The sequence below is a fragment of the Natrialba taiwanensis DSM 12281 genome (assembly GCF_000337595.1).
GTDB classification, from domain to species: Archaea; Halobacteriota; Halobacteria; order Halobacteriales; family Natrialbaceae; genus Natrialba; species Natrialba taiwanensis.
This window is the reverse complement of the sequence record NZ_AOIL01000020.1, coordinates 1-54,230: the sequence shown is the minus strand read 5'-3', so window position 1 is coordinate 54,230 and position 54,230 is coordinate 1. Positions and strand designations below refer to the sequence as shown.

At 56.5% G+C, this 54,230-nt stretch carries 47 protein-coding genes and 3 pseudogenes; 14 read left to right on the top strand and 36 right to left on the bottom strand.

What is annotated here, in order from left to right:
- Positions 1-947, top strand: a 947-nt coding sequence (locus C484_RS07815; protein ID WP_049915143.1) for a restriction endonuclease, incomplete at its 5' end; no start/stop codon positions are given.
- A gap of 177 nt (positions 948-1,124) precedes the next feature.
- The gene (locus tag C484_RS07810; RefSeq protein ID WP_006825409.1) at positions 1,125-1,466 is read left to right on the top strand and encodes a hypothetical protein; all 342 of its coding nucleotides are present in this window, start codon (positions 1,125-1,127) and stop codon (positions 1,464-1,466) included.
- A gap of 224 nt (positions 1,467-1,690) precedes the next feature.
- Here C484_RS07810 and C484_RS07805 read toward each other — a convergent pair whose 3' ends face one another.
- The 6 genes from C484_RS07805 to C484_RS23615 form a co-directional block, all read right to left on the bottom strand.
- Positions 1,691-4,033, bottom strand: a complete 2,343-nt coding sequence (locus C484_RS07805; RefSeq protein WP_006825408.1) for a DUF4209 domain-containing protein — start codon at positions 4,031-4,033, stop codon at positions 1,691-1,693.
- 222 nt (positions 4,034-4,255) lie between these two features.
- On the bottom strand, positions 4,256-4,651 hold the full coding sequence (locus C484_RS07800; protein WP_006825407.1) for a DUF7567 family protein: 396 nt from the start codon (positions 4,649-4,651) through the stop codon (positions 4,256-4,258).
- Between the two features lie 73 nt (positions 4,652-4,724).
- Positions 4,725-5,090 carry a DUF7568 family protein gene (locus C484_RS07795; protein WP_006825406.1) on the bottom strand — a complete coding sequence of 122 codons (366 nt, stop codon included), beginning with the start codon at positions 5,088-5,090 and terminating at the stop codon, positions 4,725-4,727.
- Positions 5,091-5,093: 3 nt separating this feature from the next.
- Positions 5,094-5,585 carry a hypothetical protein gene (locus C484_RS07790; RefSeq protein ID WP_006825405.1) on the bottom strand — a complete coding sequence of 164 codons (492 nt, stop codon included), beginning with the start codon at positions 5,583-5,585 and terminating at the stop codon, positions 5,094-5,096.
- Between the two features lie 217 nt (positions 5,586-5,802).
- Complete coding sequence (locus C484_RS07785; RefSeq protein WP_006825404.1) at positions 5,803-7,065, bottom strand: RNA-guided endonuclease InsQ/TnpB family protein; 1,263 nt, start codon at positions 7,063-7,065, stop codon at positions 5,803-5,805.
- 32 nt (positions 7,066-7,097) lie between these two features.
- Positions 7,098-7,259 carry a hypothetical protein gene (locus C484_RS23615; RefSeq protein WP_006825403.1) on the bottom strand — a complete coding sequence of 54 codons (162 nt, stop codon included), beginning with the start codon at positions 7,257-7,259 and terminating at the stop codon, positions 7,098-7,100.
- Positions 7,260-7,329: 70 nt separating this feature from the next.
- On the opposite strand from C484_RS23615, the gene C484_RS24005 reads away from it, so the two are divergent.
- Positions 7,330-7,539, top strand: a complete 210-nt coding sequence (locus C484_RS24005; protein ID WP_204366376.1) for a hypothetical protein — start codon at positions 7,330-7,332, stop codon at positions 7,537-7,539.
- A gap of 231 nt (positions 7,540-7,770) precedes the next feature.
- Here C484_RS24005 and acnA read toward each other — a convergent pair whose 3' ends face one another.
- The 5 genes from acnA to C484_RS07755 form a co-directional block, all read right to left on the bottom strand.
- Positions 7,771-10,560, bottom strand: a complete 2,790-nt coding sequence (acnA, locus tag C484_RS07775; RefSeq protein WP_006825401.1) for an aconitate hydratase AcnA — start codon at positions 10,558-10,560, stop codon at positions 7,771-7,773.
- Positions 10,561-10,746: 186 nt separating this feature from the next.
- Complete coding sequence (locus C484_RS07770; RefSeq protein ID WP_160164227.1) at positions 10,747-13,137, bottom strand: heavy metal translocating P-type ATPase; 2,391 nt, start codon at positions 13,135-13,137, stop codon at positions 10,747-10,749.
- A 60-nt stretch (positions 13,138-13,197) separates the two neighbouring features.
- Entirely contained in the window at positions 13,198-13,947 is a 750-nt protein-coding gene (locus tag C484_RS07765) for a helix-turn-helix domain-containing protein (protein WP_006825399.1), read from the bottom strand.
- Positions 13,948-14,008: 61 nt separating this feature from the next.
- Positions 14,009-14,293 carry a hypothetical protein gene (locus C484_RS07760; protein WP_006825398.1) on the bottom strand — a complete coding sequence of 95 codons (285 nt, stop codon included), beginning with the start codon at positions 14,291-14,293 and terminating at the stop codon, positions 14,009-14,011.
- 37 nt (positions 14,294-14,330) lie between these two features.
- Positions 14,331-14,993 (bottom strand): DUF6735 family protein, encoded by a 663-nt coding sequence (locus C484_RS07755; RefSeq protein WP_006825397.1) that lies wholly within the window; start codon positions 14,991-14,993, stop codon positions 14,331-14,333.
- A 351-nt stretch (positions 14,994-15,344) separates the two neighbouring features.
- On the opposite strand from C484_RS07755, the gene C484_RS07750 reads away from it, so the two are divergent.
- Complete coding sequence (locus C484_RS07750) at positions 15,345-15,920, top strand: ArsR/SmtB family transcription factor (RefSeq protein ID WP_006825396.1); 576 nt, start codon at positions 15,345-15,347, stop codon at positions 15,918-15,920.
- An 868-nt stretch (positions 15,921-16,788) separates the two neighbouring features.
- Here C484_RS07750 and C484_RS07745 read toward each other — a convergent pair.
- The 4 genes from C484_RS07745 to C484_RS07730 all read right to left on the bottom strand — a co-directional run bounded on the left by C484_RS07745 (position 16,789) and on the right by C484_RS07730 (position 20,910).
- On the bottom strand, positions 16,789-18,597 hold the full coding sequence (locus C484_RS07745) for an RNA-guided endonuclease InsQ/TnpB family protein (RefSeq protein WP_006825395.1): 1,809 nt from the start codon (positions 18,595-18,597) through the stop codon (positions 16,789-16,791).
- 94 nt (positions 18,598-18,691) lie between these two features.
- The gene (locus tag C484_RS07740) at positions 18,692-18,880 is read right to left on the bottom strand and encodes a hypothetical protein (RefSeq protein WP_006825394.1); all 189 of its coding nucleotides are present in this window, start codon (positions 18,878-18,880) and stop codon (positions 18,692-18,694) included.
- Positions 18,881-18,992: 112 nt separating this feature from the next.
- Complete coding sequence (locus C484_RS07735; protein ID WP_083867309.1) at positions 18,993-19,889, bottom strand: biosurfactant protein 1; 897 nt, start codon at positions 19,887-19,889, stop codon at positions 18,993-18,995.
- 94 nt (positions 19,890-19,983) lie between these two features.
- A complete protein-coding gene (locus C484_RS07730; RefSeq protein WP_006825392.1) occupies positions 19,984-20,910 on the bottom strand; it encodes a transcription initiation factor IIB in 927 nt (308 codons plus the stop codon).
- A gap of 656 nt (positions 20,911-21,566) precedes the next feature.
- On the opposite strand from C484_RS07730, the gene C484_RS07725 reads away from it, so the two are divergent.
- The 4 genes from C484_RS07725 to C484_RS07710 all read left to right on the top strand — a co-directional run bounded on the left by C484_RS07725 (position 21,567) and on the right by C484_RS07710 (position 28,479).
- Positions 21,567-22,103 (top strand): hypothetical protein, encoded by a 537-nt coding sequence (locus tag C484_RS07725; protein WP_006825391.1) that lies wholly within the window; start codon positions 21,567-21,569, stop codon positions 22,101-22,103.
- On the top strand, positions 22,093-23,802 hold the full coding sequence (locus C484_RS07720) for a hypothetical protein (protein ID WP_006825390.1): 1,710 nt from the start codon (positions 22,093-22,095) through the stop codon (positions 23,800-23,802). The genes C484_RS07725 and C484_RS07720 overlap by 11 nt, the downstream gene beginning before the upstream one ends.
- On the top strand, positions 23,799-24,245 hold the full coding sequence (locus tag C484_RS07715; RefSeq protein WP_006825389.1) for a hypothetical protein: 447 nt from the start codon (positions 23,799-23,801) through the stop codon (positions 24,243-24,245). Before C484_RS07720 ends, C484_RS07715 begins: the two co-directional genes overlap by 4 nt.
- A 202-nt stretch (positions 24,246-24,447) precedes the next feature.
- Positions 24,448-28,479: an HNH endonuclease gene (locus C484_RS07710; protein WP_160164226.1), complete on the top strand. Its 4,032-nt coding sequence runs from the start codon at positions 24,448-24,450 to the stop codon at positions 28,477-28,479.
- Between the two features lie 649 nt (positions 28,480-29,128).
- Here C484_RS07710 and C484_RS07705 read toward each other — a convergent pair.
- Both C484_RS07705 and C484_RS07700 read right to left on the bottom strand, forming a co-directional pair.
- Positions 29,129-30,100 (bottom strand): homing endonuclease associated repeat-containing protein, encoded by a 972-nt coding sequence (locus C484_RS07705; protein WP_006825386.1) that lies wholly within the window; start codon positions 30,098-30,100, stop codon positions 29,129-29,131.
- A 226-nt stretch (positions 30,101-30,326) separates the two neighbouring features.
- A complete protein-coding gene (locus tag C484_RS07700) occupies positions 30,327-31,226 on the bottom strand; it encodes a hypothetical protein (protein ID WP_006825385.1) in 900 nt (299 codons plus the stop codon).
- A gap of 768 nt (positions 31,227-31,994) precedes the next feature.
- On the opposite strand from C484_RS07700, the gene C484_RS22900 reads away from it, so the two are divergent.
- Both C484_RS22900 and C484_RS07690 read left to right on the top strand, forming a co-directional pair.
- Positions 31,995-32,198, top strand: a complete 204-nt coding sequence (locus C484_RS22900) for a hypothetical protein (RefSeq protein ID WP_152422672.1) — start codon at positions 31,995-31,997, stop codon at positions 32,196-32,198.
- On the top strand, positions 32,195-32,977 hold the full coding sequence (locus C484_RS07690) for a winged helix-turn-helix domain-containing protein (protein ID WP_006825383.1): 783 nt from the start codon (positions 32,195-32,197) through the stop codon (positions 32,975-32,977). The genes C484_RS22900 and C484_RS07690 overlap by 4 nt, the downstream gene beginning before the upstream one ends.
- Before the next feature lie 60 nt (positions 32,978-33,037).
- Here the strand turns inward: C484_RS07690 and C484_RS07685 are convergent, their stop codons facing one another.
- The 7 genes and pseudogenes from C484_RS07685 to C484_RS07655 all read right to left on the bottom strand — a co-directional run bounded on the left by C484_RS07685 (position 33,038) and on the right by C484_RS07655 (position 36,147).
- A complete protein-coding gene (locus C484_RS07685) occupies positions 33,038-33,547 on the bottom strand; it encodes a hypothetical protein (protein WP_006825382.1) in 510 nt (169 codons plus the stop codon).
- The gene (locus tag C484_RS07680) at positions 33,544-34,143 is read right to left on the bottom strand and encodes a DUF7437 domain-containing protein (RefSeq protein ID WP_006825381.1); all 600 of its coding nucleotides are present in this window, start codon (positions 34,141-34,143) and stop codon (positions 33,544-33,546) included. Before C484_RS07680 ends, C484_RS07685 begins: the two co-directional genes overlap by 4 nt.
- A 48-nt stretch (positions 34,144-34,191) precedes the next feature.
- A pseudogene (locus C484_RS07675) lies at positions 34,192-34,526 on the bottom strand (DUF7558 family protein).
- A 12-nt stretch (positions 34,527-34,538) separates the two neighbouring features.
- Positions 34,539-34,844 carry a hypothetical protein gene (locus C484_RS07670; RefSeq protein WP_006825379.1) on the bottom strand — a complete coding sequence of 102 codons (306 nt, stop codon included), beginning with the start codon at positions 34,842-34,844 and terminating at the stop codon, positions 34,539-34,541.
- A complete protein-coding gene (locus C484_RS07665) occupies positions 34,841-35,041 on the bottom strand; it encodes a hypothetical protein (RefSeq protein ID WP_006825378.1) in 201 nt (66 codons plus the stop codon). The genes C484_RS07670 and C484_RS07665 overlap by 4 nt, the downstream gene beginning before the upstream one ends.
- Positions 35,042-35,414: 373 nt before the next feature.
- Positions 35,415-35,606 carry a hypothetical protein gene (locus tag C484_RS22895; protein WP_152422671.1) on the bottom strand — a complete coding sequence of 64 codons (192 nt, stop codon included), beginning with the start codon at positions 35,604-35,606 and terminating at the stop codon, positions 35,415-35,417.
- A 160-nt stretch (positions 35,607-35,766) separates the two neighbouring features.
- Positions 35,767-36,147, bottom strand: a complete 381-nt coding sequence (locus C484_RS07655; RefSeq protein WP_006825376.1) for a hypothetical protein — start codon at positions 36,145-36,147, stop codon at positions 35,767-35,769.
- Between the two features lie 403 nt (positions 36,148-36,550).
- Between C484_RS07655 and C484_RS07650 the strand changes: the two genes are divergently transcribed.
- From C484_RS07650 to C484_RS22175, 3 genes and pseudogenes are all read left to right on the top strand, one after another.
- Positions 36,551-36,814, top strand: a complete 264-nt coding sequence (locus tag C484_RS07650; RefSeq protein ID WP_006667351.1) for a hypothetical protein — start codon at positions 36,551-36,553, stop codon at positions 36,812-36,814.
- A 95-nt stretch (positions 36,815-36,909) separates the two neighbouring features.
- A complete protein-coding gene (locus tag C484_RS07645; protein WP_006825375.1) occupies positions 36,910-37,188 on the top strand; it encodes a PadR family transcriptional regulator in 279 nt (92 codons plus the stop codon).
- Positions 37,189-37,310: 122 nt separating this feature from the next.
- A pseudogene (locus C484_RS22175) lies at positions 37,311-38,007 on the top strand (IS6 family transposase).
- Between the two features lie 34 nt (positions 38,008-38,041).
- On the opposite strand, the gene C484_RS07640 reads toward C484_RS22175, so the two are convergent.
- The 3 genes from C484_RS07640 to C484_RS07630 all read right to left on the bottom strand — a co-directional run bounded on the left by C484_RS07640 (position 38,042) and on the right by C484_RS07630 (position 40,085).
- Positions 38,042-38,254: a HalOD1 output domain-containing protein gene (locus C484_RS07640; protein ID WP_006825374.1), complete on the bottom strand. Its 213-nt coding sequence runs from the start codon at positions 38,252-38,254 to the stop codon at positions 38,042-38,044.
- Positions 38,247-39,185: a hypothetical protein gene (locus C484_RS07635; RefSeq protein WP_049915137.1), complete on the bottom strand. Its 939-nt coding sequence runs from the start codon at positions 39,183-39,185 to the stop codon at positions 38,247-38,249. Before C484_RS07635 ends, C484_RS07640 begins: the two co-directional genes overlap by 8 nt.
- A gap of 198 nt (positions 39,186-39,383) precedes the next feature.
- Positions 39,384-40,085, bottom strand: coding sequence for a DUF7437 domain-containing protein (locus C484_RS07630; RefSeq protein WP_006825372.1), 702 nt, complete (start codon positions 40,083-40,085; stop codon positions 39,384-39,386).
- A gap of 713 nt (positions 40,086-40,798) precedes the next feature.
- Between C484_RS07630 and C484_RS07625 the strand changes: the two genes are divergently transcribed.
- Entirely contained in the window at positions 40,799-41,233 is a 435-nt protein-coding gene (locus C484_RS07625; RefSeq protein ID WP_006825371.1) for a cytidine deaminase, read from the top strand.
- A gap of 173 nt (positions 41,234-41,406) precedes the next feature.
- Here the strand turns inward: C484_RS07625 and C484_RS07620 are convergent, their stop codons facing one another.
- The 9 genes and pseudogenes from C484_RS07620 to C484_RS07580 form a co-directional block, all read right to left on the bottom strand.
- Complete coding sequence (locus tag C484_RS07620; RefSeq protein ID WP_006825370.1) at positions 41,407-41,682, bottom strand: PadR family transcriptional regulator; 276 nt, start codon at positions 41,680-41,682, stop codon at positions 41,407-41,409.
- A 568-nt stretch (positions 41,683-42,250) separates the two neighbouring features.
- Positions 42,251-42,526, bottom strand: a complete 276-nt coding sequence (locus C484_RS07615) for a ribbon-helix-helix domain-containing protein (RefSeq protein WP_006825368.1) — start codon at positions 42,524-42,526, stop codon at positions 42,251-42,253.
- A gap of 194 nt (positions 42,527-42,720) precedes the next feature.
- Positions 42,721-43,977, bottom strand: a complete 1,257-nt coding sequence (locus C484_RS07610; protein ID WP_049915135.1) for a phage NrS-1 polymerase family protein — start codon at positions 43,975-43,977, stop codon at positions 42,721-42,723.
- A gap of 357 nt (positions 43,978-44,334) precedes the next feature.
- Positions 44,335-47,388 (bottom strand): TraM recognition domain-containing protein, encoded by a 3,054-nt coding sequence (locus C484_RS07605; protein ID WP_049915133.1) that lies wholly within the window; start codon positions 47,386-47,388, stop codon positions 44,335-44,337.
- Positions 47,378-48,565 (bottom strand): hypothetical protein, encoded by a 1,188-nt coding sequence (locus C484_RS07600; protein WP_006825365.1) that lies wholly within the window; start codon positions 48,563-48,565, stop codon positions 47,378-47,380. Before C484_RS07600 ends, C484_RS07605 begins: the two co-directional genes overlap by 11 nt.
- A gap of 4 nt (positions 48,566-48,569) precedes the next feature.
- Complete coding sequence (locus C484_RS07595; protein WP_049915145.1) at positions 48,570-51,875, bottom strand: VirB4 family type IV secretion system protein; 3,306 nt, start codon at positions 51,873-51,875, stop codon at positions 48,570-48,572.
- A 5-nt stretch (positions 51,876-51,880) separates the two neighbouring features.
- Positions 51,881-53,089, bottom strand: a complete 1,209-nt coding sequence (locus C484_RS07590; protein WP_006667330.1) for a hypothetical protein — start codon at positions 53,087-53,089, stop codon at positions 51,881-51,883.
- Positions 53,090-53,953 carry a hypothetical protein gene (locus tag C484_RS07585; protein ID WP_239640942.1) on the bottom strand — a complete coding sequence of 288 codons (864 nt, stop codon included), beginning with the start codon at positions 53,951-53,953 and terminating at the stop codon, positions 53,090-53,092.
- A pseudogene (locus C484_RS07580) lies at positions 53,950-54,230 on the bottom strand (hypothetical protein); the annotation flags it as partial. The pseudogene C484_RS07580 and the gene C484_RS07585, both read right to left, overlap by 4 nt.

Below are 54,230 nucleotides of genomic sequence, written 5' to 3'. Positions count from 1 at the left end.
AGATTCTCTGCGACGAGACGCTCCGCCCGTACGATCCGGCCGCCGACGTCGACGCGCCCGTCATGGAGGCGTTCCGCGACATCGAGAACATCGAGGCTGCCGACCTGCCAGAACCGCATTCAGCGGTGACGTTCCGCCCGGTGGTCGCGGTTACCGCGGACACGAACGCTGTCTTCGAGACGTCGGTGGGCGTCATCCACCGGATCAACGACCGGACGCGATTCGTTGCCCACGCCGAACGCGGGCAGCCGCAGGTCGTCGATGAGGACGTCGGGACGCTGGTCACCGAGAATCTCCACGCGACGGTCGACCTCGACACCGAGCAGTTCGGAGAGGTGTTCGACGATGTCGAGGAGCGCAGGTTCGGACAAACCCAAACGGAGTACAAGGAATGGGCCGTCGAGCGCCTCCAGCAGCACCACACGACGACGGTGACCTACACCGGCGACAACAACGTCACGTACAACAAGACCTGCGAGCCGAACCGCTCGGACATCTCCGTCCAGTTGATCGAACCAGTGTACCTCCCCGAAGTTCGGCAGACCACCGACATCAAGGAATACACCTACCCATACGAGTACTACGCAGCAGGCCCGTCACGAGTGACAGCCGAGGACAGCATCCATCGGTGCGTCCACTGTGACACGAGCGGCGTCGACGAGACGTACACCTACTGTCCGAATTGCGGAGCCATCGCCTGCTCCAGCCACATCAAAACGGAGCGGCTGGAAGGCGAGCCGATCTGTACGGGCTGTGCGGTGACGGAACGGTTCGCGCTGAAGACGAAGTACTTCTACGACGAGGAGAACCTCGAGGCATTTCGCGAGGAATACGCCGCCATGCCCATCCACGAGAAGGCGATGGAGAACAAGGTCCTCATGACTGGTGGGGTAGTTACTGCAGTTGTACTACTGCTTGGCATCCTCGCACTCGGAGGCGTAATCTGAGGGCCGAGGTGTCGAATTGGTCACCGCTCGGCCCAGGTTCGACGGTATTCAAAAACCTCCCGAGGATGTTGATGATATCTCGCCTCTGACATCGATCTGCTCTGAGCGCAAACTTTTCATTCTAATACGAACCTGTGTTTCCCTGTCCATTTATCGAACAACGACTATTCTACAGGTATGCCTTCCAAGCCGGTCGGTGATGAGTGGACCGTCGAGTGGATGACGCCCAAGCCGAACAGCGATGGATTCCTCGATAACTTGGTACTGAGCCCGGAACAAGCAGCTGAATACGGGGACGACCTCGTAATGGCTCTACGTGTGGATGGTGAAATACTTCGAGAGCGGGGATTAGACCCTAAAGAACCGTTTGGCTGGAAAATAGAAAACGGCGAGCTACTGATGAAACAAATTTCCCGTCAAGCGTTTGAATGGGCCGCGGAAAGCGACCGAGAGGATTCAGTCTATGCACAGCAGGTATTGGATTCTCGAGCTCGACAGCGGATTCGCAACTCTCAGTAGCAATCTGCAAATCATTCGTTCCGAAGAATCCTATATTGGGCGCTCCTACTCTTCATAACACGAACCTTGGGAGTGTCCAATTAACGACTAGCTTGGTTGAGCTAGTAGTTCGTCGACTTCGGCCGGGTACTTCGAGCCGGAGCAAACCTGCTTGTCGGCATTCGCGGATGACGGGGCGGCCGGGTTCGTAGTCCACCGCTCCGATTTCTATGGCTGGACCGCGGTCACTCTTCTGACACGGTGGAGGGTGATGTACGGTCGGTCGCTAGTCGGTCTGCCCGGTCGGGGCCGATACCGGGAACCGCTTGGAATGCGTCTTGGTCTGCGTCCAAGAACGCCTGTTCGCTGTCGAAGTGGTTAGCGACGCGCCACGCAAGCGTTTCGCCGATGCCGGTGACGCTGGTGGCCTGTTCAAAAATGTTCAGACACTCGTCGGCGGGGACGACCGTTTCTCCGTCGATCTCTCCTGTCGTGATGTCGTCCCTTTCCTCAAGCCGCCGTAGCGCGGTCCGGGTCGTGCTTTCGTCTATGCCGCGGACTTTCGCGTGTTCGATGATAGTGTCCTGGGTGGGTGCATCGGCAGGAGCGGCGGTCTGGTCGTCGATTACGTCTGTGATGGTATGGAGGATCAGGTCATTCTGGTCGAGCCAGGTGTAGTTGATGCTGTCTGGGATGTTAGGGTAGTCGTCGCGGAGTTGGTCGATTTCGTTTTCGATTTCGTCCCGTGTCAGTCCGGTCCCGTCGATGAGATAACGGTGGACGCGACCACGGTCGACGAAGAGTTCGGTGTGGTCCTCGTGGCCGTTTTCGCGAATCACGACTAGGGTGTGACCGTCGGTTGAGGTGCCGTAGCCGATGATCTGCTTGTTCAGGTCTGTGAACAGGGATAGGTCGGTTTCCTGGTCGTACTGTGTGGACGGGGAGAGGGTCTGCTGAGGAATACCGAAGTAGTTCAGATAGTCGGCGCTATTGAGTGTGATGAGGCATTTCAGAGTGTCGAACAGGGTTAGGACCGCGTTCAGATAGTTTGCATTCCAGTACCGAAGCTGGCCGTGGGAAAGCCGGTTTCGGAGGTTCATTCCTTCCCGGCTCGTATATCGGTACCGGAGGTAGATGGCGTAGTGGCGTCCAAACAGGTCCCGTCCGTCGATGAACAGTCCGCCAAGGAGCTGTTGCTGAGTTCCATCGTCGATGATTGTGTATGCTGGTCGTCCGACAGATTGGAGGGTGTCGACGATTGTTGCTTCGAGATGTGGGACGAAGAGGAACAGCGCTGGGCGGTGGTTGTCTTCGTGGAGTTCAAGCAGTGCGTCAGTGAGGAAAGCTTCTGTATCGGGGGAAAGCGTGTCTCCAATCGTGAATATGTGGAAGATGTGGGATAAGGTGAGGTGGCCTTCCTTGATCAGACGGTATAGTGCGTTTCCCAGCGATGACATCTTCCCTGCTGCATAGTGGCTGTAATTGTTCGGGATCGACTCAGTGTCCGAGGGGTCGACGGAGAGTGTATGTGCTTCCGGGGAGATGATCCGGCGGCTGACGAGCTGGGAGATGACGAACTCCTCCGTTGACAAGCGAATCTTATTCGGGTCGGGGATGAGGCTACTGGAGAGTGCCAGGCAGTAGAGTGCGTACGAGCCGGATCCGGAGGCTTGCTTCACATGCTTGAACCAGTCGACGTAGACCTGGGTGTTGTGCTCCATTTCTTCGGCGACAGCCTGCTGGAGGCTTTCGCCCTCAACCCCGTCCACGTCCAGATCGTCCGGGTTGAGTTCGTGTAGTTCGGTTTCGGTCCCGGTCCGGCGGGCTTGGAGGGCTTCCTGTTTCCAGTCGCGCTTCTGTTCGTCGCTTAGATATTCGGCACACTCGGCAACCCCACTCTGGAGGATGTCAGCCTTCTGCAACAGGCTCTCCCGCTCAACGAGTTCGGCTTCTCTTCGGTAAGAGTCGACGAGTGCGGTTTCCACGTCCGATGTGTCACGGTCGCATGCTCGTTTGAACTCGTGCAACAGCCGAAGGTATTCTCTGAGCTGGTTGAAGCGGTTATCTGTACGGTAAGCGTCTGCGTTCTTCTTAATGAGGTCTATCCACCGGTCTCTGTGGGGATCCGGTATGTCGTCGATGTTGTCGATTGCGGCCTCGATTATTGAGGTCGTGAAGCTGGGGGAGTCGTCTGTGTGGCAGTTTTCTAGGAACTCGAGTACTTCTTCAAGTTCGTTTGTAACGTCATGGCCCTGTAATCCTGCTTTGAGACGGATCCGACGATATTGGTATTGGGAAGCGATGTTCACCCATTCGCGGTCCTCTGCGTCGGCAATGGCGTCCTCGAACTGGTCGAGTGCGTCACGGGCTGATCGGAATGTGTGGTCAATGTACCAGCCCTCAAGATTGTCCACGAGTTCGGGTAGCAGGTATTCGCCGTCCATCTCGTCGAGGTGGAGCCGGGTCTCGTCGCCGAGCTCTTCCTCGCCTTCCACTGATTGGAAAAGTCGGTCTAACTGCAGAGCAAAGTGGAAATCCTCTCCGGGATCTGCCCGTGCCCTGTCGAACGCATCGAGTAACCGGACCATACGGAATACCAGGTCTTAGATTATGTAAAGGTGACAGGCACGTACTACTCTTGAACTGGCGCTCTACTCAATCTGTCTGAGACCCGCTTCCAGGTCCGTAGTGAGTTCCTCGTCCCCGACGACAGTGAGGTGATCATCAAATCGCCCGCGGCCAGGAGAACAACCACTGTATTCACCAGGTTCGCTGAGAAGCATTACCTGTTGTGGATTAAATAAAGACCACTAAGCGAGATGCGACACCTCTGATGGTTCCTCGACGTCGTCGAACTCGCCGCGCTCGACAGGTTCCCAGTCCTCCCCCGGCTCCGGACTCCACCAGTCGACCTTGTAGGCGCCCGGTGCGCCGAGGATCTTCACGCGGGCCGACCCATCAGGCAGGTCGCGCCGCAGTTTCTCGTCGACGTGGAGGTTCCAGGTCGTGCTTGAATCGAAGCAGGCGAGCACGGCCTCCTCGTAGCCGCGTGTCTCGCGGGATTCTTGGAGTTCGACCTGGGTGTTGCAGTTCTTGCAGAACACCCCCTCGAAGGGGATGTGAGTGAAGACCTCCTGTCCGCAGACGGGACACCAGAGGAACTCGAACAGTGCCTCGCTGTGTCGGTCAAGTACTTCGAGACTCATTGGTTGACTCATCCGGTCGTACCGGGCCACCACCTCGTGCCCGGCCGAAAAACAGCGCCCACCGCTCGCTCACTCACCGTTCGGCGCCGTAGACGATGCGTGAGGGGGATTCGTACCCACAGTCGGGGCAGTCGTACCACCGCTGGATTTTCGCCCCGTCTGCCGCCTTCTCGCCGACGCGAACGTCGTCGTTCGGACACACCGGGCAGCTGAGGTCCGGCGCGGGCCGCTCCCGGAGTTCGTCACGGAACGACGTCGCGTCCTTCGTCTCGTATCCCCGCGACCAGACCGGGTAGCCGTCGACGATGATAGCTCCACGCCATTTGTACCGGTAGGAGTCCGGGGCTCGATGCAGGACGGCTCGCGCACCGGTCTCGGTGTTCCGATACGCAAGCGTCGGCGAGCGACTCTCGCGTCGCCAGTTGGTGATGCGAGGCATTATTCAGAAGTGGACGTCAGCGGGCACGATCCAGAGCTCTTCACTTTCTTCGAGGAGTCGATCCAGCTGTCCACGGTGGCGAATGCCGGTTCCGTGTTCGGTGTACAGGAAGATCGTCGGGCCGTCGTACACACCGACCTTGTGGAAGGCGTGCCGGGCGAGGTCCTCGTCGCGCATGATCTCCTCGTCGGAGAGCTCGTCGATGGCCTCTTTCACCCGGTCCAGATTGCGCTCGAATTCCTCCTTCGTCGCCTCCCAGCCACGCTCGAGGAGCTCCTGGCCGTCATCAGAGTCGACGGGGGCTGCCGTCGGCAACTCCCCCCATCGGGCCGAGCCAGCGACCCTCGTGTCCTCCTCGTCGAAGGCGACAAAGTAATCAAATACAGCACCGGATTGGGGCTCAGCGCCGACCAACTGCCTGAATACTGACTTCCCTGCAGCCAATGCTTCGTCTTCTGTCGATGCCTCTACGAGGGCGTAAATGACCAAATGCATCTAAACCACCTCAGCGCCCGTGGGCTAACCGCTACTTGACCCAACGCGCGCCGCTCTCTCACCGGCGCGAACAAACAAATCCTGACTGGTACTCTTAGTACAGCTCAACTTCATAGAGAAATCGTCTTTTACTGCTCAGCTCGTCAAACGTCACATATTGACGTCCACCTCGAAACGAGGTTCCTCCACGCTGGATACGGCGTTCCACGGGAGTGACTTACGGGTTTGTGCGCTGTTCGTTGGGATTTGTCCCGATCTCGGGGGCGTCTGTGGTCGAACGCCACTCGTGGTTGTCCCACTGGAACCGCACGGGCCGCGCCATCGGCCTGACTTGCTGCTCGGTGATCCGCCGCAGGAACGTCTCTGCGGCTGTGAGATCGGCGTGTCCCTCGAACCCGCAGGGGCAGGTCAGGGTCTCTCGATGTCGAACTGTCTCGGCTTGCTCCCCGCATTCCGGACACGTCTGACTCGTCCATGCCTCGGTCTTCTCCGCTACCTCGATTCCATACTCCTCACAGACGGACCGCAGCTGATCGACGAACTGCTTGAACGCCCAAAAGTTCTCCAGCTTCTCGTTGATTTCAGGGGATGGTTGGATTTCGATGACGCCGGTGAGGTCGCCAATGTACACCGTTGCGATCCCCTCGTCGTGTAATCGTTCAACAAGGTCACGGATGAGGGCCTTCTGGGCATGGGTCCGCCGGCGGGAGCGTTTGCGGTAGAGCCGGCGGATTCGTTGGCTCGTGTCCCGCTCTGGCGGCAGCTTGGACGACAGGCGCGCGATCTCTTCGGTTGTCGAACGGAACTGCTCGAACAGCTCCTCACCGTCGTAGAGGTACCGTTCCCCTGTCGTGGTCGTACAGGCAACGAGATTGTTGGCACCTAAATCGAGGGCGGCTTCTTCCGAAGCCAGTGGTGAATCCAGTTCCGAGTCGTCGACTGAGACTGGTTGATATGCTCGATAGGTGCCTTCAACCTCGTCGTATTGAATTTCCAGTCGCCCCTGTTCGCCGGACCACTTCGGATCGCCACGCACCTCCAGTCGGAGCCGTTCGTAGTACCCCAGTCCATACTTCTCTTTGAGATCCTGGCCGACCGGAATTTCGACCCGGGAGTAGTCGCCCCACTCGATCTCGTACGAATCGTTCCGAACGAACAGCCGGAGATCTCGCCCGTCCTCTTGATTCCCCCAGTAGCCCGGTGGGGACGCGTCTTCACCGCTTTCCAATAGCGCGAAAAACGACTTCCAGGCGGCGTTGTTCTTTCGTGTCACCGTCTGGACGCCGGCAGCGCCGAGTTGGCCTTTGTACTGTCCGCGAAACTCATTGGTCTCCCAGATGTTCTCGTCATCGAAGAACCGCTGGCGGCGGGCATAGTTCAGCTCGTTCCAGAAGCTCGCCGTCGCGTCCATGACGTCTTGTAGGAGGGCCTCATCCGACTCCGAGCGGGGACGCACCTCGAAAGTATTGATCCGTTTCATCGCTTGCTTATTTCCTGCTGGTCGGGTCGCTCTCATCGGCGCGGAATGTAGCCGAACCGTTCGATCTCGGCGGCCTGTTCTCGGAGAAGCCCGACGAGGACTTGCTCTGGAACGCCTGCCTGTGCTTGTTCGACCAACAGACTCTGAAGTCCCTCACGGTCGTCCTCGACGGCTTTGAGATCGTTATCGCCCATCGATGCGCTCCCGGGTATCCCCGGTTTCGTATTTGAATGTTGGCGACGCCGTCTGGCTCTGAGAGTTACGGTGACTTCGTTCGAAGACGGCGCCGGCGTGTGGGTCCGCGCCGACCAAGCGGTCGAACACCGACTTTCCGGTGGCCAGCGCGTCGTCGTGCGTCGATGCCTCTACCAGTGCGTAAATCACCATATGCATCTCGAACACCTCGAAACGCCGACGCACCGGGAATCGTTGCTCGCTCCAGCTGCGCCGGCACCCATCGCCGGCGCGGAATAAACAACTCTGGCCTCACTCGATCACAGGATATTGTTCGCCCACTCGACGGTGATCGCTACGGCATCGGGTGTGAAAGCTACGATGGTCATTTTACCGTTGATTGAACTGGAAACACTCTTGAGATGTATTCACGCACAAAACACGATGTGCCGTTTCAGAGGGCTACGCTAATTCCGAGCGACGGAATCGGAAATTCGCGATCTTACTGGTCGAGGAGACACTTTGAAAGCGTCACGATTCGGTTAGCAGCTGTCGAAGGACGTAGTGTAGGATGCCGCCGTGTTCGATGTATCGCACCCCGGCAGGTGTGCCCACCTGGGCCGTCACCGGGAACTCAACCGACGACCCGTCCGACCGCTCCGCAGTCACCGTCAACTCGGCCATCGGCTCCAACTCGTCGTCCAACCCGTAGATCGTGTAGACCTCTGACCCGTCCAATCCAAGCGCCTCCCAGGAGTCACCGTCCTGGAACTGCAACGGCAACACACCCATTCCGACGAGATTGTCCCGATAGATGCGCTCGTAGCTTTCCGCGATGGTCGCACGAACACCGAGAAGGTCGGTCCCCTTCGCCGCCCAGTCACGGCTCGACCCAGTCCCGAACTCCTCGCCCGCCATCACGACGAGTGGAGTTCCCTCCTCGCGGTACCGCTGGCTGGCCTCGAACACGGTCGTCTGCTCACCAGTCGGATGGTGGATGGTGTACCCGCCCTCGACGTCGTCGAGCATCTGATTCTCGATGCGGACGTTGGCGAACGTGCCTCGCATCATCACCTCGTGGTTACCCCGGCGGGCACCGTACGTGTTGAACTCGTGGGGCTCGACACCGTGGTCCATCAGCCACTGGCCGGCCGGCTGATCCGTCCCGAACGGCCCGGCAGGACTGATGTGGTCAGTCGTAACCGTGTCACCCAGCGTTAGCAGACACCGTGCATCCTCGACGTTAGAGACGCTGGGTTTCTCCAGCGGGAAATCTTTGAAGAACGGCGGCTCCCGGATGTATGTCGAGTCCTCGTCCCACTCGTAGACCTCGCCCGTCGGGGCCTCCAGCGCGTCCCATCGCTCGTCGCCTTCGAACACTTCGGCGTACTTCTCCTCGAACATCGACGGGTCGACGAAGTCGTGGACGGCTTCGTGGATCTCGTCGCTGTCTGGCCAGAGGTCCGCCAGATAGACCGGGTTGCCGTCCTCGTCGTACCCCAGCGGGTCCTGCTCCAGATCGATGTCCATCCGCCCAGCGAGCCCGTACGCCACCACCAGCGGCGGGCTGGCGAGGTAGTTCGCGCGCACTTTTGGATGGATGCGCGCCTCGAAGTTCCGATTCCCGGAGAGTACGCTCGTCGTCCAGAGGTCGTGTTCGTCGATAGCGGTCTCGATCGGCTCCGGGAGCGGCCCTGCATTCCCGATGCAGGTCGTACAGCCGTAGCCCACGACGTTGTAACCCAGGTCTTCGAGGTATGGCAACAGCCCCGATGCTTCGAGGTACTGGGTGACGACGCGGCTGCCGGGCGCGAGGCTTGTCTTAACGTAGTCCGGGACGTCGAGGCCACGCTCGACGGCGTTTTTCGCCAGGAGCCCGGCTGCCAGCATCACGGAGGGATTCGACGTGTTGGTACAGCTGGTGATGGCGCTAACGACGACGCTCCCGTGCCCGATTTCGACGTCGTTGCCGTCGATATTCACGGAGGCGCGCTTCGTGAGAGGGTCGAGGTCGGGGCGGTCTCGACCGGTGTCCACGACCGCCTTGCCGCCGTCGGTCTGCCCCATCGATTGGTCGCTCTCACCGAGCCACCGGGCCAGCGCCTCCTCGTCAGCGTCGTCGAGTTCGTCCTCGAACTCGCCGTGGAGTAATTCCCGGAAGTGGGTTCGCATGTCACCCATCTCGACGCGGGACTGGGGTTTCTTGGGGCCGGCGAGACTCGGCGTCACGGTCGAGAGGTCCAGTTCGACCGTCTCGGTGTACTCGGGGTTCTGCTCACCGAACAGCCCCTGGGCGTCCAGATACTTTCGGACGAGCTCGATGTGGTCCTCGTCGCGGCCCGTCAGTTCGAGGTAGTCCAAGGTGGCCTCGTCGACGGGGAACATGCTGATGGTCGAGCCCTGCTCGGGCGCCATATTCGCGATTGTCGCCCGATCAGGAACAGTCAGCGTCTCCACGGCGGGCCCATAGAACTCAACGAATCGATCGACAACACCGACATCCCGCAGCAGTTCGGTGACGTGCAGTACGAGGTCAGTCGCCGTCGCACCCTCGGGGAGTTCACCTGTGAGTTTCACGCCGACAACCTCGGGGAGGTTCATCGTGATGGGCTGGCCGAGCATCGCGGCTTCGGCTTCAATACCGCCGACGCCCCAGCCGACGACGCCGATGCCACCAATCATCGGCGTGTGGCTGTCGGTCCCGACGAGGGTGTCTGGGAACAGCCAGTTCTCGCCGTTCTGCTCGCGTTCGTGGACGACTTGCCCGAGATACTCCAGATTCACCTGGTGGACGATACCCGTCCCTGGCGGCACGACACTGAAGTCGTCGAAGGCGTTTTGCGCCCACTTCAGCGCCCGGTACCGTTCGCTGTTGCGCTCGTATTCGAGTTTGACGTTCTTCTCGTAGGCGTCCTCGTTGCCGAAGTAGTCCACTTGGACGCTGTGGTCGATGACCAGGTCGATGGGGACTTCGGGTTCGACGAGGGTTGGGTCGCGGTCCTTGCGTTCGACGGCCGATCGGAGTGCCGCGAGGTCTACAACGGCGGGGACGCCGGTGAGGTCCTGGAGGATAACCCGGGACGGCTGGAACGGGATGTCGGCGTCGGGAACGTCCGGTTGCCAGCCAGCGAGGGCCCGGATGTCGTCCTCGGTAATGTCCTCCCCGTCGGCGTTACGGAGGACGGATTCAAGCATAACACGGATACTGACCGGGAGTTTGTCAAGTTCACAGAGGCCTTCCTCTTCGAGGACGGTGAGGTCGGCCATTTTGTAGGTCGTTCCATCGGCTTCGAACTCGCGGATCGCATTGAAAGGGTTCATTATTGTGGAAGATTTCAAACGGAGTAACCTTATTCTTGTTCCCGTTCTCGGGAGACGGGATTCGAGCAGTTCGACGTGTTCGTTGGACCTGCCCGAAGGGGTTCAGAGAGCTCGTTGCTCTCGTGTTCGACGAGTGACACAGTTCTGCATAAGGTGGCACTGTCTTTCTCGCTAGTCTTCATGGGTTCATACACCCATTTCTTGGCCAGTCTTACCGTCCATGCGTTCAGGCGCGATTCGCGACAACCGCATCGCGTTCCCGGTGACACCGAGGCTCATCCCCATATCACCGACAACGACCGCCAACGCAACGCTGACCAGACCCAGCGGCACGCCCAGCGCCAGCAGGAGCTTTACGCCGAGGCTCGCCCAGATGTTCTGCCGGATCACGCCGTTGGCCGTACGCGACAGGTCGTACAGGTACGGGAGCTTCCCGACATCGTCGCCCATCAACGCAATATCGGCCGTCTCAAGAGCGGTGTCGGTGCCGGCTGCGCCCATCGCGATGCCGACCTCCGCGGTGGCGAGCGCGGGCGCGTCGTTGATGCCGTCACCGACCATCGCGACCTCACCGTACTCTGCCTGTAATTTCTCGACAGCGTCGACCTTCTCGTCGGGCAGGAGTTCTGCGCGATACTCATCGACACCGACCTGCTCGGCGATAGCGCGGGCAGTTCCCTCGTTGTCGCCGGTCAACATTACCACGCGCTTGACGCCCAACTCGTGCAGGCGTTCGACGGCCCGCTTTGAGGCCGGGCGCACCTCGTCGGCGATGGCGATCGCACCCAGCAGTTCCGACTTCGTCCCGACGATAACGACCGTCTTGCCCTCCCGCTCCAGCGCGGAGAGGGCATGTTCGGCGAACGCGCCGGCGTCGGACTCGGCTGCCTCTTCCGCCATGACACCGCCGTCCGTCTCGCGGCGTGCCCGAGCGAGGTCGAAGCCGAGCTCCTCGAAGAGCGCGGGCTTGCCCGCATAGTACGTCTTGCCGTCGATCTCGCCGCGGATGCCCCTCCCGGTGAGGCTCTCGAAGCCAGTCGGGTCGGGCAGGTTGCCTACGCCTGCCTCCTCCGCCCGGGCGAGAATCGCCGTAGCGATGGGATGCTCACTGCGCCGCTCCAGCCCGGCGGCGCGACGGAGCAGATCGTCCTCCGTGGTGTCACCCACCGGAACGACGTCGGTGACGGCGAGTTCGCCCTTGGTGAGCGTCCCGGTCTTGTCGACGGCGACGGCGTCGACCTCGCCCATCGCTTCTAGGTAGTTTCCGCCCTTGATCAGGACGCCGTTCTTCGCGGCGCTCGTGATGCCCGACACCACCGAAACGGGTGTGGAGATGACGAACGCACACGGGCAGGCGATCACCAGCAGCGTGAGCCCGCGGATGAACCATGACTGCCAGTCGCCCGCGAAGGTGAACCCGTAGCCGGCTAGGTCCACCGACACCGGGTCGGCAATGACCAGCGGCGGGATGGCGGCGGTCAGGATTGCCAGCGCGACGACGAGAGGCGTGTAGTAGCCCGAGAAGCGGTCGACGAACTGCTCAGACTCGGTTTTCTTCGCCTGTGCACCCTGTACCATCTCGATGATGCGCGAGAGCGTCGAATCGCCAGCGGTCGAGGTAACCTCTACCTCGAGGTACCCCTCTTCGTTGATCGCGCCGGCGTAGACCTCGTCACCGGTAGCCTTGTCGACGGGGACACTCTCGCCCGTAATCGGCGACTGGTCGACTGCACTCTCGCCGTCGATGACCGTCCCGTCGAGCGGAATCTTGTCGCCGGGGCGGACGACGACGGTCTCGCCAACGTCGACCTCCTCGGCGGGAACGGTCACTTCCTCACCATCGCGACGGACGGTCGCCTCGTCGGGCGAGAGTTCCATCAGCTCGCGCAGGGAGTCCCGTGCCCTGTCCATCGCATAGTCCTCGAGCAGTTCGGCGATGCTGAACAGGACGGCCAGCGTGGCGGCCTCGACGAAGTAGCCGATACCGGTCGCCGCGATGATCGCCGTCCCCATCAGCAGGTCGATGTCCAGACTTCGGTTCTTCGCGGAGTAGTACCCGCTACGGACGACCGGGATGCCACTGGCCGCGACGGCGCCGAGGAACAGAACATCTGCGATATGGAGCGGGTACTCGAGGACGCTCGCCACTGTGACGTTCTGCCCGGTGAGGAGGAACTCGAAGAGGAGACCGAGCGTGACGAACGCCGCGCCGAGCCACGTCTTCTTCGCGCGGGGACTCGTCCAGACCTCCGACGGTGGCGCGATGTCGACGCCATTGCCCGACTCCTCTCGCTCATCGCTCTCGGCGTCCGAACCTCCGACGACCTCATAGCCGGCACCTTCGATCGCTTGGACCACGTCGGATTCGCTGATTCGGTCAGGGTCGTACGTAACAGTCGCCGTGCCGGTGGTCGGCTGGAGCGTCGCGTCGACGACGCCGTCGACGCGCTGGAGGCTCTTGTCGACCTTCTGGGCGCAGGAGGGACAGTCCATCTCGGGGACGGTGAAGCGGGCGGTCAACTCCTGTCGCTGCCCGCCCCCGCTCGCCTGTCCCGCTATATTCGGATTCTCTGTCATCACTTCACGGTAGGAGCGGGAGTTCGATAGGTCTTTATTGGAATATTCCAACTACTGGCGTCAGTGTGATGCCAGCCGTTCTTCAGCTACCCGCTCGCCGGCGACATGTTGCTTCGCCAAATGTTCTTCCGCCCGACGGAGTCGGTAGGTGAGTGTTGACCGTGGCACGTCGAGATGCCCGGCGAGCTCGCCGACGTCGACCTCGCGGGGCGACTCGTAATAGCCGTGTTCAACCGCAGCCTGAAGAGCGGCCTCTTGGGCTGGCGGTAGGCCGCTCGGTGTCCCGTCGCGTCCCCCAGCTGATGTTGTTGTGTCCGCTGTGCGGAGCATCTCCATTTGTGCACACTCCCCCACGGCGACTTCGAGAGCGTCGAAGAACGCCGCCACGTCACCATCGCCGGAGTGGATGAGTCGCCACGTGTAGTGGCGCCCCTCGTGACGGGTCTCGAACAAGACGCCGTCGCCGAGGTGATCGCGAGCGATATGGGGAACTGAGGCGCAGGTCGGAGTGCGCTCCCAGTCGGAGTAGAGGATGAGCGTGTCGTCCGTCCGATCCAGCACACGAGTCGTCTGTGTGGCGCCACAGTCCTCGGTGGCGAGACAGTCAGCGTAGTAGTCGCCGGTGAGAAAGGCGTCCTCGATGGCGTCGAGCGCCTCAGGAGTTCCGGTGGCGTGGTCGACCCGCCAGAGACGCTCGGCAGTGGCGTGCAGCGAGAGCGAGCGGACACGGGCGTCGGGGTGGTCGGCGAGGGCGTCCGCCACCCGGTTACAGCCCGGCTCGTATTCGAGGGCGAAGACGAGTTCGCGCATACCCTGTGTACGGCCTCCTACGACATAACCCATGGCCCGGGGCGATGTCTACTGGCGGGTATCAGATCACGTCGTCCGGGTCGTGGACCTCCTGCATTCGCTGCGCTTCGGCCGCGTATTGTTCCTGGAGGTCGGGGTCATCGACCGTGCCGAGATTGTCGGGTTCAGCGTCGACTGCTGCCGTCGTATCTCGGACGTCGGTGAATGAGGTTAGTGCTCGTTCCTTCCGATAGTACTGTTCGCCATCGGGTGTTGCGTAGGTGAGGATGATCAGATTCTGTTCGTCATCGGAGTACGTCCGCTCGACAAGCCAAACACGAACACCGTCTTTAGGCTGATTTGACATACTTGGGTGTTTCCCGGGATCCACTAAGGAAGTGGTGTTACGGCTTGCTGAGACTCGCCTTCTCGAAGGGTAATTCTCCGGTCGGAATGAGCAGCTCCTGTCGGTCTCCGACTCGCTCGGCCAGCTTCCGTTTCAGGTACTGCCTCGCCGTCGACGGCGTGAAGACGCCCTTGTCGAGCATGTCGCCGACGACGTCTTTGAGGGCCGCGAACTGGCCCTGCAGGTGGCCGTCGCCGACCGGCTCGCCGTCGTACCAGCGCACCGTCGCGAGCGCGCCGTTCCCGACTGTCTCTCCCTGTTCGACCGTCTCCGAGTCGTACTGGAGCCCGAACCACAGCGTCCGATAGGCGGTCACCTCGAACGTCGTCGACACCACGAAGAACGCCTCGTGGTGGAGGTAGTCGAGATGGTCAGCGACGATCTCGTCGAGGGTGAGCCCGGTGGCGCGGGGCTTCGGCTCGACGACCGTCGACGGTCGATCCTCGCCACCGAGGTAGCCGTCGACGGCATCTGCCTCGAGGCCATCGGCAAGCTCTGCGAGGAGCTGTTTCGCCCACTTGGAGTCGGTGTCGTCGCCACCGAATGGCGACTCAGCCGAGATTCGGTGCTTGAGCTTCAGGTTCGCTGCGCCCCAATGGCTGTAGTGGAGCGTGTACTGTCCGTCCGTGCGTTCGTACGCAACGAGTGCGCGGTGTCCCATCGAGCAATCACCTCACGGGGCGACCGCGACTGGATCGCCCCGCACCCCTCCCGGGGGACGAACAACGCTACTCGTCGATCGGGTCGTGAGTTTGATCGTCGAGGGCGATCGCGAGCAGTAGTGGTGTCTGAGTCATCTGTGACCGTTTTGATTCCTCTCAGCCGTGGCCTGCTAACCACATCAGAACATACAGTGACACCGCGGACGAATTGCGAATCACCGCACGAGGGAACTGAGGCGGATTTTGGAATGCAACTGAAGATATATCGCGGGAATTCAGGCTACTAAAAGAACGATTGAACTGGTCATTATGATTATCCGAACCTAGGTAGTACAGACGCACAGCCCACGATGAGCCGAATCTTTTCTTTTTCCACACGTGAAAATCCAGCAGAAGAGCAACTGATTGAGATCGGTGATGATGCCGCCGATCCAGTGTGCGAGGCATTAGCATCTAATACCGCACGTGACGTTACCGCCGCCATCTATCAGGAGCCACGAACTGCCTCGGAACTCGCTGATTACGTCGACACCTCACTCCAGAACGTGCAATACCATCTTGGGAAACTGGAGACGGCAGGAATAATTATGGACGTCGGAACTGCGCACGCGGAGTCGGGCAATCAGATGACGCTCTACGGCCCTACGCATGATCCACTGATACTTGTGGCACAGTCCTCCGAGACGAAGCCGATGTCGAGCGAGCAGCTAAAGGACGTACTGGGTGTCGTCGGCATCATCGGCGTATTGAGTCTCCTCGCCCAGTGGATCGTCACACGCATCCGGGCGACGACTGTCGAAGTAACCTTTACTGGACCCGGTCCGGAGATGAACCAGCCGGACCCCCTTTGGGGGCTCCCGGCTGGTCTCGTCGTATTCGCAGTCGGACTGATTCTAGTTGCTGGCTGGACCTGGTTTCGAACCTAAGCTGGCCACTCCACTTCTCGCTTGGGTGGTTCTCAAACTGCCGCTCAAAGAGCCATTTGTCCGGGCAAGACCATTATCCAGTAGACTAACCACTTCTCACATATGCGACCTCGACTCCAAACGTTCGCCCTCGTAACACTCGTCCTTCTCTCGGGCTGTATTGGCTCCGTGGCCTCCCCGACGTCACCACCAGCACAGACACCCCACACTGCGTCAGAAAACTCCGTCCAGCCCCTAGAGTCTGCGTCGTTCTGGCTGTCCGGAACAGCTGCCCGCGTTGAAGCCGACACGGTGTATGTTGAGCAGGGCAACGACACCGTTGTTCCGGTCACAATGACGAACCACACGGACGTACAGCGGTGTTACAAGGCAACCGTGCTGAACGAATCAACGCTCGCCTGCTTTGGTCAGTTCAATATGAGTGCTTTGCAGAATCATCAGGGGGAGGAGGTATGTCTGTTAGCCGACGTAGAGAACCGTTCGATTCACGCGGAACAAGTGTACTTCAATGCGGTCTGTGGCGGTCCGCGACTCCCTTCAGAGTCATCGTCGATCGCCCGAGAACGGTAGACATCCAGGTTCGATATGAAACACACGTGTAGAATCTACCGATTCTGGGGGTAAAGAGGGTCTATGAGTAGGAAATAAAGCCAGTCGCATAGGCTGACGAATGCGTACCCGCCGCGATCGGCGTACCGCTTCACGAACAGGGGAGGAGACGTTTTGTGGACCCTGTTGCCTGGATATGGAGTTCTTTGTCAGCCTCGATGTGGTGGCGAGTTCTCGTAAGAACTCGTGGTTCATGATTCCACCCTCGTAACCCCGGAACTCCACAAGTATCGTTCACCTCAAAGTCATCGTAGCCGTTCTAATTTTCGGCAGGATTTGGAAGCACCTCGTGGGAATCTGTCGTGCTGGCGAGCAAGCACTCCTTCGTAATGCTCCCGCTGGGACACCGCAGTCCCGTCTTCCTGCTCTGATTTTGTTGCAGTCCTCCCTCTGCCCGGCTTCGTGTCGTACTGAGGGACGAAGAACGGTACTCGGACAATCGGGTCTGACGGCCACTCGCCGAATCCTGTTCACTGTTGGCCGCGGACTGAACGCCAGGCACCGACACGGGTTCTGGATCCTCCGTGCCGGCCTCAGAACGGACACGCTCGCAGGTGGGGCGTGATGGAAAGCTGGCGTGATTTCCCTGCGCCGTGTAGACACAGGGATTCGCTGTTTCCATCCGACTTTCAGCGAGGTGTTTCCGTCCGACGTTGATCGCACCGACAACATCACGGTCGCACTCATACCCACAGCTGGGACAGTAGAAGTGGCCGCCGTTGCGCAGCTCAGTGTGGTCGGTTGGGGCCTTCACGGTCTTGCCACGTTCGCCACACCGCGGACAGTATCGTGATGTCCCCCAAGGATTCACCGCCTCGACATCGATCCCAAGGAGGTCACTTTTGTACCTAATCCGTTCCAGCAGCTTCCCATGGGCCCACGTCGAGATGCTCCATGCGGTCACGCCATCCGTGCCTTCGGCCTCAAACTGCCCTAGCGACTCGAGGACGAGCGTCTCGCACTCGTGAACGGCCGCGAGCCACACCAGCTGATTTGCTACATCGTGCTGAATCTGGTCGCGGAGACGCCGCTCCTTCCGTCGCGTCCGGCGATATTCGTTGAGGAGGTGAGCGAACTGCTCGGTATGGCTCTTGCCCTGTTGGCGGAGTTCGGCAAGGCGGCTGTCTATGCCCTCGGCGTCGGCTTTCACTCGAAACAGTTTGTCCTTCGCGTGGTGGTCGACGAAGTTGGGTGGCGCGATCTGGGATTCCTCCTTCCCGTCTTCAGACCCTTCCAGCACAACCGCAGTCGCCTGCTTTTTCACGCCGAGATCCACAGCGAGAACACGGTCGGAAGTGGTGTCAACGGGGGTCTCGGGAATATCCACTGGCACGTCCAGCGTATAGCCGTGTTCGGAGGAATGCAGTGTCGGCGCTTTCAGCTCCCCTGCCTCAAGCATCTCGTTGAACCGTTGGTGGGCTGGGAACCGTATTTCGTGCTCTGTCCAGTCGGCATACGAGTTGGGCGATAGCGAATCCGGCGCCTTCAGCATCACCACGACGTCTCCGTCCGCGGCTTGGACCTCGTGGATGTCTCCACGGCTGTCCGGGCCAAAGGGAACCGTGGCGTCGGGCTGGGGACAGTCGACGAGGTCCGTGTATGCTTCAGGAAATCGACCATGCCGGTCGTAATGATTGTTTAGCTGCTCGACGACGGTTTCGATATTGCTCCACTGGATGTACGGTGAGTCTCCACTATCGAATAGGCGGCTTCGAAGCTGCTGCCATCCAATCCGCCTGATTTTTCGTTCCTCGACAGTGTCGACGATGAACCGGAAGGCACGGTACTTCTCACGATGAGCTTTTAGAATCCGAGTAACACGATGGTAGATACATCGCTTGAATCGGTTGTAGAGGTATGCGTCCGTGTCCTCGAACGGCTCGTACTCGTCGTCTCGAACGTAGGTGTGGTCGTTGCTATCGCGGGACTGAATCGCTTCGAGGTGCCTGTCTCGCCAGTATTCTTCCTCAAGCAATCGACGGAGATGACGTTGCCCGATCTCTAGGATTCGGGAACAGGCGGCGTGATACTCTCTGGGAATATGGAATTGTTCAGTGAGGTGGGTCATCTGTTGGCCTCGGGGTTCTCTCCCCCGCACCCCTTCTGGGGGGCAATAAACAGCCTCCGGAGCGAGACACCCGAATTCCTCGTTATAACGCCGCTCAGGACTCGATCTGTGTTCCGACGTCCCCGCTGTGTTCCGGCTGGGAGAGCAGACTCACGTCTTGCAGGAGAGCTCTCGCTGCCTCGATCCGCTCCTGATCTGCGTCGTCGAGTCCGGCCGTCTCGATGCGCTTGAGATTGGTGAGTGACCGATGCAGGCGATATCCGGGTGTGTTGCGTGGATCCATGTGAAGCGCCTCGCCGATTCACGGCGCAGAGAAACCTCTCCGGCTGCGGGTAGCTGCCGGACTGGGCCTGCTCGTTAACCAACATTGGTGTGTTACTGTGTCGCTATGTTGGTTAAGACAAGTCCTGACCCGCTTTGCTGGGTCCGTAGCGAGCTGAGCCACACACCCGGCACTCCCAGATCGGTTGCCCCGTCCACGCCTCATCCGGGACCGACTCGTGGGTCTTGAATCGATGGTCGGTCGCCCGTTCACAGTTTTGACAGTCGAGTTCATGAGTCGTCGGTACCGACGACACCTGGCGATCAGCCGCAGCCTCGCCAGCGGATTCGGTCAGCCCCATCGCTGGAACCAGCCACACCGCATCGTCGGCGTTGTTGAGGACCGCGTCGAGACGCGACGCGTCGCGGATGCCGTCCCCACGTTGGTCGTAGAGCCGCGTCGGGGCCTGCTCCTGACGCTCCGACGCTTCCTGCCCGTGCCACCCAGTCCGGTCACGGGCGGCACTGAGAAGCCGCTCTCCCTCCGCTGACGACACCTGTACCGCGTCGGGAAGTGAGGGCCATTGCTCGGCCAGCTGGCGCGCCGGCGCCTCGTCGAGATCGTAGATGAGCGTGTAGTCGTCGACGGCCGGCTCCGCCTCGTTGGCAGAGAGAAGGTTCGCCGCGGCGCCGCCCTTCGCGACGGCGCCGTAGAACGTGGTCGACTCGACGACCAGGTGGACGATGCCGAGGAACGTCGTCGACGCTGCCTCGTTCGTGCTGGTGGCGTCACTCCCGAGATGGTTGGTGAGACAGAACCGGCATTTCGTCTGGCCGTCTGGGACTGGCGCTCCACAGGACCGGCACTCGTTGTCGTCTGCCGTCGGCGCATCAGGGTAGCTACCAGCGCTCGTCGCGACGCGTTGCCGTCGGGGGTCACCTTCACACCCGTCGTCCAGCCTCGTGTCCGGAATGTGGGATGCCTCGCCGGTCGGCCGCAGTTCCTCAAAGTCGGAGTAACGACCGTTCATAACGGAGTCTACAGAGAACATGGCTCGTCTTCGTGTTTAAATCGTAGCGTGGATAGAACGATGTGCAGTACAGACGGAGAGACAGTGGACTGCGTCAGGCGACCTGTTCCTCCAACGTATCCCGGTGTGCACGGACAGTCGCCTTCGAGGTGTTCGCCACGTCCGCAGCCTCGGATTGCGTCAACCATCGCCCCTCTTCGCGACCGGCCTTGTAGAGGCAGGCCGCAGCGAATCCGGCCGGATGGACGCCCGTCGTCACGCCGCGCTCTTCGGCCTGCTCAGCGAGGGTTCGGGCCCGCTGTCGGATCTCGTCCGGACACTCGAGGTCCGAGGCGAGTCGCGGCACGAACATGCTGGGGGAGACTGGCTCAGCGGGGAGGCTCAGCTCTTCGTTCAGCGTTTTGTACGCATTCGTGACCTGTGACTCTGCGACGCGGGCCATTTCGCTGACGTCGTCCACTAACCGCGAGAGGCCGTTGCACCGGCAGGCTCCGTAGACGCTGGCCGCGGCGATGGCCTCGATGGATCTGCCACGAAGCAGATCCTCGTTCTGGGCGCTCCGGAAGAGCTGACACGCCTGGTCGCGGACCGAATTGGAGAGTTCGAGGGCACTCGCCAACCGACGCACTTCGCCCAATCCGTGGGCGAGATTCCGTTCTGCTTTCGACCGCCAGCGGCCACGGGTCTGCTCACGGCGCATCCGCGCGAGTCGCCGTCGCTTCTGCCCGGAGATCTCGTTCCCCTTCGCGTCGGTACCGCGACCGATCTCTGTCGACAGGCCGCGATCGTGGCGGGCCGCAGTGAGTGGAGCACCCGTTCGCTCGTGCTCCTCGTCGTCGTACGCCCGCCACTCCGGCCCGTGGTCGATACGCTGTTCGTCGATGACCAGCCCACAGTCCTCGCAGACCGTTTCGACCGCATTCGTGGTGACCCGTCCGTCGCACTCGGGACACTGGTTCGCACTCGATTCCGTTCGGACGTCTTCGTCGAATCCGCTCTCGTAGATGTCTCTGGTTGCCATCGTTCTCACCGTGTTCAGGGAACTCGCCAGTTCGGCGCGCCCCTCACCCATTGAGGGGTAAATAAACGCTATCGAGTACGGAATTCGGTTCTGGAGGGTTGTGGCACAGAATAAAGTGCTTGAGTTACTGTAGTGTATTCAACCTATAGAGTCAGCAGAGACCGCTGAAATTGGCGGCGTCCAGACGATTGGACATCTACACACGCGTAGACAGAGATCAGGTCCGGAAACAGTACTTAGACTGCATCAAAACCCTCCAATTCTAAACACAAAAATCACGAGGTTAACCCACGGATTAGACATGAAATCAACGAATGGGCCAACAAGAACGAAGAACTACTCGGAGCTAGCATCCTCCTCACACCCCAGGAAGTCCAACGCCTCAAACACGGAGAATCTATCACTACCCAACCAGCCCCCTCCAGTCAAGAACCCACAGACAACGAATAGTCGCTACCACTTCCAGGGCTGATCCAAACCCGCCAATCAAACCTGAGGGGGACCGTCCTCTACTGATTCAGACCTGAACCTCCAACCTGAGTAGATCCGTCAGGGCTGGTTCAGTACTAGTTTTTCCGACCTGCGACTCAACCAAAAACCGGGTATTGACTGGTACTGGGAAAAGGTTAGTAACAGTTTGCTTGCTAACGGTTGGTATGTCGGCTTTAGATCGTGTGATGGAAAGTGGGCTGGGCGCTTTGTTTCTTTACCTGTATTCTGCCGGGATTCTGTATTGGCTGCAGCTGGAGTCGATACTGGCCTTCGAATCAAGCCGTTTCATGATACTAATCGCAGCCGTAGTCCCGCCTGCGATTGTCGTTTTCCTGGCCACAGTCTTCAATGATGGCTTGATGGAGCTCTTAGCGGGGAATGCGATTGAAGAGGCCTTCCGCGAGATTAACAGCTCAACGGGTGAAGACGAATTTTATTGGGACGCTGAAACCGAGACACAAGATTCGATAGATGAGATGGACGAGAAGGCACACAAGCACCTTGTTACAGTGCTCAGCGGAGCTGTAATCGCACTCTCCATGCCAGTTCCGATATACGTGTTCCGAGGACTATTGGAAGCCTTGATAGCCGTGGTTGGATCTCTGCTTGTCATCTACTTATTCTGCTACCGAAGTTATCGTGACCTTCAACAAGTAGTTAAAAGTTCAGTGAAACTGTACGACACCGGGAATGAAGATTAAATCTATAGATATTGAGGAGTTCGCGGACGGCGAGCACCGCGGTAAAACAGTCAGGAATATTCGCGGCGACTCGCTGCTCTTCAGGGGCGGTAGCAGAACCGGTAAAACCCTGACTTTCAACGCTATACTATACAACCTTCTCGGCTCCCGGCACACGATCGACTTAGCCACAGGCCATCAAAACAAAGTTGAGCTCGAATTCACAGACGGCAGCAGATTCTTCAGAGGTAACCCCACAGCAGAATACGAAGACGACGAGGTAGACTTGACTGGAGCAGAAGCCTCCGAAGCCTTCCAAGACAAAATTGGGGACTCCTCCTTCATCAGATCGCACTTTGTCCACTCCCACATCGGCAAAATGCCGTTGGACAACCTAAGCCGCAGCCAACGCATCTCCCTTGTCCGAGAAGTCACCAACGCCGAGCTCAGACAGCGCCTCACCCGGTTCGAAAGAGCCGAAGAACAACTAAACCAGCTAGTAATCGAAACACAAGACGAAGATCGACGTGTATCCGAAGATACCGAGGAGGTAGAGCGGCAGATCCGGGACCTGGAATCACAGCTTGAGAAATACGAAGACCTACAGGCCAAGATCGAGTCCGGTGAGCTTGAGGAACTCAGTTCTCAACTCCAGCGAGATGAAGAACTCGACGAGAAGCTGGGCCAGCTATTCCGAGAAAAAGAAGGATTGAGAAAGCAGCTGCGGAAGCTACACCGGAAAAAACGGAAAGAGCAGAACTACGATTCCGAAGTAAAGGAGATAATCGCGGAAGCTGTCAACGACTTTGTCTGCCCGACCTGCGACCGCCGGATCAGCACTGAAAAAGCTAAAAACCGGATCCAAACCGGAAACTGTCCGTACTGCGGTCGAAGCCACTCTCTGGACGAATTGAAGGAGAACCTTGGAGAGCGGATTGAGCGTTCAGACGACATCTTGGAGGAGTTAGAATCAGAGATCGAGGAGCTTCAGGAACAGAAGGAGGAGGTAGACGAGGATATTGACAGGCTACGTGATGAACGGCCGGAGATCGGAGATCTAGATGGGTTCGTGAAGAGAAGGCTGGACCAGCACGACCACGATATCCAGCGACTCCGAGACCACGTCGAAGAAGAACTGGAAAGTATTTCTGAGAGCTTGGAGGAGGCGAAATCAGAAAGAGACGAATTAGCCGAGAGAAGCGAGAGAGTGGATGAGCGGCTTGAAGCATATACTGAGGCGCTGGGATCTGCGTCAGAACGGGTTGAGGGTTTGACTGAAGAAAGTCTTGATGCCGGTATTCAGGAGTTCAGCGATGCGTGGGAAGAAGCGTATAACGAGATGAACTCTAACCTAGACCTGGAGATCAGCATCAATGAGGAAGGACGGGTGCAGTTCCCCGGCAGGAATAGTCTCCGAGAATACGACCGCGGCGGCAATCTCAGCGGCTCCGAACTACAACTACTGAACATATCCTTCGTCTGTACACTAAGCCGGTTTGCTATTGACAATGATGTCACCCAGTGGGAAACGATCGTGCTGGACGAACCACTTTCGAACCTTCAGGAAGACGAAAACCGAGAAGCCGCACTAGACTACATCACTGGTCTGGACCAGCAGTTGATTGTCACAACATCTGACCAAGACTTGGATTCAGAGTTCAACAAGGTAGAAGTCTTGCAGCGTGCGCCGCTTCAAATGACTTTAGGTGACTACCTATGACCGATGAAGAAGACGAGGTATTCCATCCCCGATTGATGATGCTGGACGACTTCGACGGGGAAATCGAGGGGCGACTGAAGTTTCACAAGTCTCTCTACCAGTACCGGAACTCGGAATCAAGCTCTGAAGATTGGGCGTTCAGGAGGGAAGAACACGGCCCTCTAGACCCAGGATTCTCCAGCCGAATGCAGGCCTACGAGGACCTAGATCTGGCCGAGGTTGACGAGGACGAAGAGCCACACCGCTTCAGCATTACGTCCAAAGGCAAGCGGTTTGCACGCGGATTGAGCAACGGCCTGTCCAAGCTCCGTGACGGATTCGACGAACAAAGAGACTCCCTGAAAGATATCGCCTCCCAAAACAAGGAACGAACCGGATCAGAAATCGAACAGGACGAAGACGTACAGGAGGCCAAAGACGAACCGTACCAGACAGACGTGTGATTCTGCGGCAGCCCAGCCTGTCCCCTGTATGAACTACTTTCCTGAATTAACTCCGCAATCTCTTCTGCCAGTTCGTCAAAGAATTCATTCAGGGAGGAAAGTAGACTGGCCGGCTTGTTCTGCTCTTTTCTCTTCCCGCCTACCCCGGTTGGCAGTCTGTCGGTAGTAACTTTTTATTAGTAGCGTCCAAATGCACGGCAGAGTGAGTTACAAGCAGTCTACATTAAAGAAGCTCTGGGCAGCGTCAGGGAATCAATGTGGGTATCCTGACTGTGAGAATGAGGTCGTGGATATTGAAACGGAGACGGTAGTCGGTGAGATCTGCCATATCCGTGCTCAAAGTGAGGGAGGGCCGCGATATGACCCTAGTCTAAGCGATGAGGAGATTGATGAATATTCTAATCTCATTCTTCTATGTCCAACTCATCATACCCATATCGACAAGAACCCGGAAGACTATCCTATTGAGGAGCTTGAACGGTGGAAGAAAGAGCAGGAGGCGATGTCTACCTCTCCGACGGAGCTCTCTGATCAGCTTCTGACTGAGCTCCAGTTAACGGATTCTAAATTTGAGACGGAAGTAGAGGTCACTATTTCGAACGCTAAAGACCGGTATAATCCTGAGTTGCACGTTGATACGGGTAATTCCGACATTTTCGAACCGTTGGGACGGACGGATGAATTTGATGCAAGTGTTCAAAGCCGGTTGGATGACCTTGATGAGGAGGCATCCAGCTTGTTTACTGAGCGGTACAATTCAATTCTGAAGGATGTTGATAAAGATGCTTTCCAGAATTTGCGTGAGGCCGTAGACAAGATTCCGGAAGTCCTTGGGAGTATAGACGAGGTGTCTGCGAGGATTCCATTTAATGACCTTCAACAGGCTCTTGACCAGGCTGAGGAGAGTATCCAAGATTTAGAGCCCGGTCTTAGGCAGAAAGACGAAGAAGCGTCGATGGAAGATCCTGGAAATCATATTCTATATCACTTCCGGCAGGTACGAACTGAGATATATAACCTCCAAAATTTCGTGGAAAGCCGGGAGCTACGGGTAGCTGAGGCTTCTGGGTTGAAACTGCTTGGAGACGCTGGTATTGGGAAGACTCATACGCTTTGTAACGTGGCCCGATCTCGTGTTGAGGAAGGCTATCCTACGGTTTTTCTTCTCGGTGAGAATTTCGCGGATCAGGACATTTGGACGCAGATTATTGACCGGTTCGGGTTGAATTGTACGACAGACGATTTCTTGAGCGCTCTCAATTCACTTGGTGAATCTCGCGGTGTTCGTTCTCTGATTTTGATTGACGCACTTAATGAGAGCCTGACCCCGAGAATTTGGCCCAAGCGTCTTCCTGGCGTATTAAGGAAATTAGAGGGGTATCCGTATGTTGGCATTTGTGTGAGTTGTCGGTCTGGTTATGAGGACCTAGTCTTGCCGGACGCCATAGACGAAGGCCAGTTGGTAGAAGCCTGGCATGGCGGATTTAGTAAAGTCGAGTACGAAGCGGTTCGCACCTTCTTTGATGCGCATGGTATTGAACACTCTTCGATTCCCGTTCTTAAGCGCGAGTTTCAGGTACCGTTGTTTCTGAAGTTGTTCTGTGAGAATCTGGAAAGGAAAGGGAAAAGTCGGGTTTCACACGGTTCGGAGGGGTTGACTGAGATTTTTGAAGGATATATTGACGGTGTGCATGAACGACTTTGGCGAGAGTTGGACTACGATCCTGGTGTGAATAAGGTTCAGCAGGCGGTAAATGACTTGGCTCAGGAGATGGCTGAACGTGGTGATGGAACAAAGCGGTTGCCGAAGCAAGATGCCAAAGAGATTGTTGATAATCTGCTACCCCGGCGATCTTATTCTGAGAGTCTCTATCGACATATGTTGAGTGAAGGAGTGATTTCTGAAGTAGCTTCATTCAACGAGGATAACGGAGAATCTGTGAGGTTTTCGTATGACAAATTTGCTGACCACAAGCTTGCTCAGCAGTATCTCGATTTATACGTAGATGAAAATCTTGAACGGGGATTCTCTGAGAATGATGAATTGCAGGAGTTATTCGACAAACCAAATTTGTACGCTGGCCTGATTCAGGCGTTTGCGATTCATCTGCCTGAGCAGCATGATGTGGAGCTTTTTGACTTGGTTGAGTCGAGTGAAATTCTCAGGCCTGTGATCAAGAGCTTGGGTTGGCGGGATCCAGATTCGCTAACTACTCCAGAGGGCGAATTAAAAAAGGAGGTTCACGATTATTTGTGGAGTGAGATCGAACTTCTTGATGAAGTAAATGAGCTATGGCGAGTTCTTCTTACTTTGGCGACAAGCACTGATCATCCGCTGAATGCGGAGTACCTTCATGAAGTGCTGTGGGATCAGCCAATTGCTGGACGCGATAACAACTGGTCGAAGTTTCTTCATGGAGAGTTTGATGAGGAGACCTCCGAAGTCTTTCGGCTGATCAATTGGGGGTTCTCTTTGGAGCATGAGCCAGTCGAATCAGAGGAATTGAAGAGGCTGATGTCGATCTCTCTATCCTGGTTTTTCTCTTGTCCGAATCGGTATGTTCGGGATCGAGCAACCAAGTCACTGGTTAATGTGGTAGGGTCTGACCTGCGGGTGTACATTGATCTGATTGAGCGATTCCAAGGGGTGAATGATCCGTATATTTTGGAGCGGGTTTATGCAGCAGCTTACGGCGGGGTTCTCAGGAACAGGCAGCAAGAATCGGCGGCTGAAGTTGCAGAGTTTGTTTATGAATCAGAGTTTGAAAATGAGAATCCAGTACCTAATGTATTGTCTCGGGATTATGCGCGTGGAATTATTGAGGCAGTTGTTAATCTGGACAGGGATTTTGACGTCGATATTGACAGGGTTAGGCCGCCATACAATAGTGCATTCAGTATCGATATACCGGATTCTGAGGAGTTAGAGGATTTGGTCACGGAGCGGTTGGAAGAGGCTGATTATGAGGTCGAGGCCAAGTTCTGGTATGGCTTAGCTGGTTCAGGGTTCGAGGGAGATGGACGCAGCGACTTTGCCCGATATGTTCTGGACACTAACCACGACAGTTCCCACGTTCATGGGTATGACATCTCGGGTGAGGAGGCGTTGCGTTGGATTACAAAGCGTGTATTCGAACTTGGTTGGGATCCAGATCTCTTTGGCGAGTTTGAACATTATCTGAATCGCTGGTCGAATCATGGTAGAGGAACGAGGAAGCCGGAGAAATTCAGTAAAAAATATCAGTGGATCGCTTATCACGAGTTGATCGCCTGGGTTGTCGACAACTGTGGAATCGCGGATTCATCCAGAGAAGAGCCATACAACGGGCCTTGGGTTCAATGGGATCGGAATATCGATCCTTCAGTATTGAGCCCGGAACTTGACGCTGAGCTATCTCTTGATGATGTAATTGAGTATGATTGCCGTATTGAGGACGAGCCGATTGAGGAGTGGATTCAAAATCACGATGAGTTCCCTTCGGTGGATTCGATGCTGGATGTTTCTGTCGATGGGGAAGGATGGGTCCCGTTGTACGGAATGTACAAGTGGAAGGCAGAGGAGGGGGGTGATTCGGAAATTGAGCGGGACGTATTCTGTCGAATTGACCCGGTGGTTGTCGATCAAGAGGATAAACAAGAGTTGGTTGATTGGATTACAGAGGGGTGGGTGAAGAGTGAGGAGATAAGAAGTACGCTGGGTTCTCTTCCAACTCTGACGCAGGTTTTCAGAGGCGAGTATCCGTGGCATCCTATAGTTGAGGATCGATGGGAAGGTGACAGCTCAATAATAATCGGAAGTTCGGTTGATATCGAGCATACGGCAATCGATCTTTTCTGGGAGGCTGAATACGACTGCTCGATAAATGAAAAGTACGGAATGTATGCCCCATCGCCCTATCTCGCCGATTTACTTGATCTCGAATGGAGGGTAGGAACCATGCAGTTCACTCAATCGGGTCCCGACCCTGTTTGTGTAGCTGATATTTCTGAAGCACGGGGAGTTCATGATAGAATTAATTCGATGTCGATGATTGGTGCGAGCGATAATATCCTGGATGAATTGGAGGCGGAGGGTTTGGATATCGTTTGGCCTGTCCAGGGAGAAAAACGCGTGATCTCGACCGGTATGGGCGGGAACCAGATGGGTAAGTCACAGATTAGAGCAGTGTACTATTTGGATGACAAAGGAGAATTCACTGGGACCGTAGAGACCGACTTTCATAGTTGGGAATAAATTCAAACTCCGTCAGAGCCGTTGCTGAATCTGGTTCCGGAATACCTCGAATTTCTGTTCCAGTTTCTCTACTTGGTTTTCGAGTTGGTGGACTCTTTGAACGAGTTCTTGGTGATAGTCTCATCAGCAAGAAGGAAGACGAGATAGAGATGCTTCGGAACTGGCAAGAAGACTCTCCACTTCCATCTTTCTGTCCGACTGTTCGTAGAAGAAGCTGAAGACCGTCTCCTAGATAGTATAGAACGTCAAGAAGAGATGTTTTGAGAATAATAAACCACTGTCTCAGTAGCGGTCTGTGCCTGGTTTACCGCATCGATGCTGCTGAATTCGTTCGGGCAACCCCACTTTCCCACAGACTGGGCACTCCTGTAGGTGCGTTGGTGGTTGGCGCTCCCACTCTTCTAACGCGGCTCTAAGATGCTGCTGGACAGCGTCTGATTCTGCACGGGTCAATGCCTGTACCAGATGCATTCGGAGCCGCCCACGGCCTGTCGTTGAATGCTGGTCGTTCATAACGAGTTCGGGAGGACGGAACCGATTGCCCTCCAGCCCTCCTGAGGGCGGAAAAACATCTTCAGATGCAGATTCACCACAAGTCAACCGCAGATGTGGACTAAGGGTTTTGGAGAGTTCTGACGTGATTGGCTGGCTACGAATGTCTAACGTCAGGCTGTAGTGGTGAAATCTGCTCCCACCGAGCGTGATGCTCGCTGCAGAGTGTGATTAGATTATCGAGTGCATTCGCTTGCTCGTAGTCAATCTCACCGTGTTCGTCCTTGAAAGACCGCAGCGGGACAATATGGTGTACGTGGAGGTCGCGTCCGTACTGGTTTCGGTGGCTTTCCCGTGTGTGGTCACAGTTCGGTCGCTGACACTCGAACCCATCTCGTTGTATCGCTCGTTCACGCTGCTGACTCCATTTTGGCCCATACCACAAGCGATCCCGCTCTTTGCCACCGACCCACCGCGGATGGTCAGAGCCACGAAACGGGGTATGTGGCTCGTAACCTGCCGTCGTGATTGCTGCATCCCACCCACCGAACTCCCGAAGATAGCCCTTGATCGAGTATTGGCCGTGTTCATCTAAATCAGCAATCGCTGGGACGTGACCGAGCTCCTCAGTGAGTCGATGAATTTCTGCAAGAAGGTCCTCTCGTGGGATTTCCTCGTTGTGTGGTTCGAATCCAGCACTCCGTAGGGCGTCGTTCCAGCTACCAAACCGCTTGCTGGCAGTTTTCCGTGAGTACTTTCCGTGGTTGTTCATCTCGTTGACCGTTGGTGGATGGCCGAGTTGATCAGCAAGCGCCTGAATGGCTTTGATGATCCGGTCTTTCGGGACGTTTGTGGGGCGTTTGACTTCGAGATCTGCTGCCCGTAGCGCGTCATTCCACGTTCCAAAGTGGCTCAGATACGTACTTCGCGAGTACTTGCCCTCGGTGTCCATCTCACTCATCTCCGGCGGGTGCCCTTTCTCGGTGGCAAGCCGTTGGAGTTCGGTTATCAAGTCCTCTTCTTGGCGATCATCGCGGTGATACCATGAGATATGTCCGGCTTTCTTGCTCCCTGTTTCGAAGTCTTCCCCACAGAATTCACAGACGTACTCATGCGAATCATTGGACATGGTTGATTCAAGAGCGCGATGTTGTCGCGCCCGCACCCCTCTGGGGCTCGATAAACCCGCTCGGGCCGCGCATCCCTTCCCGCGGTTTCCCGGATAAATGTTGGACCGGTGCGTAAGGTCGTGGCTGCGCGCGCAGCGACGGTAGGAGCGAGCACGGAGCGGAGGGTGGGGCGGCGGGGTCAGGGTCGGTCCGGCACACAGCAAAAAAGAAGGTTGCTCCGACTGGCTATGCTTCCCACCAGCGACCGCGCTCCGGGAAGTGGATGATGCTCCACCCCGTCACGGCCACCGAGATCCGGCCCTCGTACCAGTTCGTGGCCGCTTCGTGGATGCGCACCTTCTCGCCTTCCTCGATCCACGGCGCGTCCGATGCCTTCCAGATCGTCACCTTCGTTTGCCCGCTCTCGTCCGCGATCAGCCCGACTTGCTGGATGGCCGGTGAATCACTGTCCCAGAGGGTCTTCACACGGCCTTCGATCGTGACGGTGCCGCGATCGACGTCCTCGAGGGCGTCGATGGGCACGGTGCCCCCCGGAGCCGTCTGCAACTCCTCGAACACCCGCACGACCGCACTCGTCATGTCCGTGCCGTCGACGACTGCTTCGGCCAGACGTCGACTGATCGCCGCACGCGACCAGCCATCCAACCGCGTCGCGAGTCGGTCTGCCTCGGTGTTCACCGTCGCCAGTTCATCCTGGGAGAGCTCCGCTCGGGGATCATCCCGTTCAGGGTCGGCCATCGGGTCCACGGTCGCGGCCCGCTTCTGGAACTTCCGCCGGCGTTCCTTGCTCCCTTGGGCAGCGACCTCCCGCGTGCGCTGCTCCCGACCGTCCTGCGTTCCCAGCTCGGCCTGGGCACTGATGCGCTCCAGTTCGGCTTCCCGCGCCCGAATGCGCTCCTCCTGTTCGAGGGTGACACCGTGAATCCGGTCCTCGCTCGTGTCCGCGATCCCGTCCGGGTGGTTCGCATCCACCTTCGCCTGCGTCTCCTGTTCGACCGCGGCCTCGAACTCCGGCGTCTCGTCGACGACCGGGAAGCCGTCTTCATCGACCGCCTGACCGCCCGCTTTCTCGAATGCCTGTTCATCGACCGAAACAACCTTTCCGCTAGCGTTGTTACTAGACATTGGAATCACACCAGATTCCGAAGGCGCTCACGCGCCGACACCGCGATGCTCCTACATCGCGGTTTTCCGACGACAACGACCGACAGAACCATCTGCGCGCTCTCGCTCGCGCCTTCGCGAGCGCCCTACCGGGCGCGAGCGAGAGCGCGCCTGCATGAGGTGGCCCCAACCAGCACCGCGCGCCGACCCGCCCGGAGCGAGCGGCCAGCGGAGAAAGCGTGGGGGGTGAGCAGCCACGCCGCGCAATCCCCCGCGCTTTCCCGCTGGCGCCGAGGGCACATGCACTTTAGCCCGGAACGGGTGCGGGCGGTGCGGAGAGCGCCTGCACGCCCGGAATGGTCGGTCGCGAGCGACGCGGAGGGCGGCAGCGGCGAGCGGGGCGGGCCGATACGTACACACCTACCCAGCCGGCTACGTCGCTCGGCCAGCCATCCACCGGCCTGGCGGACTCAGAAAGGGCGAGGCCGCCTCGGTCGTCCCCCGACCCCGCAAGCACCGCAGGGATGAGGCGCGCAGCGGCGGTCGCGGGCGTCGAGCGGCCGAGGGCTTTCATCAATGAGTGGTGAAAAGTCTATCACGCTGCCTTCGTGCAATTTGCTCTGGACCAACACGGTGTTTGCAGGGGCGAAGAGCCACTTCGTTTATCCCCACTCCCTCCCAGAGCGTGAAATCACGAAAACGGTAGATATGACCTTTGTACCCCCGGAATGTAACGTGTTACTGAACGATGCGACTAACGGACTCGGATCAGAACGGAGTGATGTACAGATGAGTGACCTGCTTGATGCCGCCGAGGGCGCTATCGCGCTAGTGTGCGGGGGATTCATTTTCCTCCTGTTCGGAAGCGCGCTGGGTACGACGGGGCTGATCGATCTCAGCCTCTGGGGGATCGTCTACGTCCTCGTCGGTATCGTTGTCCTCGTAACGGCCGCTGCAGCTGCAGCCGGTGCCGTCATCTCAGAGGTTGTATGACACTACGCTCACTTCTCGTCGACATCGTCTCGACGAATGACCGGAAGGAGGTTCCAGATGAGCAGATCCTGAACGTCCTCCGTGAGAACGACCGTATCGCGATGGGAACGCAGGATATCGCCGATGCAGTAGATATGTCTCGACAGGGCGTCGGGAACCGATTAGACGAACTCGAACTCAAGAACCGAGTCCAGTCACAGAAAATCGGGAACGTTCTGGTTTGGGATCTGTATCCAGATGAACGGCGAGACGTAGTTCCGCCTGAAATCGACCGCCTTGTTCACGCCTTTGACCTAATTCGGGACCAGTTTGCAATGACCCGCCGACTGGGAATGTATATCCTCCTCACCGGGTTTGCCCTCATCTTCACGAGCTTGAGTACAGCACTCGCAGCAACGCCGGTCGATCCCTTTGCGGATGTACTGCTCGTGTGGGGATACGCCATCGCGGGTGGTGGTGGAGCAGCGTGGTTCGTCGGAGGTGGAACACAGCTTGCTACGATTGTTACTGAATACGTCGTCTATTGGCGGTTGACTGGAGAATCACTACGTACATGGAAAGAAAACGATGCTGCAGCATCCAGCCAACGTGGTCAGATCGATGTTCGCCTCATCGTTGGCCTCTTTGTACTCGTGCTCATCGGCGGCGCACTCGTTGGTGCTGCGGGTGACCTTCAAGCGGGGTTAGCTGCATCTTCTGCGTTTTCGTGGTTCGAAGCGACGGTTGTCGCTGGTCTATTTCTGGTCGCTCTTGTAGCGATGGTACTGGGTATCGAATAATGGGGAGATGCTGAGCGACTACAAATCCTCGTAAGATGCGTCTCCTTCCGTCCCTATCCCTCAGCTACGACTCGAAACCAGGTCTTCAATGAGCTGGAAGCCGTTCACGAACGTCACCGAGTCACCGTACCCCTCACTCGCGAGCACGGTTTCGACCCCTTCACCGGCCGCGATATCGGTCGTGTAGATGTACACATCGGTCGCCGTTCCCGCGCTGAGGTGTTGGGCAGCTATGGCGGCGAGGGCGGCGTCGGCCCGCTCGACCTCGTCGGCGGGTCGGTCGTCGGCGTTCGCGATGTACCGCTGGACGCCGTCCATCACCCGCGAGACAACCGGTTCGGAGAACTCGAGCGACGCTGCAACCGTCGCCCAGTCCTCGTCGATCGCGGTGTCAATCGGCACTTCCTCAACATCAGGATCGTCGACGGTCAGCTCCTCGTACACCCGTTCAGGCAGGACGAAGGTGACGTCGTTCCGGCGAGCGAACCGCCGAACGGCCTGATAGCGACTGTTCGACGGCTGCCCCATCGCAACGAACAGGCCGGTGTCGGCGATGTGGAGCGCGCTCACGCGTCGTCAGTCGCGTCGCCGTCGTCGATATCCAACTCCTCGAGCCCTGCCCCAGCTTCCTCGATGTCATAATGTTCGTGGACGACGGGGCGGAGCGCCTGCAGAATCATCTCCGCAGCCAGGGGGGAAATGTCCAGGTCCTCCGCCATCAGCCGGTGGGTCACCTCACCCCGTTCGCGGGCGACCGCGTAGGTGAGCGCCGTTGCGAGGCCGGCGACACCGTGCCGGTCGATGTAGGTGTCGATGTCGGCGTCCGTCTCGCGGCGGCCGACGGCGTCGATCAGCGCCGGCGTGATCGTGTACTCGCGGTCGTCGGCAGCCGTCGTCACGGTCAGGTCGATCTCCCGAGCGGCGTACCGGCGTGGCTGCTCGTCGTCGGTGACGTCGACGACGCCGGCGTCGACGAGCCGATTGACGTAGCTGTAGGCGGTCCCCTGTGCGAGCTCGAGGTCGTCCATCACGTCCTGGACGGTCGCCTCGCCCTTCCGGGCGAGATACGCGTACAGCTGGGCCAGCTGTGGCTCCTCGAGGAGGTCAGCGACCGAGAGGAAGTCCTGGACGATGTCGCCGTCGGCGCGGTTTGAGGTGCGTGACACGGTGGTTATTGGTTACAGTTTACAGCGAATCAGTAAAGAGTGTTGGGGTCACTCCGCTGGCATCACGACGAGATGCTCCTCCAGGTCGCGTCCAGTATGTCGCCAGCCCGCCCGGACTACACCGCTCGCACAGTTGCAACCGGGCCTTCGAGATGGCCAACCTCCACGCGGAACCGCGTGAGTGCTGCGAGCGCGTCGACGACGAGTTCGCACCCGTCGTAGGCGTGGTAGTCGTGCTCGTCGGGGTCTAGCCGCGTCTGGATGGCACAGTCGACACAGATTGGATGGGGGACTCGCTCGTCCTGCCCCCAAGTGTGCGCCTCGCCAGTCTCGGTGCCGGGTGGGGAGTCGCCGAAGGCACAGCCAACGAGCGTTTGCTGCACTATGTCCAGTGGTTAGTCCCCACGATTGCGGTGTTCAGGGCCGAGCCGAGCATACACAGCTGCGGTGGCGCGAAGTTCAGTGAGCGAGTCGTTGAGCGTCAGTGGGTCGGGGAGTTGTTCATCGATCTCTCTCAGGTCGCGTTCAGCTTTGCGAAGTGCTTTGTGAAGACCATCAGTGGTCACCTTTTCGCCATCGACGGCGTCGCCTTCCGACTGGTATTCTTGATCATCGTACACCAAGTCGGGAGTCGGGTCATCAACACCGAGGGCTTGGTCGGATCCGGACACAGTGTCTGGGTCAAGATCGTCTGCGGTCATCGCTCGAACACCTCGATGGCGAGATGCACATCGACTGGTCCAGTGACTGTCGTCGCATGCTCGAGTTCGCAGAACTCTCGCTTGCTCAGATGTTCGAGTAACTTGGTTTGACGACAACGATCGGTTGCTGCTTCGTCAACGATGTTCTCACCATCGATCGTGAAGTGCTTGCCCCGAGGATCGATCTGCTCGAGCATCAGTATACAGCCTCCGGAGCGGCATCTTGAGCATCTGTGCACAGGTGATCGTCTCGAATGTCACCACAGTCCGAACAATCGGTGCCGGCGGTCATGCCGAAAGACACCCCATAGAGCCTCCAATACCGCAGGAGAGACCGAGTGCTGGTCGGAGCGTTCTATGCATCAGTCGTACGGGATGTTTATATCCCGTGAGAATGTACGCAAACATGCTTGCAAACCCCTGGTGGGTTTGGAAGCCACGTCTCGGGTGCTCCAACACCCGGGGCATTTCAATGCCCGTTTAATGGCTTCCGTTCTAATTGTTGATCGGTAGCGACTTATATCTACCGCTGACAGATGAGAAGATGGCTTGTCTTCGAGTCTTTGGTGATCAAGCCCTCTCGTTTTCTCCCGCTGTCCTCTGATGCGTGCAGTGGTTAGAGTACCATTCGCTGGAACTGTCGTTCTCGTTCACGTTCCATTCGTCGTCGGTGCTTTCGTTGTCGCTGTTCATCAACTGGATCATCTTTAGCCGCTTGCTCAAGCGCTCGCCAGAGCCGACGGCGTCGCCGCTCGAGTTCATCAACAATCACGACGGGGATCCCATCGCGATTACTGGCTGCCTCAATTTCTCTCGTTAACACCTTGATCTTCGCAGACCCCTCGTACAAGAGCGGTGGTTGCTCCATCCCTGCAACGGCGTTCGCTTCGTCGAGCGATAGCTGAGACTCAGATAATCCCATTCAGAGTTCGTCTTTGAATACATTCTGTAGCTGGTCAGCCACCGAGACGGGGCGAGATTTCCAGCCGTCTTCATCACCGCACACTTTGCTTCCGATAAACTCGATCCAGCGTCGAACATCGTCTCCGCCGGCTCCATTCGAAGCGAGGTCGATGTCTTCTGTATGGAGAACCGGTCCTTGAAGCCTGAATACGGGCACGGCTCCAGAATCATCACGATCGGCGCGAGTTCTCGTCACGATGATGCACTCCTGTTTGCGATCAACGTGATGGTGTCGACATTTCTGATCCTCACCGAGATACGCGTAGTTCCACGATCGGCGTTCGAGAACGACGTTACTGGCTGAGAGATCTTTGTTGTGAGGGGTGACCTGGTCGGCCATTAGAACTCGGCCTCCTGAACAGCATCACGAGCATCTGCTTGGAGATGTTCGTAGCGGACCTCACACCTGTCCGAACAGAATCGTCCGCTGCATCCTGCTCGATTTCGGGCAGATACTGAACAGGTCGGAAGTCGGCATTCAGTCCGGGTCATTATCGATGGGTACCTCGTCTCAAGAAGTGACGTTTCTCAGCGTCTGTTGGTGTTATTTTACTGTTGGTTGGTTTCATCAATATCTGCGGGTGGTTCATGCAAGCCCCGCACCCCTTCTGGGGGAGATAAACCAAGAGAGAAGCCTGTACAAATCTGATTTCCGTGTTCACGTTTTCTTGACATCTCGGATCGACGGCTTATCGGGGATATCCTTAAGCGGACAAAGATGGAGAATTCAGTACGAAGACGCGATGACCGACATCATCGATCCACGGCCGCCGCTCCCAGAGTGGATTCTGGACGCCTACGATGTCATTTGTGCCCACGGAACCGATCCTGGGAATCACGAAGGCGCACAGTCGGTTCCTCGAGAGCAGGCACGTGAGATTCTTCTCAGTGCTGATGAACTCGCGCTCGAACCTGGCGATGCGGACCATGCACTGACTCGCCTTCTCGAACGGGGTTACTTCTATGCAGTCGACGACGAACTCCGTGTGACGACACCAGAGCACTGAGCTGTGATTTTTAATCGCCATATTCAGTACTTATGTGAATTTACAGAGTATCTTGCAATAGACAGTCTTATCTAGCAATCTATTCTAGATCAGGTATGTACGATCTTACCGGCTTTCAGCGAGATTTGCTGTACGTAATTGCCGGACAGGATGACCCACACGGACTCGCAATCAAGGATGAACTCGAAGCCTACTACGAAACGAAAATTAACCACGGACGTCTCTATCCGAACCTCGATACACTCGTCGACAAAGGCCTCGTCGAGAAGGGCCAAAAAGATCGCCGAACAAACGTCTACTCAGCCTCGCGTCGCGGAACTCGTGAAATCGAGGCACGACGTGAGTGGGAAAATCAGTATATCGATCTCGACTAACGAATTGGCTTCTGTGAATAGTTGGTTGGGAGACACTCATCTCTACTGAAAATTCATTATTTGGACACTGTCTAGTTGAGCCAGTTTGAGAACCGAGCAGGCCGCTGGGTGATTTGACTAGGATGCTCGCAGACCTGCTCAGCGAGAGCTCCGAAGCGGATCTAGAAGAATCTTGGGAGAACGAGCGGACGGTGAACGCTCTGACGGGCGTTCGCTATCCGTCTCCATCAGACTGGTTGCTCACTTCGAGAGACAACAGCGATTCTCGCTGAACGAGGCGTTGAACGCTCTCACGGAGCGGTCGGGAACTGGGTACATGGGCTGGCTGACAGCGGACGCGACCTGCCAACAGCGTCGCCGTCGCGGGTCGCTGTCGACGAGACCGCTGTCATGATTAATGGCGAGTGGTCTTGGCTATACGCTGCAATAGACATTGAGACAAAGGTGATTCTTGATGTCGCGTTGTTTGGGCGGCATGGAACCGATCCTGCGGCTGCATTCCTGCATGGACTCCGTGAGAAACACGATCTTTCAGATGCTGAGTTTCTTGTCGATCAATTCGGTTATCGGACTGTCCTTGCTCGCTTAGGACTGAGCGGTCGGGTCAATTATACCGACTGAAACCTCATTGAAAAGTAGTCTCACATGCTCAAAATGTGTGTCGACTGCTTCCATAACTCGTGGGTAGACAGTCGGACAAGCGTCCGCAGATGGCTTGAACAGTACGGGCATTATTACAACCATTACAGACTGCACCATGCTCTCGATGGAAACACACCAGTCGAGGAGTTCTGCACTAGACAGTGCCGTAGTGTATAAACCATCAGATGTTACGGATATAATCAGAGCCAGTCTACGAATTCGTGAGGATTCGTACATCGGACTGCGTGACGAGGACACGAAACTCTCCGACCGAGAATCTAATCTCGAGGTCATCGTTCGCCGAGTCCACGAGTTGCTCGAGTGCTTCGACGTCGATCACCCGTTGCAGTTGGTACTCGTCACGATCGAGTCCCTCCGTTTCGAGCGCGTCGACGATTTCGAAGAGGAGGTGCCGATTACTCATCTGTGATCTCCTCGTCAACGACACCAATAATCTCCGCAGCGGTCGAACTGATCCGCTCGAGTCGGTCGAGGATGGCCTCTGGCTCTTCGCCCTGCCACGTAGCAAGGTAGAACGCCGACCCACTCGTGTCCAGCCCGAAATACCGACCGACAATGTACCCCACGGCTTCGGCCTCGAGTTCGCGTTTCGAGCGTTCGGTCTCGTCGTCGACGTCACCGTGCAAGAGTGCGTGGGCGTACTCGTGGATGGTCGTTACAGCAAGGTCGGCACTGTTCTCACGATCGCGGACCTCGATCAGTGGTCGCTCCGCAGGAGAGCGGTACTGACACACGCCTCTGGCGTTACCGTGAGGCCACTCCGTTGGAGAAACGACCTTGGCTTCCACTTCAAGCATCGAAGCTCCCTGGAGGAGCGCTGGCACCAGTTCGTCGGCCTCCCCGGTCGCCTCCGTTTCGAGTTCGGGAAGTGACTCTCCCTTCGTCTGAGAAATATCGAAGACTGGCGCTGGCCGAAAGCCGACAAGTCCTTTCGACCAGTCTTCAGGTGATGTTTCGTCGTACTCACAATCGCTTCGATCGTGGTACGACGGTGAGTCCTCACACTCGGGGCACTGCTTTGCGATGATCGGTGCCCAGATCCAAATCGCGCTCTCGCCTTCTTTGACATGCCGGTCGCACTCGTTTTGCCACGTCCGATAGCCGGCGACGCGGGTCGCATTTGGATACTGGCGATTGATCAGCAGCGTATTTCGATGTGAATAGTCGTGAAAGCGACTCTGTACATCGAGCCACCTCTGGAACTGATCACTCGAGACTGCATCGTCAACCTCGTCGACGAGGTCTTCGACCCAGGTTTCCATCGTGCTGTGCATCTCGTCACGTCTGGTGTCCGAATTACTGAAGGACACCTGCGAACAGTCGCTCGTAGTCATCGTTTGTGACGACGGACGCTCCGTTCTGGAACGCCTCTCACCCCTCAGGGGGAGAAAAACACACTCGACGGGGGAGCTCGAGTAGCGCCGTTACAGGTGTCTCGAATTTGAGAGATGTCCGATGGCAAAGAAGATGTTTGCATCGACAAAGACATCCTGATCAGAAGAGAGTAGATTTCCTCGGCTCATTCAACGACCTCATTCGGGAGAATCCGACTCTGTCGGAGCACCGTCTACCTCATCAAGGGAAGGAAGATCCATCTGATCATGGACATCCGGAAACAGATGCTCGAAGAACGGATCGTGCGTTCGGCCAACAGTCAGCGCTGGTTTGAGCGCGTAGATGATCATCATCGCTTCGGTGTCGCGAACGTCGATATCGGTCGCGACCATCCGCTGGGTCGTCTTCCCAGCAAAGTGCAGCCCTGCACCTCGCAGCGCAGCGACGAGTTTGCCAGCACCGTAGCGGTCCATGAAATACTCGACATCCTCGTCAACTTCCTGGAGTGCAAGTGCGTGCAGGACCGTCGGCGTGATGACGATGGGAACGTACTGCTCGACGATGATGATCGGATCGGCCGTCAGCTGCTGGGGACGTGTCGAGTCATCTCGATCGATGAGACCTAGGTCGACCAGTTGGTCGACGTACTCGTAGGTCGTCGATTTCGACAGCTCGAGTTCATCCATGATCTCTGGCGGCGAAACGGGACCCCAATAGCAGACGTAAACGTAGACACGAGCCAGCGCTGGCTGATTGAGAAGTTGAACGACCGTCTCGAGTCTGGGCGCGTTCTGGGCAAGCGCCGCCGGATCGAGCGTCTCTTCGTCCATGATGTCTGTCGGTGGTGGATCCAACGCGTCAATCCCACCGTCAGCACGAATGCGATCCATATCGGTCATACCTGTTTGTTCGAAGTCTATGTACTTCAGACTACCGCTGGTTCTTCTCACTAGGCTCAAGCGATCGTCTTCATGCCATTGAGTCGTTCGTCGTAGTAGCGTTTGATGAACGTCTCACTAACGGTACCAGCTGCGACGTACTGTCTCTGTTTGATACCCCAGACGTTCGAGAGCCGATACTCAGTCCCGACGTCGCGTATATGAGTCCGATGAGGACACACTCGACGAATAAAATGAGTGACGCTCGACTCTGATCGGTTGGAACGTGTAACTCGAGGGCAGCCAGGGTGGCTTGGAAGGATGTCGGTTGGCTAATACTCGATCAATACCACGGTCTCGTGGGTGGTGTCACTCAGAAGTCATACGCTATCTCGAAACGGTTCGACCGCCCCGCATCCATTTCGGGGATGAAAAACACGATATTACAGTCGCGACGGTATCGGTAGATCGTCGCTCTATTTCTTCATTCTGAAAGGACTCACGAAACTCGTGGCAAGTACAGAACAAGGAGTTATCGGAATCACCAACAAGAATCCAATAACTGACAGAAATCCGCCGCGAGATTTGGAGTATGAGTTTAGCAAAGAAGAGGCATTCGTTCCCAGTGATCTAATTGAATTCGCGGTTTTATTGGACACAAATCAACCGGCATTCGCCGGTGTATGGGTGTGTCAGTTCAAAACACTTATTATACGGTTGTGGGTTCAACCGGTATGGAAACTACTCCGCTATCGTCAGAAGATGAAGCCCTCATCGAGCAAGTCATGAGGACGAACGAGCGGACGTTCGATCCGGAGTTCTTCGACGGGGCACACATTGTCACGGCTGGAGTTCAGATGGCGGACGGCTCGGTGTACGAAGGTGTGAGTTTACCGGCGAGTGTCGGCCGAGCTTCGATGTGCGGGGAACCAGTCGCTGTCGGCTCCGCAATCGCCGACGGGTACAGTCACGATGACATCACCACTACTGTCGCCGTCGCATACCCGATGCCGTCTCACGATGAAAACGAAGCACGAGTCATTCCACCGTGTGGGAGCTGCCGAGAACTGCTGGCGGACTATAACGAAAAGATGCGCGTCATTGTCCCTTCTGGCGGAGAAAACCGAATCGTGAAAGCTATCGATCTCCTCCCAACCCGAACATGGTGACTGAAAAAACTGCAAGACTCGCACCCTAATTCCTGTATGGCGAAGAAAACATTCTTTGCAACTGGTATGATGAGTAGCGCTCAGTAGGCACATGTAGTGTACAGTAGATTCACGCGAACATACATATAAAGAAGAATATTTCAACAGATCTTCTGAATCCGAATCAGGGATAGTTACGTGTCTATATACTGACTCTCCCATTCTCGTCGGTCCTCAATCTCATCTGATCCGGCATCGGTGATAGCGTAGTAATTCGTGCGGCGATCGAGTTGCCCTTTCTCGACTAACTCCTTATTGACGAGTGTATCGAGGTTCGGGTAGAGCCGACCGTGATTGATCTCAGCGCTGTAATACCCCTCGATTTCTTCCTTCACGTCTTGACCGGATGGTTGGTCGGCACCGACAATCACATACAGCAAATCTCGCTGGAAGCCAGTGAGGTCGTTCATTGTATGTGAGTCATCAACGAACCTGTATTTGACTTATTTCCATATCTGAATTGTATGTGTATACTGTATGACGATCTGGTCTCTGTTACTATCTGGGTGCATTTGTGACCAGTTCGACAAGATTCGTTCCTTCTGAAATTCTATTCTTCAGATCCATTTGGTCGTGGAACAGTCGTATACTACAGATGTGAGTAGCCTATGCCCACCACACTAAGTGTGAACTACTGTGAATCCACAGATCGTTCGAGAGTTTTGAGACCAAGATAGACGACTGCTATGAGGGCCAATCATTCTTCAATCGTCTGCTGAATAAGCCCCATCTCGCTTTCGAACACTCTCTACGCGCAAGATGTGTTCTTTTGATCGGAGGCGACATCCCAGTCGATAGGGCCCCACTCGTAACTTCTTGTACGGTGAATTAGTCAATGGCTCAAGGAAGTCAGTTGGCTCGCGCCACTCCGAGGAAATAACATCATCAAGCTTCGCGATGATTCGATCCTGTGTTTCAGCAGGTAACTGCGCAAGTTGGTCTTCCGCTCGAGACGAAAATACCCAATCCCACTCGTCTTCACTCGTCGTCGGTCCCATATGCTGCTTTAATCTCCTCGCTCGAGCGGCTTTCACCGTCATCAAACTGAGCCTCGCTGATTGCAAGGTCCTTCCAGAATCCAGCACCCTCTGGATGGTTTACTGACTCTCGCAGTGCATAGCGGATAAACTCACTTCGACTGTTGAATCCTCGCTCGCGCCATGTCTCATCGACGACTTCACGGAATGACTGGGAAATCCGAAGGTTGATTCGTTCAATCTCCGGATCACCATTGTTGGTTTCAGCTTCAGACATACGCTTGTACGTTCGTAGCACACACATAAAACAGTACCGTCGAGGGTGCTGGAATCGGATTATGTCTATAATTCTCAATCGATCCGTACAACCACGCAATGCGTTGTTCGTCCCTTTGATTAGTCGCAGTCATTGTTGAATACCTCACCCCTTCGGGGAGACGATAAACTCGGCGGAGAGCTTTAGAATAAGCCTCAATTGTCGCCACCGGCAAACCGCCGTACACGGCCCCAGATCGAGTTGTCTTCATCAGCACTTGTCTCATCCATCTCGGGGTTCGAAGTCTGTTCACGACGCTCGAGTGTCTCCTGACAGTCTCTAAGTTGCTCTCGAAGTAATTCGTTGGTCGCTTCGAGTTCGTCGATACGGTCGTCTTTCTCCTTGAGAGTTGCCTCGAGGTCATCGACGCGGTCGGACAACAGCCGATTTTTCTCGACTAGATACGCATGATTCTTCGCTGGCTCGTCACGGTCGCCGGTAGTTGGCGACTCGCTCTCTCTGGAACTCGCTTCACTCGAGTCGTCTCGAGCATCCGGATCGTAAAACTCGGAGGTGTTCGCAATCGCTCGTTCGATGGTCTTATCGCCGTACGTCGACCCATCGGCGTAGTGGACGTCGTCCCACTTCTCCCGGAGAATGCCTGATTGGCGGAAGAGTCGATCTACTCGAGTGTGATCGCCTCCGGTCCAGAAGGCCAGCAGACAGCACAGCGCCATATCGGCTTCTGACTGGCTCTCGTACCCTGCCGTGTTCCCCTTCCAAAGACGCTCGAACTTTGATCCGTTCGATGCATTTCGCGCTTTTTCGAGTAACTCCTCATCCTCGAGGTCAACGTCGATATCGACTGTCTTGTCCGTCGAAACCTGCTCGCTAGTCACGCCACGATTCTCGGATTCGGATTTTGCGCCAGTATCAGTGCCCTGGACGTACTCCCGGTGAATCGCTTCGAGTGCATCCTGTCGACGAGCAACGCGACCAGGTGTCTCCTCGAGGTGATCGCCGGTCACAGTGAAAAACCGAGCAGTATCGTACAGTTCGATAGTTCCACGTCGATTCCGTCCATCCGGGAGCTCTCCCTCGATAAGCACATGGAAGCCAATTCCCGAGGGAGAAATCTCCGTATAGGAGTCAAGTCGTGCGATAATATCTTGCGCTCTGTCGTCGACATCCCCAGTCTCCGGGTCTCGGCAGTCATCAAGGTCTACGCCGACGATGGGATCGTCGTCGGTAAACACGAACCCGACGCCATCCGCATCTCCCGAATCGGCGTACTTGAGCGCGATTTCGACCGATGTCCATGTGTCCGGATCCGTCGAGGAGGCAAACTCACCACTGCCTGGTGTCACCGGAATCTTTGTTGGTTTCCCATCCCGAGATTCTTCTCGCCAGCACACCCACTGGTTACGCTCACGTAACTGCTCAGGGAGCATCGAGATCGTGCTTTCAGACATCGCCGATCCGCCCCCTACTGCGCGTTCATTTGGTCCCATACTATTCACCAGTATGCTGATAAATATGCCATAGGCTGGTAGACTGTTCGTGACCCTGTCCAACGGATGCAACCCGTTGTATACTAGTTGGTTTTGGGGTGGGTTTTACCCTGAATATCGCCTCCGTACTGCGGTTTTGCCCTGAACATTTTTCAATTCCTTGACCTGAACAGAGAATTTGCCCTGAACAAATCCGACTATACGGCAGATAATGCCAGATATACCGGTTGACAATTGTATTTCGGAATCTGGGCTGTGGAGGCGAGATTTTCAGCGGTCCACGTGTCTGAATTATATTCATCGTTCTGATAGGATCTCTCACTCAAGGAACTCTGATCCATCACTGGTCAGATCGATACCGGTGTAGACAGTCACCAGATCGTCGCCGTCTCTGGCCCGATTATCCTCATAGTCGACGACGTTCGAAAGCTTCCGACCGAACCAGCTCGCGTTTGTCCCATCAATATCGTGCTTGTCGGTCCAACTCGAGTATGCCTGAAACAGCGTTGCCTTCGGTATCTGTGCTCCCCCACCCTCCCTGATGTACATCGCTGCAAACGCTTCGATACCATCACTATCTGGGTCAATCTCTACTGACTCCTCTACCGACGAATCCGCTCCTACTGATGGGAACGACCCCGATGCTTGGGGAAGTTTATCCGAAGAAGTATCCAGCCATAACTCTCCAGTGTCCAATGATACAGGCAACTCGTGTGTCTCGCCTTGTTGGAAGAATACAGGGCCTCCATCCGTGGGATGGATCAGGATTAGATAGCTATCACGCGAATAATCCGGATCTGGCAGGTCGACAGTGGGACGAAACGGCCGTTTGACCGGCGTCCACTCCTCCTCAAAGTCGTCTCTCGAGTCGTAGACCTGGTTTTCTCCAGCCTCGTAAACAGTATACTGGCCGGTTTCTCGATCATGGCTATAGTAGGCTGGCACACTGTCTTTCGAGAGTGAGCCCTCCTCTGGAACGCGGGCGAACGTTGTCTCACCGTCCGAAAGGACAAGTTCACCGTTCTCTCGTGTCCAAACAGTTCGATTCGTCTCAGACGTACTAGGTCGAACCGCAGTGACGCCACCATGAGCCGTTGCACCACCACTGAAGGTTACGACCTCGTCGCAGTTGTAGAACTGTTCAGTACCATCGGCTCGTTCCTGCAGCGGTGGCGAGAGAATATTCTCAACTCGAGTCGCCCACTCTGTCTTGGAGTCACCAGGACGGACAACGAATATCGGAATCCGATCCGCTTCGTAGGCTCGCTTGAGATTCTGCAAGACCTTGACCGGTCGGTCCGGCGTCGTCGTCTCAGCTTCGATGTTGAACACGACGTCATGATCGGGGTGCGTTGCGATTGCGTCGGGCCGCTCGCTTCCATCCTGCTCGAGGATTTCGACACTGAACCCACGTTCGGTGAGTGCTGTTTCCGTTTCGAGGAGGAGTGCATCGTGACTCGAGCCACCGGCTGATCGAACAGTACCTGTCTCGGGTTCGACCAGTGTTTCTCCATCCTCAGTGAGCCGAACCACGATCTCATCGCTTTGCAACGTAACCTCGAGCAACCGAGATTCCTCACGAACGTCAGGCAAGTCTTCGGGTACAACGTCGATTTCAGGCTCAGTATTCTCAAGACGGGCCGCGAGTTCCTCGTCGACGGCAGTGACATCGACCCAGCCGTTTTCCGCCCGTACACTTTCCCGGATTTGGACTGCACGAACGGCTTTCGCCATCGTCTCCTCGAGAATCTTCGTGGGGTTGGCTGCCTCGTTCGAATCGCTATAAATGAGATCGTTCAGGATTTCAGCGTCCGTCAGCGGATCAGTCCCATACCGCTCGAGACTCTGTTCGATGATCTGATCGACAGCATCCGTCCCTCGAAGGGGCGGGTACGGCGGAAACGTCCGAATCAAAACGGGCTCAGAGTAACGTCCACCCGAGAGGGGGATCCGTGTCCAAACTTTGAACTGGTCGGTAGTGATGAGGTCTTCGGCCGTGTAATCACGGAAGCGTTTCATCAACAATTCGGCATCGTCGCTGTCGTTGACTGAAAATGTGAGGAGATTGTCACAGTTATTCTGCATCGCTTTTAGCGTATCTTCGTCGAACTGCGAGGGATACTGTGAGGCAAGAGTCACCGACAACCGCATCGACCGAGCACGGGCTAGCATCGACTCGATATCGAGATTGTCGCTGGCGATGTCGTCGAACTCGTCACAGAGAACGAAGTAGGGGTCTGGATCAGTATCCAGTTCGTATGAACGGCGCTGAATAGCACTCCAGAGATTCCGCATCACACCCAGTGTGACCATCTTCTTGATGTCCGTATTCTCGATGGGCGTTCGAACGATCACAATCCGATCGTTCTCAATGATATCGCGGAAGTTGATCGTACTCTCCCGGTGAGCGATAATCCGGCGAATCACCGAGTTCTCGACCCAAGACTTGATCCGTTTCAGGAGCGGACGAACCGTCTCTTCTTCCATGTTCGCAATCTCGAGACAGAACTCTCGGATATAGGGGTCCTCGACATCGAGTGCGAAGTCTTCGCGACGGTCGGCATTCAATAGAATGAAGTACATATCGATGACCGAAAACGGCTGCTCGGATTTCATCATTGCTCGAGCCATCGACTCGGTGATCGCCTCCATATTAATGCCCCAGTAGTCGGACGTATCGAAGACTGCTTTCAGGTTCTCGACCCGGTTTTCGATCTCGTTCTCGAGTTCCTCAGTCGTCTCGCATTTGGGTACTTCGAGGAAATTCATCCCAACGGTGTTCTCGTGGGTGGTCGACCCGGGCTCGATCCAGACCACGTCCTCAAGGCGATGTTCGGGGAGCATCCGAAGGAGTTCCCGAGAATCACGACCTTTTGGATCGAAGTAGGTGAAGCCGTATCCCGAATACGCCCACTGCACCATCATATTCAGGAGTTCGGTCGTTTTTCCATAGCCGGTCGTCCCAGCGATCCAGTTGTGCCGAAAGAGTGAGTCAAATCGGAGCGGTGCCTCACGAAACCCAGTCTGGGGATCCTCCGTGTAGCCGACCCAGAGTGGGGAAGGTGCGTTGTACATCCCGGCTTCGAACATTTCGCGAACGAATGGACCTGCAACCGTTCCTTCGTCGGCCGTTTCCGCGAGGATCGGCTTGCCACCGATACGGATCGTGTTTTGGTCGACGATCTGGTATTGTTCACCAGCGGCTGATTGCTGGTCAGACGACAACCGAGTGCTATTCGTGACATCAGTCTGGTCGTCACCAGTTGAGGACATAACCTCATCATCGGATACCTCGTCTGCTGACGTGTGCTCACTGTTCTGATCGCTACTCGAATCCTCCCCACTGTGTCTGAAGAACCGATCAAATACCATCAAATCCCTCCTGATCACGAGTAGAGCCATCAATGGAGACTGCTGCCTCATCAGGAACACCGGATGTCTGCCCACCAGCCGGCAACTCATCCGCGTCGTATCGAGATCCATCCGATGGGAGTCGATCGCCACGCTGCGTGTATCGCCAGTCAATCTTCGGCGTCTCAATCTCTGCGTTGGGGATGTGTGCGACGCCGGCGAGTTCGTCAACGGTCATGATCATACGGCGATCGATCCACTCGCGATCGCGCATACGATGGAGGAATCGTCGAAGTCGTTCAGCCCGTTTCCGCTCTTTGCGATGCCAGACCGGATTATCGTCGAGTCCCTGTTCCGTAATCGCGTTGTAGTACTTCCTAAACATTCCCGCGACACCGCGGGCTCGAGCCTCAGCTTCGGCCTGTTCACTCGAGGCCGCCAATACGCGAATATTCACGTGGAACGCCTGTTGCCCGCGTTGCTGTTCGATCGTTTTCGCGGCCTGCTTGTCCTTCTCACTTGCCGGTCGTGTCCGGGGATTGAGCCACCCGACAGAAGTTCCTTGCCGAAGTGCGTGCGCGAGTTCGTCGACGCTGTTGTGCTTGAACCGATCACCGTCAGTCCAGGACTGCTTCGCCGGACGGAAGACGACCTGCGTGACGACCGTACTCTCGTCGAGCGACAGCATTTCGCTCGTGATCTCGCCGTAGGGATCCGTCTCGAAGCCTTCGCTATTGTGATGGCGGATGGGGTAGTAGGGAATTTTCTCCATTTCGAGCCATGCACCGGCGACGTACTCGTCAGAGCCGATAACGGGGAACGCATAGCCTTCCTCGACAGGGAAGATCTCACTGTTAGCGTAGTTGTTGCCGACACGTCGGCGGAACTTGTCTGCGGCTGCCTCAGTAGCAGCATGCATATAGAACGAGATCTTGCCCTCATCGAACCAGACTTCGAACGAATGGTGGTCACTCGTGTTCTTCCCACGGAAACTCGTCGTCACGTCGTGGACTGACTGGAGAACGCCGGCCCCATCCACGACGCCGTCGTTCTCTTTGTAAGGGCGGATTCGCAAGAGTAGTCCCGGCGTGTCTGCCTGCTGCTGGACGAACGATTCCTCCTCTCCGAATTCGAGTTGCGTTGCCTCGTACTGGGGCGACGAATCGAGTATCTTCGTGAAACGATTGAGCGTAGTCATGGTCTTAGTTGTCATACTCCGCCTCAGTGGTGAGCTGATCGAGAGCTGACTCTCCGCCATCGGTCTGGATCGGTGCCTCCTCGGTGTCTGTATCCGTCTCGAGAGCCTGTTTGACGACTGCATCAAGGACTTCCGTCTTGGTGAGGTCCTCCTCAAGGAGTTTGCTTGCCGTCTCGGCGGTGATGTCAAGGCGGGTCGCAAGCGAGTTACGCTGTGCTTCGGTCTCGACGAACTCTTCGAAAGCGAGCAGCTCCGCTGACTCGTCGTTCATCGCCTGTTGAATGAAGGCCTGGTCCTCAGGTTCGTAATCGATAACCCGCTTCTCGAACTCGTCGGCGACGACATGCAGCGGGTACGTGCCGTGTTCTTCAACGCGGACGAGTGACTGACTATAGCCGAGATCTTCCTTTCCGGCGTCAGCCCCTCTGACGTACCGGCGTTGCTCTTCTGTGAGCCCGATTTTATCCGCTGTCCGATCATCTAGGTCAGGAAGCTTGTGGAATACCTTGATCGGACACATGCCGATAATCTTCTCCGCCTGTTCGGTCTCGTAGAACTCTTGGGCCGTCTGCGAGAGGAGTACCATTCGAAGGCCGGCGTGGCGCTGGTGACGGAACGCCGTCTCGAGGAAGTCGAGGTTTGCCTGATCTTCGAAGAGATAGTGAGCTTCATCGATCGCGAGTTCAACGTTCCGTTGGGTGTTCTTTGCCTGCTGATAGATCGTCGACAGAAGCAGTTGCATTAGGAACGTCTGGCGGTCGATCCCCGAGGCGCTCCCCTCGATCTGGCCGAGGTCGATGTAGACAACCTTGTTGTCGCCTTCCAGGATATCGATCTCCGAGTGATGGGAGAGGTTTTCGTAGGCTCCACCCTCTCGAAACGGCTGGAACGCAATCGCGAGTTCATCGGCGTACTGGGCGGCACGTTCGCGGGCGGATTCGGATGCTGCGATATTGTGCTCGTCTGGGTTCTCGGCGATATCGCAGAGGATTCGATGGACGTCCTGCATCGTCGGCGAGTTTGCCGACGTGTGCGTCGAGACATCGTCTTCGACGATACCTGCTTGCCGGTAAGCCTCATCAATGACATACGAGAGGACGCCAGTCTCAGTCCCGAGGTCGATATCACGAGCATCGAGAAAGTTCTCGAGGACAGCGTAGACCTCGTCTTTCTTCGCCGAGAGGGGAGAGATCCCTTCACCCGAGTCAAGAACGTGCTGGGGCGTTTCACGGATCTCGAGTGGATTCAGTTTCGTATCGCCACCAACGGTGATCGTCTTCGCGTTCAGGGCATCTGCAATGCCGCGGAAGCCGCCAACCGGATCGACGAGAACGAGCATCGTGTCGTGACGGCGCTTCATCATTCGAAGGTGACGCATGATCCCGCCGAACGTTTTCCCGGCACCCGGCATTCCGACGACGAGTTCACTGTGCCCGGTGTCGAGTTCCCACGGATTGATGCGGACAGGCGAGCCGTTGTGTCCGTGATAGCCGTACTCGATACCGTCGTCCATCATCAGGTAGTTCGACGAGAAGGGGAACATCGCGCCGATCGCCTGATTCGTGAGCGTCGACATCCGATCACGTCCCAGTTCGTTCGTTCCAAGCGGCGACACTGTTGCAAGCCCATGTTCCTGCCACCGACTCGCAACCTTGAGGGTACAGTTTGCCGGCGCGTCTTTGATGATCGACCGCAAGCGGGTTGTCTGATTGTCGAGTGCCTGCTCGCTCTCAGCGGCGAGTCGGATGAACACGCCACCGCGGTAGAACGACGCTTTGTTCGCGCGAACGAGTGACCGCATGTACTTCGCTTGGTCGATATCCTCCTGCAGATCCTCGGCTTTGAGGCTGTTCGAGTCGTGCTGATTGATCTTCAAATCCGAAATCCAGTCTGCCATCATATCCTGGGCTGACTGGCTATCGAACGGATCGAGGTGGATGCTGATATCCGTCTGGAGATCGGTTTCGAGCAATAGTCGTTCGAGGAGTCCATCCGCTGGCTCCTCGGGGAACTGTTCGATCCAGAACGTTCGAACGTACGTCTCGTCGTTGATCACAGCGTAAGTCGTCTCCCAGTCGACTGTTGACGGCGCAATAACCGACTGATGCATCGTCGACGTATCTGGTAATCGATCAGCAGCAGGAGCAGATGGAGTGTCAGTATCCTCGTTAGCGGCCCCTTCATGGGAATCTGAATCCGTGTTGGCTGTACTGTCCCGTTCAGCCATTGCCTCAAGGACAGCATCGGGATCGGGTGTCGCCGGCACACCGTCGCTAATTCCGTGGGAGACGACCGGGAACGTCCCCAGAGCCTCGGCGATGTTAGCGTAGTCTTCCGATCGACATGTCCAGTACTCCTTCGTGATCCGAGTGAGATCGTATGCATCCACAGGGCTGATCGTACACCGGTAGAGTGACGATCCGCCACGACGCAGCTGTGCAAGTCGAGATTCGAGTTGTTCCTCTTTGAGTTGCTCACGCTCGGATTCAGTCAGATCATCGGTCTGAAAGCGACCGAAGAACCGTCCGAGAATAGGGACATTGGCGAGATACGCGAGGACGCTGTCGCTGGTTTCGTCGAACTGGTCGATATCGTCGTCAGTGACAGCAGTGATGAGATAATACTCCCGGATCGTGGTTGTTTCGGCGTCGATGTCCCCGTTGTCGGTTGTGTTTGCAGAAACGTACTCCGAGAGGAGTCGTTTCAACACTGGGCGAGAGCGGACATCAGCATCACCAAGTCGATCACGATGTGCACGGACGACATCGTCCTCGGCGACCTCTCGACTAGTAACGTAGATCTTTACCGGGAAGTCGACCGTCGAGTTGGCGAACTCTGAGAAGGACTGGACAGCCTTCGCCCATGCATCGTCGTCTTCGAGAGCCATGTTCGCTGGCTCGACTTTCATCGCTCCGACGAGTGCACCATCCGTTCGTTCCAGAGCGTGGGGATAGACTCGCTGTAGGCGAGTTAAATACCGGACTTCACTGCTGTCCGCATCGCCGTGAGTGTATTCTTTGTTCTTGATCGCCCAGCCAAAGCGAGCGGCAAGCCACTCTGTAAGCCAGAGATATCTCGGTTTCACCTTATGCAGCAAGAACAGCACTGTTGTGACCATCGTCCCAAACCCTAATACTGGGATTGTCAGTGCCGCTGGAACGAACGTTGCTGCAACGACGGTGACGAAGGCCACCGCGAGAAATAGCATGAGTTCGCCAATCGTGTAACCTCGAAAGAAGGCTGTTGTGCCGCCGAGTGATTGGTGGATTTTTCGGGCGTTATACTCGCCGTCAGCTGTATTCGTACTCACGAGTATCACCACCGTGAGACCTTTCGCTTCGTATTTTTGAGTCCACGTTTCGTTCGAGTCGAGACCTTCTGTGTCGCTTTTCGAGCGTCATCGGTAGCCTTATCGCGCATTCGGCCCGTCTTCGACTTCCGAAGGTTGTTGTAGCGGCCAGCATGGGTCTTTGTCGAGCGAGCGGATGCACCGACCTTGTATGCCTTCGAACCGCTACTCCCGATCGTGGTTTGTCCGCTCTTCGTGACTGCGCCAATCTTGTTGTCTGCGTATCCTCGGTGGACATTTCGGGCGCCACGGACGGTCTTTCCAGAAGCGCGTTTCGCCTTTGCCGCTCCTGATGCAGCTGCGCCAGGATTCGTCGCAGACACACCTTTCTGAGCGATGGTCCGCATTGCTGGGCTGCTCCAGTAGACTGTCATGAGCATCGCGATAATCGCTGCTGGGATCAAGGCTAATCCAATGAATAGCGAAAAAAGCCCCTTGACAGAGGTTTCAAGACCACCGACCTCCCACCCAATTCGGAAAAGGATAGCTGGAGGAATGCCAGCAAGTACGAGTCCAGGATAGATTCCAGCAGCTCGACGGGCCATGTTTGCTGCTGGGCTAAATGGCCAGACTTCCATTGACCAGAGAACGCCCAGCAATGGCATTATCGGTGTTAATACACAGAGCGAAATCCAGCGAAGTGCAACTATGAACCCAGCAACTACCAAGAAGAAATTCGATATGACAACCATCGCAAGAACAGCAAACGTGCCTCCGAGAGAGGATTGAATAAGCCCCCCGAGCCCCGCAGACATCTCGTCGGTTGGAGCGATCGTGAGCCCCACTGCATCGATGAATTGCAAGGGAATAGATACGAGTGGGAACCAGACGAATGTTCCCATGAATACGAGACCAAGCCGTCGGAGGAGTTGCTTTCGTCGATACTCGCTCATCGATCCCGCTCGGAGACCAACGAATGCAAAAGCGATGACCGACATCATGATTGCCAGCGGCATAATGTACGAGAGGTATACATCCTGGTACAGACTCTCCCACGGCGCATTATCTGGGGCACCAACAACCATGTATCCAGAATCTGACTTCGGAGTCGGGACGCCGACAATAGGACCTAAGATTGCCTCATAGATATTATTAATAAGGCCGAGAAGAGCATCAGTGAAATCCTCAATGACATTCTCAATTGCGTTTTCAACTTCTTCTTGCAGCCATGCCATTTAATTCTCACCCTCGCTAGATGTAGATGCGTCAGCGCTGTCATTGACAATCGAGATTTCACAAGACTTGCCGTCTCCATACTGGATTTGCTGAGTATACGATGGATTTGACCCGACCTGAACAGTAGCCGTGACAGTCAATGGTTCCGTCTCGAGATCACTACAGTCAAGAGAATGCACTGCACCATTCGTTGCATAAACAGACCCCTTCGAATAGACTGTAGTTTTTCCTGGCGGCAATCGGGTTTCGTGATAATATGATTGCGACCCCTTGGACTGTAGTTTCGCGACCGGGGCTTCTGTCCACTCAAGCTCTGTGAGTAACGACGGAATTGTTCCCGTATTCTCAATTACGACCGCTGCATAGGTCTCCCAATCAGACGGCTTTGTATCCCAGTCCATATCGGGATTCTCTGCAGCCCAGAGTACATCTGTGATCGTACAATCGGCCTCGAGCGTAATCGTCGTCGTATCGATTTGTTCGTCACCCTGGAGAGCGATCAGCTTGTAGTCCCCAGTGGGAAAAGCATCTTCATAGCGACCAAGAACTTCGAACGACGTTTTGGTTTCACCGTTCTCGAGTCGTTGCTGGTTGTAGAGTTCTCCCTCAGGATCAACGAGATTGATGAACTCGATAGAGGTCTCATCGGTAACCTCGATTTCGAGGTACTCGTCGTTCATCTCAACGGCAGAGAAGACATCACTCTCTTCGACACTGAGCCCAGTTCCGTCTGTACTGTTTGTGGATGGCCCAGAAACGGGATTAGAGGTACAGCCAGCAAGCAAGGCTGTGCCAACGCCAAGGCTGGCAAGAACTGATCGGCGAGCGATACGACTCTCGTCTGGATGCGTGTCTTCTGTCATTGTTGATCTCTCAGTCCAAGGGCCGCGCCACCGGTCACATAGTCGAAGCCATAGACAGCCAGAGCAGCTGGCAAGAACCAGAGGAGTGTTACGAGAACGAACTCGACGAGTTTCTGGAACTCAGGATAGTTCGCAGGAATCTTTGCTCGATCCGATGCTGAGGAGTACAACTGCTCTGCACGCCACCAGTCTCTGGGAACGTACTGGCCATCAACGACCAGCGATGGGCGCTCTTCGAGTTCAAGAACGGCTATTCCACTGGCGTTCACAGCCGCGG

What these genes read in the sequence shown, in the direction of transcription:
- C484_RS07720 (WP_006825390.1), top strand. Translation starts at nt 22,093, where the DNA reads ATGAAGATTAAATCTATAGATATTGAGGAGTTCGCGGACGGCGAGCAC.
- C484_RS07645 (WP_006825375.1), top strand. Translation starts at nt 36,910, where the DNA reads ATGTACGATCTTACCGGCTTTCAGCGAGATTTGCTGTACGTAATTGCC.
- C484_RS07805 (WP_006825408.1), bottom strand. Translation starts at nt 4,033, where the DNA reads ATGGTCCGGTTACTCGATGCGTTCGACAGGGCACGGGCAGATCCCGGA.
- C484_RS07665 (WP_006825378.1), bottom strand. Translation starts at nt 35,041, where the DNA reads ATGCTCGAGCAGATCGATCCTCGGGGCAAGCACTTCACGATCGATGGT.
- C484_RS07590 (WP_006667330.1), bottom strand. Translation starts at nt 53,089, where the DNA reads ATGGCATGGCTGCAAGAAGAAGTTGAAAACGCAATTGAGAATGTCATT.
- C484_RS07640 (WP_006825374.1), bottom strand. Translation starts at nt 38,254, where the DNA reads ATGAGTAATCGGCACCTCCTCTTCGAAATCGTCGACGCGCTCGAAACG.
- C484_RS07635 (WP_049915137.1), bottom strand. Translation starts at nt 39,185, where the DNA reads ATGACTACGAGCGACTGTTCGCAGGTGTCCTTCAGTAATTCGGACACC.
- C484_RS07585 (WP_239640942.1), bottom strand. Translation starts at nt 53,953, where the DNA reads ATGACAGAAGACACGCATCCAGACGAGAGTCGTATCGCTCGCCGATCA.
- C484_RS07615 (WP_006825368.1), bottom strand. Translation starts at nt 42,526, where the DNA reads ATGTCTGAAGCTGAAACCAACAATGGTGATCCGGAGATTGAACGAATC.
- C484_RS23615 (WP_006825403.1), bottom strand. Translation starts at nt 7,259, where the DNA reads ATGGGCGATAACGATCTCAAAGCCGTCGAGGACGACCGTGAGGGACTT.
- C484_RS07620 (WP_006825370.1), bottom strand. Translation starts at nt 41,682, where the DNA reads ATGAACGACCTCACTGGCTTCCAGCGAGATTTGCTGTATGTGATTGTC.
- C484_RS07605 (WP_049915133.1), bottom strand. Translation starts at nt 47,388, where the DNA reads ATGGTATTTGATCGGTTCTTCAGACACAGTGGGGAGGATTCGAGTAGC.
- C484_RS07725 (WP_006825391.1), top strand. Translation starts at nt 21,567, where the DNA reads ATGTCGGCTTTAGATCGTGTGATGGAAAGTGGGCTGGGCGCTTTGTTT.
- C484_RS07715 (WP_006825389.1), top strand. Translation starts at nt 23,799, where the DNA reads ATGACCGATGAAGAAGACGAGGTATTCCATCCCCGATTGATGATGCTG.
- C484_RS07670 (WP_006825379.1), bottom strand. Translation starts at nt 34,844, where the DNA reads ATGACCGCAGACGATCTTGACCCAGACACTGTGTCCGGATCCGACCAA.
- C484_RS07705 (WP_006825386.1), bottom strand. Translation starts at nt 30,100, where the DNA reads ATGTCCAATGATTCGCATGAGTACGTCTGTGAATTCTGTGGGGAAGAC.
- C484_RS07730 (WP_006825392.1), bottom strand. Translation starts at nt 20,910, where the DNA reads ATGGCAACCAGAGACATCTACGAGAGCGGATTCGACGAAGACGTCCGA.
- C484_RS07795 (WP_006825406.1), bottom strand. Translation starts at nt 5,090, where the DNA reads ATGCCTCGCATCACCAACTGGCGACGCGAGAGTCGCTCGCCGACGCTT.
- C484_RS07735 (WP_083867309.1), bottom strand. Translation starts at nt 19,889, where the DNA reads ATGAACGGTCGTTACTCCGACTTTGAGGAACTGCGGCCGACCGGCGAG.
- C484_RS07810 (WP_006825409.1), top strand. Translation starts at nt 1,125, where the DNA reads ATGCCTTCCAAGCCGGTCGGTGATGAGTGGACCGTCGAGTGGATGACG.
- C484_RS22900 (WP_152422672.1), top strand. Translation starts at nt 31,995, where the DNA reads ATGAGTGACCTGCTTGATGCCGCCGAGGGCGCTATCGCGCTAGTGTGC.
- C484_RS07765 (WP_006825399.1), bottom strand. Translation starts at nt 13,947, where the DNA reads ATGCGCGAACTCGTCTTCGCCCTCGAATACGAGCCGGGCTGTAACCGG.
- acnA (WP_006825401.1), bottom strand. Translation starts at nt 10,560, where the DNA reads ATGAACCCTTTCAATGCGATCCGCGAGTTCGAAGCCGATGGAACGACC.
- C484_RS07760 (WP_006825398.1), bottom strand. Translation starts at nt 14,293, where the DNA reads ATGTCAAATCAGCCTAAAGACGGTGTTCGTGTTTGGCTTGTCGAGCGG.
- C484_RS07610 (WP_049915135.1), bottom strand. Translation starts at nt 43,977, where the DNA reads ATGTCTGAAAGCACGATCTCGATGCTCCCTGAGCAGTTACGTGAGCGT.
- C484_RS07770 (WP_160164227.1), bottom strand. Translation starts at nt 13,137, where the DNA reads ATGACAGAGAATCCGAATATAGCGGGACAGGCGAGCGGGGGCGGGCAG.
- C484_RS07600 (WP_006825365.1), bottom strand. Translation starts at nt 48,565, where the DNA reads ATGACTACGCTCAATCGTTTCACGAAGATACTCGATTCGTCGCCCCAG.
- C484_RS07740 (WP_006825394.1), bottom strand. Translation starts at nt 18,880, where the DNA reads ATGGATCCACGCAACACACCCGGATATCGCCTGCATCGGTCACTCACC.
- C484_RS07655 (WP_006825376.1), bottom strand. Translation starts at nt 36,147, where the DNA reads ATGGCCGACCAGGTCACCCCTCACAACAAAGATCTCTCAGCCAGTAAC.
- C484_RS07625 (WP_006825371.1), top strand. Translation starts at nt 40,799, where the DNA reads ATGGAAACTACTCCGCTATCGTCAGAAGATGAAGCCCTCATCGAGCAA.
- C484_RS07800 (WP_006825407.1), bottom strand. Translation starts at nt 4,651, where the DNA reads ATGAGTCTCGAAGTACTTGACCGACACAGCGAGGCACTGTTCGAGTTC.
- C484_RS07745 (WP_006825395.1), bottom strand. Translation starts at nt 18,597, where the DNA reads ATGACCCACCTCACTGAACAATTCCATATTCCCAGAGAGTATCACGCC.
- C484_RS22895 (WP_152422671.1), bottom strand. Translation starts at nt 35,606, where the DNA reads ATGAACTCGAGCGGCGACGCCGTCGGCTCTGGCGAGCGCTTGAGCAAG.
- C484_RS07690 (WP_006825383.1), top strand. Translation starts at nt 32,195, where the DNA reads ATGACACTACGCTCACTTCTCGTCGACATCGTCTCGACGAATGACCGG.
- C484_RS07630 (WP_006825372.1), bottom strand. Translation starts at nt 40,085, where the DNA reads ATGACCGATATGGATCGCATTCGTGCTGACGGTGGGATTGACGCGTTG.
- C484_RS07755 (WP_006825397.1), bottom strand. Translation starts at nt 14,993, where the DNA reads ATGGGACACCGCGCACTCGTTGCGTACGAACGCACGGACGGACAGTAC.
- C484_RS07790 (WP_006825405.1), bottom strand. Translation starts at nt 5,585, where the DNA reads ATGCATTTGGTCATTTACGCCCTCGTAGAGGCATCGACAGAAGACGAA.
- C484_RS07650 (WP_006667351.1), top strand. Translation starts at nt 36,551, where the DNA reads ATGACCGACATCATCGATCCACGGCCGCCGCTCCCAGAGTGGATTCTG.
- C484_RS07750 (WP_006825396.1), top strand. Translation starts at nt 15,345, where the DNA reads ATGAGCCGAATCTTTTCTTTTTCCACACGTGAAAATCCAGCAGAAGAG.
- C484_RS07700 (WP_006825385.1), bottom strand. Translation starts at nt 31,226, where the DNA reads ATGTCTAGTAACAACGCTAGCGGAAAGGTTGTTTCGGTCGATGAACAG.
- C484_RS07785 (WP_006825404.1), bottom strand. Translation starts at nt 7,065, where the DNA reads ATGAAACGGATCAATACTTTCGAGGTGCGTCCCCGCTCGGAGTCGGAT.